The following is a 49,625-nucleotide window of genomic DNA, read 5'->3' on the forward strand; positions in this document are numbered from 1 at the left end:
CATGGCGTTCCCGAAAAGAGAACTTCCTTTCCGTTAAGCAAATCTGTTTTTATTTGCTGAAACAAGTTTCCCGGATGGCTTTGTACGTATTTACTGCCTCTGAATTCATCACGTCCCTTTTTCGTGACAGAACGTTTATGCACTACTTCAAAGCTGTCTGTGTAACCGGCTCCATAAACCACTCCCTTATGTTCGAGTATCCAATTGGATATGGCAATGAAGGCGGCACCACTTTGACTGCTTCTTAATTGATTCATATCCTTATGCCTTACAGCATAAGGATATGGCTGTGGTAAAGAATCATTCAGATTACAGACATGATTAAATGGACAAACAGAATCACATATTCCACACTCTGTACAACGTGCGGAATCTATAACGGGATAAAGAAAACCCAAATTATCCGGTTTCATCTGAATAGCCTGATAGGGACAGATGTTTGCACAAGCCGTACAGCCACTGCATTGTTTTTTATCTCTTGAGTTTATCATGAATAAAATGGTAACAAGCAGCTATAAGTTTCTTTATCGCTAACAACGATGAATGTGATGACAGCCAATGATCAAGATATATTTTTCTATAAATGTTACGTATTTGGCCTATATATACTTTCTTCTTTGCTTCAGGCAAATGGGGTATTTCTTTTAATGTTTGTATCAGCACATATTCAAAGTCTTTGTATTTGTTCAATAATTCATCATGCGTTTTGTATTTCCCCCGTGAATGTGAATCTTCCCGAACAGTCACATTATATAGGTATTCCTTTATGGTCAGACATTTATAACCATATAGTAGGGGAAGAAGTAATTGCCAGTTTTGACCTGCATGTTTTGCGGTGCTTATGTTTCTGTTTCTGACTGTCTTATCCAATATACTGGTTTTTACCATGTACCTCCCGACAAGTACCAAAAACCATTTCTCCCAAAAATGCAATCTTCGAATAAATCTTCTTTATCAAGGTTTGCGATGCGAGATTCTGTATAAGCATTTCCTGATTGGTTAACATAGGTGGGAAGACACCGAATCATACTAACACTTTCATCACTACCTTCCAGCTTGGATACTAGTTTTGAAATAGCATTTGGAGCGGCATAATAATCATCGCTATCTGGCCATAACAGATATTTACCTTTAATCAGTTTCAATCCTTTGTTAATAGCTCCGGACTGACCGGCATGTGCCTGGTATATATAGCCCAAAGAATATCCTTTCTGCTCGAAAAAAGGGATATATGCCTGAATAATTTGCTTGGTATTGTCAGTCGAGCCGTCATTGATGGCATACATCTCAATAGAAGGATAGTCTTGTAACAAAATAGAGTCCAACAATACATGCAAGAAGCTGCCGGAATTGTAACATGGAGTAAGAATACTTACTAAAGGAAATTTTATTGCTGATTTGTTATTGGTTTTTTTCCTTAACAAGACTTTTTTGCTTATTTAATATATTTGACGGTAATTCTTGCACAGCGATTCAACTTGGCCTTTAGTCCACGGGTGCTTTGATCATCTACACATCCGATAGGGTCGGAAAGCACATTGATGGAGAAGTCTCCTTGTTTCAATTCACCAAACTTACCGCTTTCTCTGAGCCATTTGATGGCTGAAAGAGCACGATAATGGGAAAGTGTTCGGTTACGATTCAATCCTACTACCTCTGCGTTTTTACCGATATAGTTGTCCTGACTGGTGGCAAGTCCTTCGGCTTGCACGTGCAGAATCCGGCTGTTCTCAAGAATATCCTTGATGGCATCTACTGACTGCTTGTCACTAAATTGGCTGATGTATCCTTCGTTACCGGTCAATGCGGCATATACGTCAGCAAAGCTATATAGTACGGTGCCTTCTCCCAGCGGCATGTTTTCGCGTACCGTGGTTAGTCCAGCATGAGCATTCAGTGAATAAGAGGCGGTTTCGTTGTAGTTGTCACGGCTTAGCAGTGTTTGGGTACGTGTTTCGTTGTCAATTCGGTAGCCCCAGACTTTATCAGCCTCGTAGATGGGAGCATAATAGTAGTCTGCTACGTCCTCGAAGCGTTGCATATTATCAGCATCCATATTCAATGACAAAGGTTGTCTGGACATTTCGTAGCCACGTGCTACGTTGGTAGGATTTTCTGTAAAGGTAGCCTTTTCGGTAGGAATATCCTCTGTTTTAAGCGAACGCAGAGAAGTCCCGGCCTTCAAACGTGATGCTACAACAGAACTGTTTTTGAATCTTTTCTGTGTGAAAATACCTCCTGCAAGATAGTCCATAGTGTGTACGTCGGCATCGGCTACGACAGGAGCATCATTACGTCCGGAATAATTGTTCGGATAAAAGATATAGAAAGTAAACGTACTGTATTCCGGACAATTTTGTACCACTACCGGGGCAGGCATACTGATGATGTAGTTGATGTTGTCGCCCTGAATGCAGCGTTCCCAACCACGTTTCCTAATATAATAGGTGGCTCCTATGTTCAGACCGAGATGGTAATCCCATCGATGACCGGCTATGGGTGAGAGATCGTAATGGGTTTCGTAGAATCTTCCGCGCAGTTTTACATCAAGTGACCACGCTTTGTTACGATTGAAGAAACGACTGTATTGTAATTCAACGTTGCCGTACCATTCATGCTTAGGACCACCATAAGGTTTACCCCAAGAGAGATTCTTGAGTTCCTTGTCGCAATGCTTTACGGCACCTATACCTAAAGATAGTGAAACTCGCTCACATACGGATGGTTTTGGAGAAAATAATGCAAAGTGTTTGAGACCGAAAGGGATATGTGGTTTTGTACCAGATTCTTCCATTTATGGCTTTTAACCATTTTTTGGGGGAGTTAGGATAACGAATCGCTACCTATCCGTTGCCTTTTTTCAGGATTGAAAAAGAGGTTTGGAAATTGCTCCCGTATCTCGTCCTATATCCTGTTTACCATAGTAAAGAACGCAGTTTTTGCTATGTCTGTTGATGCAAACTTAGTCATATTTTTCCGTATTAGAAAAAAATATAGGCTTTGTTTACAAGCCAAGGAATCTTATTCTTCGTTCCGCTATATTTTTCATGCCGTTCATTTGCTCCGCATATAATAATTTTGCAAACAAAGGAATTAGTTATGAATCAGGCAAATGTAAAGGTATCGTTCTACCTAAAAAAGAGCGAGGCGGATGCTGACGGCAACTGTCCTGTAATGGCAAAGTTGAATGTCGGAAAGTATTCCGAGGCGGCTTTCAGTGTGAAGATGAAAGTGCCACAGTCACGCTGGACCTCCGGACGTGCAACCGGCAAGAGCGTGGCGGCAAAGGAAATCAACAACCGTCTGGATGAGATTCGTGCGATGGCATTGAATATCTACACGGAGCAGTCGGCTGTTCGTGACGGTGTGACAGCCGATGAAGTGAAAGGTGTACTGCTTGGAATGGCCAGCGGGCAAGAAACGCTTTTGGGGTATTTCAAACGATTCATCAGCAATTTTGAAAAGCGTGTGGGAGTAAACCGCACAATAGGAAGCCTGCGGGCCTATCGCAATGCCTACAACCATATCGAAAGATTCTTGCAGGTGCAATACAAACTGTCGGATATTCCGTTTTCCGCGTTGGACCGCTCTTTTATCGACAAGTATGATTTGTATCTTCGGACTGAACGTAATCTCGCTCCCGGAACGATTATCAATCTGACCGTACAGCTGAAAACGATTGTCGGTGAGGCCATCGCTGACGGCATCATTACCGCCAGCCCGTTTTGGGGATATGAGCCGGTGCGTCCCAAAGCCGTACAGAAATATCTCACGGCAGAAGAGTTACACAGGATTATGACCACTCCGCTTCACAGGCAGACTCTCTATCATGTCCGTGATTTGTTTCTGTTTTCCTGCTTCACCGGCATTTCATACGGAGATATGCGCCTGTTGACCAGGGATAACCTGTGCCTTGCGGAGGATGGGACATGGTGGATTAAAAGTGCCAGACAGAAGACCAAGATAGAATTTGAGATTCCGCTGCTGGACTTGCCGTTGCAGATTCTGAAGAAGTATGGCGACACAGCTCCCGGTGACAAGTTACTGCCGGTGTATTGCAATTCCATGCTGAACCTTTACTTGAAAGAGATTGCCCGGATCTGCCATATAGACCGTCCGCGAGTCTTCCATGTGGCCCGGCATACATACGCAACGGAAATCACGCTCTCCCACGGAGTTCCTCTTGAAACGGTCAGCAAGATGCTCGGACATAGCCAGATAGAAACGACACAGATTTACGCGAAAGTGACCGACGACAAGATAGATGCCGATACAAAGGCCTTGAACCGGAAAATTTCGGAGCGTTTCTCCGTCATCATTTAATAACCACTTGAAAACAATTATATGGAAAAGAATATTGAAAAACAGAACACTAAACGGCGCAGCACTTTTGCCGTGTTGTTTTATATCAACCGTACGAAAGTTCGCAAGGACGGGATGTGCCAGCTATTGTGCAAGGTGAGCATTGATGCAGAATGGGCACAGATAGGAACCAAGGTTTCGGTCAATCCTGCCATCTGGAATCCGGAGAAAGGGCGTGCTGACGGAAGAAGCGAGAATGCCGTTACAGTAAACCGCGCCATAAATGACCTGACAAGCGAGATTGCCGGACATTATGAGCGGATAAAAAATAGCCTGGGTTTCATCACGGCGGAACTGGTTAAGAATGCAGTCAAGGGTATCGGACAGAAACCGCTTACCCTGCTGGCTCTCTTCAGGGAGCATAATGAGGAGTTCAAGAAACGTGTCGGGATAGACCGCATACAGGAGACATACGACTCCTATCTGCGTTCCTACAAGCATCTTTCCGCTTTCGTCCGGGAAAAGAGAGGTGTGGAGGATGTAACGTTACGAAGCCTTGACCGGGTGTTTTATGACGATTTCGAGGTATTCCTGCGTACAGTCCGCAACCTGAAGCCCAAAAGCGTGCATGAGCACCTGTACCGCTTGAAGAAACTCACGATGCGTGCGGTCAGCCAAGGAACATTGCGCCGCGATCCATATTGCCGCCTGCATCCCGAACTGCCCAAAAGGAAGAGCCGCCACATGAAACTGGAGGATCTCAAGACATTGATGACTACACCGGTGAAGAAGCCGCAACTGCAATTCGTACGGGATATGTTCATCTTTTCGACGTTCACCGGACTGGCATATGCGGATTTGAAGAAGCTGTCAGTAAATGATATTACGCAGGCGAAGGATGGCATATGGTGGATTCATATCCACCGGCAAAAGACCGACACGCTTTCCTCTGTCCGCCTGTTGGATATTCCACTCCAAATCATAGAGAAATACCGCAACCTAAGAACCGGGGACAGAGTTTTCAATATTTATACCCGCAGATATTTTATCCAGCTGACGAGAGAATTAGGCCGGGTATATGGATTTGATTTGACCTTCCACCAGGCCCGGCATAATTACGGAACCCACATCACTCTTTCGCTCGGTGTTCCGATAGAGACGGTAAGCCGCATGATGGGACATACCTCCATTTCCACCACGCAGATTTACGCGCAGGTTACGGATACGAAAGTGGATGAGGACATGAAACGGCTGAGAGCCACTGGTTTCGAAAACAGGATTGATTTGTGTGAAGAGGATTTCCCTACAAAGAAAAAACGAAACAAGAAAGCGCAAACCGTATGAAACAAGAAAGCGGAGAAACGACCTGCCCGAGCCACAGGCTGTTTCTCCGCACTTGATTAATGAGGAAGGGCTATACCCAGCGTTGTTCCTCCCGGCATCTCTTGTAGGCATCGTCCAGAATCTTCATGATATCGGACTCTTTGTAAAGAGCCTTCCCCTGAACCATGTAGTAAGGGATCACACCGAATGCACGGTATTCCTGCAATGTGCGCCTGCTTACCCGCAGGACTTTGGAAAGTTCCTCGTCCGTAAGGAAACGTTCACCGTTGAAAAGGGATCTCGGCATATCCTCCATCGCTGAGAGCATCTTCTCCATTTTCTCCAACCCCTGGAACATAACGTCTATGCGCGGGTCTTTCTTGTCTATAAAATGATAGCTCATAATTTGCTCTTTATTAAAGGGTGATAACTCAATTCCAACAATCTCTGTATATCTTCTGGCTTGTAGAAGAGTTTGTTCTTGATACGGCTGAAAGGCAGTAAGCCTTTGGCCCGGTACGCCTGAAGGGTCTTTTTGTTGATGCGAAGCACATCGCACACCTCCTGGTTGTCCAGCCAGTTTTTTAGGCCGAGGTCTTTAACCGGACGGCATATCCATGTCACCCGTTCCTCGAACTCGCAAAAGCGGACACGCAGTTCTTCAAAAGTCTGTTTATCAATACATATAAGTTCCATAATTCTTGTTCCGTTTAATTTAAACATTTGTCTGGTGTCTGAATCTCGTCGGCAATGACTTGCCCTTCTGATTGAGGAAAGCCTCCACTTCGGATGCCTTGTAGTAGGTTCTCCCGTCAATCATGTAATAGGTCACGAGTTTCTTTTGCCGGTAACGCGCCAGCGTGCGCTTGGTGATGCCGAGCAGCTGGCACAGGTCATAGTTGTCCAAGAGCGTGTCGCCGTCCAAACAATCCTTCAGCTTGTTCATACGCTCCAATGTCCGCTCTATCTTGTCGAACCGTTCCATGATTTGGGTGAACATCCCATGGGCGGTCTCACTGTTTATCTGTAACATGACTAATCTGCTTTAGTGTAAATAATCGTTTGCTTACACCTTGTTGCGCAACAGGTTATATCATATTATAAGACCAACGGCGTGCCAATGGCACCGATAGACACCAAAAAACACCGATATAGCATTGTATATCAGTGGGATAAAATTTCAATGATGTAAAAATGTCGATTCCAAGAATCTTGCAAAATGCGAGATTCCTTTGCAGGATGCAATGGACTATCGCGAGGATTTGCGGTAAATGATACGGGTAATCCCGTTTTTAAAAGTTTTAGACCGATGGAGTTCCCAGCGGTTGGCAGGGAGCTGTTGCAGGCAGGCGATGCCTTTCCCATATGTCAAGGGAAGGATATAAATCACAATTTCGTCGATAAGGTGGTAGATGGTCAGCCCATGCAGCAAACCGAGGCTTTCCTTGCCGTATATCTCTGCCGTGTAGATGAACGAGGCATCTTTTTCGTCCTTCTCACAAATCAAATCCAGCATGGGATAGCCAGGGAATAGCGTGAAGGTGCTCCTCTCGTGCCAGAATGGGAAACCTTGTCGTTCCGTCCTGATCCATTGCAACAGTTCCTCATCCTTGTCAGGAAGATAACCGTCCAATGTCACCGCGGTTATGATTTGTATTGTTGCCATACCTCTATCTGTATACCAAAATTAAAAGCGTGAAACTCACGCACTATCAGGTAGAGGCTCTGGTAAGCCCATTGTAGAATCATGCATGAGCTCACGCTATAAGGCATAGCACAAGCTACACGCAATAATCTCTACAATTTGAAATTTACCAGATTTCTACCTGAGATGTCTTGCGACTTATGTATATAATCAGCGGAAGTTTTACGCCCCCGCCGTTATCTTCTATGTTTAAACCGGACACGGTTCTATGAACCCTCCAATCTTTTGCAAATGTACGAATTATCGTTCATATTGAAAATTATTTTATTCCGTATTTATTCATCTTGCGGTACAAGGTCGCCGGATTTATTCCCAGTAGCCGTGCCGACTGTTCACGGTGTCCGTTACACGCTTGTAGGGCGTTAATGATGGATTCTTTCTCTGCGTTCTCATCTTTCAATGGTAATACAACAGGAGCAATTCCCTCATTCGTATGCTCTGTCTGACCGCCTATATTCAAATCCGATAATTCCAGTAACGGGATTTCTGCAAGCAGCACGGCTCTCTTTACCATGTTCTGCAACTCCCTGACATTGCCCGGCCAGGAATAGGAGCGCAGGCGGTATATGGCATCGTCGGAAAAACCACATGTGTCCCGTTTGAGTTCTTTCGAGAAGCGTTTACGGAAAAATTCAGCTAAAGGCAGGATGTCGCCCGGACATTCTGCCAGAGAGGGTTGCCGTATCTCGAACTCGCAAAGGCGGTGGTAGAGGTCTTCCCGAAATCTCCCTTCATTAATCGCCCGTTCCATGTTTTCATTCGTGGCGGCTACTATTCTTACGTCCGCAATCTTTTCTTTTTGACCGCCTATAGGCATATAGATGTTCTCCTGCAATACCCGTAGCAGCATGGACTGTATCTCGAACGACATCGTTCCGATTTCGTCCAGAAACAACGTACCGCCTTTTGCCATGTCGAAGAAACCGGGCTTGGCCGTGTCCGCACCCGTGAAAGCCCCTTTCTCGTGCCCGAACAGCATGGAGGGGGCAAGATCACGTGGCAGGATGCTACAGTTGACCGCCACGAACGGCATTCCCACACGCCCGCTGTTCTCGTGGATGCTTTGGGCCACGGACTCCTTGCCTGTCCCGTTGGCACCGAGTATAAGCACAGACATGTCCGAGGGGGCGACCAGCCTCGCGTACCTTTCCACTTCAAGTATTTTGGGGCAGGTACGCTTGAACAGGTCTTTCGGTTTTGTGCGGACAGTCGCGAGCGGACGGAACATCTCTTCTGCCAGTTCAAGCAGGTGTTCCCGGTGTACCGGCTTGGGCAGGTAGTCCTTCGCTCCCAATTTGATGGTGCGTACCACGTCCGGTACCGACACGTATTCCGTAGTTATGATGAAAGGTATGTCCCTTTTCTCCTTTTTAAGCCATTCCAGCAGGGAGATGCCGTTGCCTTCCGGCAGCCGGACATCAGACAGGATCAGATCGAATTGGTGCTTGCGTATCAACGCACGGGCTGCCGGTTCGTTCATGGCCGTCATCGCATCGTACCCGGCCTGCTCGAACCAGTCCTTCTGTCGCTGCGAAAGACTTACATTGTCTTCAACTATCAGTATTTTCCGTTTCATGGGCTATTTTGTTTATGGTGTTCTCCGCTTCCGTTACCAGCATGGAGATATGTTTTATAATCCGTCTCGTGTATTCTTCAATGACATCCTTACCGGCTGTCTCGTCTTTCAGCACTTCCCGGAAATCGTAAAACGGACCGTAGGACTGCAACAGTTCCAATGAGGGCTGTATTTTGTGGGCGATTTCCCGTAATCCGGCTCTGTCTCCGGCTCCCATGGCAGACCGGAGATCCTTTATATCCCGGTTGGATTGAGAAATGAACGTCCGGAGCAGTTTCCGCTTGTCCCGGACATCCGCCGTGAATGTGTCGAAATCGGGAACGCAGGGTTCTTCCGGTTCTGTATGGGATATAACAGCGGATATGGTATTCAGCAGTTCGTTCATCGAAAAAGGCTTGTAAACGCAGTCGGCAAAGCCGCTGCCAGTGAATGCCTCCTTTTCCCGGTCGCCTCTTGCCGTCATGGCTATGACAGGAATCGTGCGTGAATTGCCGATATTGGAATTACGCAGCAAAGCCAATATCTCGAAGCCGTTGGTTCCCGGCATCTGTATGTCTGACAGTAGCAGGTCGTAATCCTGCTTGCGCATCTCCTTCACGAGTTCCTTGGCGTTGGAACAGGCGGTACAGGACACACCGTTACGCTCCAGCATCTCCTTGACGATTTCCAGTTGCAGACGGTCGTTGTCGATGACAAGGACGCTTTGGGGCAACGGGAATGTCGTCCGCAATGCCGATGCCTCGTGTTCTATCCTTTCATCGGAAACCGGCAATGGCAACAATACCCGGAAAGTGCTTCCATGCCCGGGTTCGCTTTCGACATCTATTTTTCCACCTAAAAGATTGACCAACCTTGCGTGATAGGGAGTCCAAGCCCGAAGCCGTCGGCGTTCATTTCCGAGACCAGACGTTCGAACGGGCGGAATATGCGTGAAAGGGTATCTTCGTCCATACCTATGCCTGTGTCCTTTATCTCCAAAGAGAGATTTCCGTCTTTGTAGGCGGCATTGAAACGTATCGTTCCGCTATCCGTGAACTTGACTGCATTCGCCAGCAGGTTGTCTATGATTTGTGCGATACGGTCTATGTCACCGTGAAGCACGACATCCGTATCCTTGAAATCGCAAAGAAAAAGGATGCCTTTATTGTTCACCACATTGGAAAAGCCGGTGGCTATACGCTCCAACCAATCGTTCAGGCTGAATGGTACGTTGTTGCATGTCTCCTTGGACTCGTTAAGACGGTACACGTCCAGCAGATTGTTCAAAAGGTGCAGGATATGCCTGCACACGATTCCGATATTGGTCAGGTGATGGTTTCGCCTTTTCCTATCACGGATATCCGCCGCCAGTTCCGCGCTGCCGTTGATGATATTCAGCGGGGCGCGTATATCGTGCGAGATGGTAAGGATGATATTCTTGCGTGTTTCCAGCAGTTCATTGTTCTTGTCTATGATACCTTTCATCTTGTCCCTGAGCCTTACATCCCATTTCAGATGCTTGTGGATAATCAGGTACGAGAATACCAGCAGGACGATTGCCGCAACTATCAGCCCCGTGATGATGGAGGTGGAGTAATTGTGCGCTTGCGCAATATATCGTTCTCTGTCTTGGAAGGCGGCTTGTGCGTGATTGTTGATGCTTCCGAGTAAGGCGAAGAGTTTCCGGTTCAAATCCTTGTTACGGACACGCAGGCTGTCGGTGTAGCCCTCCATATTGCGTATTCTCTCCGTTTGCAAGGCGATAAGCTGTTCGTTCAGAGAGCGGAGCCTGTTGGGAGACGCGGGCACTTGCACCGTTTCCTTGCCGCCGAACAGTCCTGCGATGCCTTTCTTCTTTCGCACGACGGTACGTGGTTGTATCGCTTGCCGGGCAGCTTCAGACAGATGATTGACAAGCAAGCTGTCGGCTTTGTCTTGCCGATGGAACACCTGCATGATTTGGTACAGGTGCCCCTCCTTGCTTGACAGCAATCCCCGAAGCGTGTCTATCTGATTGGTATCTACCATGTTGTCGCTGCCTATTTTCAAGACTTGCAGCAGGGAATCCACTCTCAACCGCCTCGTTTGGTAGGCACGGTAGTCCTCCTCCTCCCAAGCGATAACACTCTCGCCTAATGAGGCCAAAACTGTTATATTGCGGTGTATCTCGGATAGCTCACCCCGCACCTGGCGGATTTCTACGATGTCGGCCTCCAGTTCCCGGAGCCTCGCACGTTCATGGAAAAGAATGGCGGCCATGCTGATGATAACAGCCATTAAAACCAGATATCCGAAAAGGATTTTCGCTTGTAGGGACACACTTTTTATCATCAATATCAGCTATTTATCATATTCAGTATTTCTGGAACAGTGTTTCGGTTGTTCTCGTCCGGCAAGAGCAGATCGGTGAAAAGATGACCGTCGAGATGGTCGGTTTCATGCTGGAGGATAATCACCGTAAATCTGTCGATGACCTGGTCACCTTCCGCTATGTCCAACACGTGTTCCGGTGCCAGACGGCGTTCGCGCATCAGATCGATAATCCGTGCGGCCTTTGCCGTATCGGAGAAGGTGTATTCATAGATATGCTCCCTGGTCAGCAGGCTATCAGGCAGGGGTGTACCTGATGCTGTGATGGGACATACCATTAAAAACAGTAAAATCTTGTAAAAGTGTAAAGTGTAGGTTTTCATATTCGGGAAATAAAATTGTCATGTAAAAAATAAAACTACTCGTAAAAGTGAATCTTTTGGTTCACTTTTACGAGTAACGGTTAAGAGACATCCTCTGTCAATTGGCGTCCTGGCATCTGTTGTAAACGATCCTGCATATCCTTTCTTTCTTCCGTTTTCGGTGGCTTGTTCACTCTTCTTTTTATTTGAACTTACTTTTGTGATTTCAATGACTTTATCATTATAAGAACAAGCGCCGTCCCATATATAATCTGTTTGATATTCGCAGATATGGAGTTAGGTAGCCCCGCAAAACTTAGTAATTCAGGTAAAAGGATTAAGAAGCAGGAGGCAAGAAAAGAGCCCTTCAAGTTCCTGAAGCCTCCAATAATGGCAATGGATAGGATAAAGATAGACTCGTTTATGGTAAAACTGCTGGGATCAATATATGAAATATAATAGGCATACAAGACACCCGGGATTGCTGCAATCATTCCACTTAATGTAAATACGGTCAATTTGGATAAATAGATGTTTTTCCCGATTGAGGCTGTATAAAGCTCATCTTCACTCAAACTGCGCAATGTATATCCGAACGATGTATTGACGATATAGGAAATAAGGATATGTATAATGAAGGTAAAGGATAGTGTCAACAGCAGAAACGGGAACTTGTCTTCAAAAATATATCCTCCGATATTCAGCATGGGGATATTTGCAATTCCCAAAGGTCCGTTAGTTACTTCCATCCAGTTATTCATCAGTGAGAATGCAATTACTTGTATGCCCAATGTGCAGATGATGAAATAGTCATCTATGGTCCGTAATGATATTGACGCAACGATTATGGATAATAATCCGTTTATCAGTATGGCTATGGGCAATATGAATAGAAAAGGTAGTTGAAACTGTGTAGTCAGGATAGCTGTTGTATAGGCTCCGACACCATAGAAACCTGCGTGAGCCAATGACATCAGTCCTCCATATCCGGCAGCCAGATTGAGGCTTTGTGATAGCATTGTATAGATACATATCAATATCGAAAGATGCAAAATATATTCCATTTTACAGTTCAGTCTTTTTTTGTCGTATTCCACTGAAGCCTAACGGGCGATATAGTAGAAACAGGATTAAAAATATATATGCGATAGCATTTATCCATTCGCTGCCTATAAAATAGGCAGCCAAGTGCTGGGCAGAGGATAGCAACAAGGAGCCGCCGACAAGCCCCCGTGAATTTCCGGTTCCTCCGATAATCATCGCAACAACGCCATATAGCAACAGGTTGAATCCCATTACGGGGGCCATGTCTGTATCAAGTGCATATAGGATTCCGACAATTGCAGCCAGGAAGGAACTGATTCCGCATACCCATAATGTAGTCTTTTCGGAATTTATTCCTATTATATTGCTAAGTTCCGGATTGTCTGAAACGGCTCTGATGTTTCTACCGGTTTTACAATGGTAGATAATTACGTTGGTCACAAGAAACATTCCAAGCAAGATGGATATGGATATAATCTGGATGAGAGTAATATGCCCGCCGAAAATATTATATCCCGCTTGGATGGACGAGAAGCGGATACTTAATGACAAGTCGCCCCAAATGAGGGAAATGCAGTTTTGCAGGGCGATATATGTACCCAATGAAATAATCATGAGGGACATTGGAGCTGCGTTTTTTCTCTTGATGGGGCCGAACAGGTACTGTTCCAGCAAGATCCCGATTCCAATCGTTATGCCTATTGCCAATAGCATAGCCATCAATATATGTAATCTAGTCTGATTGACAAGTGAATAAGTCAGATATGCACTTATGGTTATATATGCAGCATGGGTCAGATTAAAGAACTTGACTACAGAATATATCAACCAAAAGGAATACCCAATCAGAAGATAAAAGGTAAATGTGATGATGATATTTATAATAATTTGCATATCTGCTTTAATATGGGAATAAGAAAAAAATACAATAATGTCCATATTGTTGATAAATAAAACCAGAAAGCTATTTTTTTTATTTTACCTAATACATTAGAATGATATATACTTTCTATTGACATTGTCGCTCTCACTTTTTTAGAAGCATTATAAAAATCTTTTTCAGCACCAGAATAATAAAAGTCAAGAAGGAAATAAAATTTCTGAAAACTTATAACTGCGAACAATAACATCAATTGTTTAATGATATATAACCAATCCACACATTGTTCGAAATCAATATATAATTGAGACATGCTATTTGCAAAAACAGCTAAAAGAACAACTGATATTGTGTTATAATGTTTGATATAACTACTTCTTGTTAATTGCTCTACTAAGCTTTTCATAAAGACTTTCAATAACATCTTTAGTGTATTTATTGTTTATAGCATCACGGTAATAATCTATATCAGAACTTGAAAGATTAAATATGTTATTTTCTATAAAATCAACTTTCTGAGATAGATCTTTATCTACGGTATTACCATTAACATAAGATTTAATTTCATCTATTATATCTTCTCGCTTTTTATCATATATATAATTTTCATTGCTTGTTCGTCTTATAGGCACAGATTTTGATCTTATTTCTTGAATCTTATGATATAAAACTCTATTTTTATTATCATCGGCATCAAGTATTTCTAATTTAACAAAACCCCGTTTTATATCCATGTAGGTATCCAAAATAAATGATAATGGAGCATCATCTTCATTATCAAATTTTATTTCAATATAAGACAGATTAGGAGAAAGCGATGGAATATCACGCATCTTATAGCAACCTTTGTCTAAAGGGTCAGAATCCGTATCGTTTGTTATCACTATATGCTTTGCATTTTCATTGGGATTAGTATGAAGCTGTTCTATGTAATAATCTCCAACAGAAAAAAAATCTCCTTTATTTGTTATTTTGGATAATTTATACAATTCATCATTTTCCATTCCTGATTTAAGAATTTTAGATATTAAATCGTCATCTATTTTTAATCCTGTCAGATAATATTTTTTCTTAACAAGCAAATCCCCATCAGGATTTTTTAAATTTAGTAAATCTTTCCACCGGACTTTCTTTGCGTAATCTCCAATCTTATTATTTCTCTTTATTGCACAATAGTAATTGAAATCATTTTCTAATTCAGATTTTGTGTACAATTCTGTATCTTCAAAAGATTTAATGGAAGTATCTTTAGCGACAAAAAGAACTCGTTCGATATTTAGCTTAACATTACTAAGTCCTCTCTGATATATATTTTTCTTGAGTCCTTCTCTATACTTTTCCAAAAATTCAATTGATCTTACATAAGAAACAAGAGTTCCATTGTAATTGAATTGCATCGGAAAATTCCAATAATGCCTTGGTAGTAATGTAGAAAAAAACAAGATATTTACCGTCACTTTAGTATTTGCTTTGTTAAGAGTTGACAATAATACTTCTATTAATCGTGGATAGAAAGATATTTGAGTTATAAATATTTGCTGTTCTTCTAATTTGACATCTTGTTCAATATAGCTCAATGCTATAGCTTTCCAAAAACGGCTTTCTGTTAGTTTATCTTCCCAAAAAGTATTATATCTGGCAATTTTTCTTTTTATATCTTTCATATAATAGATTTTATATACTTGGATTTATCCATATTAGGTAATTTATATATTCTCAAACCATCCGCTGGCTTATAGATTTCAGTATAGAATGAAGTGGCTAAAGACGTAAGCATCGGTCGCTCTTCTTTAATAAAAATCTCTGTCTTTTCAATGTCAGAAGATGTTTCTCCATTATATCCATACATGAAATAGCCATGCACATTAATCCCTGCCATATGCAGGGCACGCAGTACGTTCTTGTTACTCTCTACATACATTCCCTTATTCATGGCATCCAGCATCTTTTGTGAACCGGATTCAAATCCTATTTTTGCCAAACGCATTCCACCATCGTATAGTCTCTGCGCAAACATCTCGTCAATATACGCTTCCGGGCGAATCATTGTCGACCATGTTATCTTTAATCCGGCTTCTTTGATTTTGGTGGCTATGGCATATAATAGCTTAGGGGATGGAGAAGCACTGACAAATGGAAAATGGCTGACATTATAACGGTTATGTAAGTAGGCAACCTCCGAGAATATCCGTTCTGCCGTCTTTGCAGTATACACTTCGTTGTTCAGTTCGCAAAATTTGCATTTTCCCCAATAGCACCCTTTTGAAAGTTCAACCGGCAGTTTTCTGTAAGGAGAGAAGTAGAGGTCGAATGGTAGGTTGTCAAAATTAGGGAAAGGTACATCCTTTATGAATTTGTACGAGGGAAGAGGAGCGTTGATAATATTTTCGCCTTTTCTATAAAGGATGCCGGCGATGTGGTCAAGCTCTCTACCATGTTGATATGCCTGCATAAGCTCTCCGATAGTATCTTCCGAATATCCTCTGAGAACACTGTTCACCAATTCGTTGAATCGATTGTCCGTTATAAGATTCTGTGCCACTCTGGAGATATATGAGCCGCCCAAGAATATTCTGATGTCAGATTTATATTCCCGTAGTATTTGGGCAAATGTCAATGCCGGAATCAATTGTTCGGCAGTAGTAATGCTGAATCCGGCTACATCGGGTTGTTCTTTTTGGATTTCCTGTAAATGGTATTTTGTGAAATAATACCTGAAAAAATTTCCATCGTCATAAATATACTTGAATACCTCATCTATGTCATAATGGTCGAAAAGGTATTTGACTTCACCTAAAGCCAGTTCGATTTCGGGAAAATTTAGAGAAAAAGTTTTCAAGGTAAGATCCAGCATCTCAAAGGAGTTCTGAAGCAGTTTCTCGTCATTGTACGATTCCTCTTGCTTTACTGAAGATTTGAACATATCAATCTGCCCAGTCAGATACTCACTGATTTCCACCAATCCTTGTTTCTTAGGATCAGGATTGGTTGCTCCTTGTTTGGCAAATAGCTTGAATTGCGCATTTATCTCGTCTGAAGATAGAATGTTATTATAGAATTCTACATTATAATCTTTTTGTATAACGGAAAATCCGTTCTCTTTTAAGATACCTGTTAGCAAAGGAACACTCAAATAGGAATGGTACGGAAGCCATGGCGGGACGGTAGCTAACAATATTTTCATTCGTGTTTATGAAGAGTTGTAAGTTTGGCATCCAGCAGACTCTCCGGGCTATTTATAAAATAAGCACCGCGTTTGGCTATTTCATCTATATTCCATGCGTTTTTTAGCTTTTTCAGCAACTTGGCAACTTTCTTGTTTCCCATCTCTATGTTTGATGATTCCAACTTTTTCATACAGCTAATTATTTATTGTTATTAATTCTATTTCGGGAATAATATCTCCATTCTTATCAAAAATGATTCGCCCCGATGCTCCGTTGTATTCCATTTTGTATAATTGGTCCTTTGCTAACGAAGGAATAAAATCGGTTTTCATCAACGTATTGTAATATAGTGCATAAGTGTCAAAACCTAATGCGGTGAGAAGAGCAGGTTCTCCATCACGCAGTTTTCGGTATCGCCGTTTTAGTTCTGTGCTTTGTTCATTGGTTGTTTCAACATATTTTGGTCTGGAATACACAATACCATTGGCCGCACTTCCTAACCGTTCAACCAGAACCGGGTTGTCAAATGTCACGGGGGCTAATATTTGAGATTTTATGTTGAGTTCCCGTATTTGCTTCACGATATTCAGATATTGCATGTCGATGGCAATGACTAAAAGCCCGTCAGGAGCGGAGGCTTTTATTTTTGTCAGCTGTGTTCTGAAATCCGTATCGTCAGGAAGGAACGCCTCTATGTTTGAAATGTCTCCTCCTGTTTTCTTGTAATTTTCTATAAACGTATTTTTCAGACCGACACCAAAATCATTGTTAAGATACAGTATTGATATTTTTTTTATCTCTTTTGCATAGTCAGCCAATACTTTGCTGTCATACACATCCGAAGGGTATATTCTGAAAATATAATCTCCTGCGTCTGAAAGCAAAGGTGTGGAAGCCGTGGAGGAAATCATGACAACCTTGTTTTTCTCGCAGATTGGGGCAACAGCCAGCGCTTCTGTGGAAGATGCCAAGCCAATGATGGCATCAACCTTGTCTATCGTCACCAATTTGTTGGCAGAAGATATGGCTTGTTTGGCATCCAGTTTGCTGTCCTCTACGATTAGCTTTATTTTCTTTGACGAGGTACTGTCATAGTACTCTGAAGCGATTGTTATCCCGTCCAATATATTATTTCCGATTTCGGATGCCGGTCCTGTCAATGGTAGTATGACACCGATTTTTATTGTGTCATCTTCCTGACAGGAAAAGAATCCCAGAGAACATAGTGACACGACGAGTAGAATTAATAATTTTTTCATCTGATTATTTTTTTTATTGTTCCTAATTCCAGTGTTATTTCGCGAAAGAGAGTTCCGGAAAACAAAAACTTCTTGTGTTCCACTATCAGAAATGATACACCCGCCTGTTGTTGGGCATGAATCTCTTGCAGTAAGATTTCCGAATTAGCTGTATCCACTCCTGCAAAAGGTTCGTCCAATAGCATTAAGGAAGGGGAGTGGAGCATTGCACATCCGAAAGCAAGAATTTGCTTTTCACCTCCGCTCATAGAGAATGGAGTGCGTTTCTTGAATTTCTTTAACAGAGGGAAGGTGCCATACACCAATTCTATCCTTTGTTTGCTCTCTTGTTTGTTGTAGATGTTGGACGCTATGGACAAATTTTCATCTATGGTGAAATTCTCGAATACATTTTTTCTTTGTGGCATATATACGATGCCTGTCTTGAGCATAGATGAAGTATTCAGCCCTGTAATATTTTGTTCATTGAATGTTACAGAGCCTTGTTCCCTCGTCTCATTTTTCCATAAGGGCAGCAATCCATAGACCGCTTTGAGTATTGTACTTTTCCCGGAACCATTTCCTCCGGACAATAATACAATCTCTTGTTTCTCGACCGTAAAAGACACATCCTTTACGACGGGTTTCTTTCCGTAGCCTGTAATGATATGATTTACTGTCAGCATATGATTTTCCCGTTCTCCATCTTTATAAGGACATCATTCGTGGCAACAATGTAGTAGGATGATGCTCTATTTGAATGATTGTTTTTCCTTCTGCTTTTAATTCACTGACTAAATCGACAATTTTCATAAGATTTGATTTGTCTATTCCTGCTACCGGTTCGTCGATGAGCAGAAGTTCAGCATTATTGGCCAGCAGACAGGCCAGTGTCAACAATTTCTGTTGGCCATAGGATATTTCGCCTGCACACGCATTAGCCTTGTCTTCCAAAGAAACTCTATTTAATATATGATGAGCCTTCTCCAGATGTTCTTCGGTATAGTGCTCAAACATTTTATGACTGCTGGCCAGTAAAACATTTTCTATAGCAGTGAGGTGCATGGCCAACCGAAGGTCTTGGAATGTACGGCCTATCCCTATTCTGTTTATTCGATAAGGTGGAAGTTTTGTGATATTTCTATTTTGGAATAAAATATCTCCTGAATTTGGCTTTAGAAAGCCTGATATGACGTTGAACAATGTCGTTTTTCCGGCTCCATTGCCTCCAGAAAGAGTATAAACTTGATTCTTGTGAAAGCAGTAACAGACATTATCTAATACCGGTAAAGAGCCGAACTGCAATTTTACATTTTGAATAGACAGCATGTTTTTTTCATTTTTACTCTTCTCTGAAATCATATTTTCATTATACGGCAAGTGTTCCGGTGAATTGATGCTATGAAAGCTTTCGGGCCTATTATCTGACATAATATTCCCAGTGAAATAATTGTTATTTATTAGTAAGTGTTTTTGGTAGTGATTCTCTGTCAAAGATACCTCTTTTACTGATTATAGGACTGTTATCAATAACTATCTGTGCAGGCAGAATTCTGTATTATTCAAATTCACCAGTTGGTTTTGGAATATTGAAAAGTCCCCAATCTACTATTATGGCAAGAGGCAATAGATATGGTATTATATAATTGAAGATACATGTAATAAAGCATAACATGGGGTAACAGCATATTACCAACATGGTATTCAGCAAATCTATTGTCATGAATCTAAAACGAGAAAATACCATCATTACACCGGAATTTAATTCAAATATCTTAGCATTTATAGTCTAACATTTCAATATCCTCTTCGGAAAGTAGCTCACCAGACTGTACTTCGATAAAAGTCAAATCGGAGATTGCTCGGATCGCATGTTTAACACCTTTCTTAATCGTAACAGTATCTCCCCTGCCGATAACCGAACGGATGCCATCAAGCACTAATTCGCCTTCGCCATTGATAATGGTCCATACCTCGTCGCGATGGTGGTGTACCTGACAGCTAATTCCCTTATCTGCTTTGATTTTCAGTTGCATGGTAAGCGATTTGTACCCATTGGAAAATTTAGTAGTGTCAATTATCTTATATTCTCCCCAGTGGCATTCCTCAAACATCGGCCGGCATTGCAAACGGTCGGCGTAGGTTTTGATGTTCTCACTCTTGCTTTTGTCCGAAATCAAGATTCCATCATTCGACGCTGCAATGACTAAATTCCGTGCGCCGATACACATGATTGGCAGTTCGAGTTCGTTGATGACGTGTGTGTTCTCAGATTCTTTATCTATGACGACATTGCCGATGGCATGTTCCCGAAGTTCATCAGTCAGTGTATTCCACGTACCGAGGTCTTTCCACCCTCCGGAGAATGGCACTACTGCCACAGACTGGGCTTTCTCGGCAACCTCATAGTCGAAACTGATTTTCGGAAACTCTCCGTAACGGGAACGGATTGCCACAAAAGTATTTGCCTGGATATATTGACGGACGATTTCCATTATATATCCCAAACGGAAAGCAAATACACCACCATTCCAAAATGCATGCTCAGCAATCAACTTTTCGGCAGTGGTTACGTCAGGCTTCTCAGTAAAATTCAATACGCTATACAGCCCGCTATCCAAGCTGTCCATCTTAGGCACTACATAGCCGTATTTCGTCGAGGGATACGTGGGCGTAATGCCCATGAGCACGAGTTCGACAGCATCAGCCTCCACGACCTTAACCATGCTGCTTATTGTATGGAAGTATTCAAGCTCGGTGTAAGGGTCACAGGGCATCACTACCACAATCTCGTCATCACCGCACCGCTTTTCGTATTTCAGATAGGAGCTTGCAAGGCTATGGCCGGGAAAGTGTCGCGGCGTTCGGGTTCGGTGACCACGTCAACGTTTTCGCCGAGATGATTGATGATGGCGTCACGCTGCGCTACGCTCGTAGCTATCGTAACAGAATCTGCGATGCCTGACTCTTTGAGCTGGCGTACCACACGCTGAACCATCGACTCTTTTGAGCCGTCGGGCGCTTCGAGCAACTTGATAAATTGCTTCGATCGTGTATTATTTGACAGCGGCCACAAACGTTTGCCTGAACCGCCGGATAAAAGGATGATTTGCATATTATCAATTATCGATTTTTTGTATTTTGCGTATGGGCTTTAATTTGGCATTCGCCATGGCGAAACCTATCGGATCATTGTATATGGTAAGCTCGGATATATTAAAATATCGTTCCAGGGCATCCCTGATTTTTCTTTTTGCATTCTTATGTATCGGAATAACCTTGATTGCATGGTCATCTGCTACCATCGTTTGCAATCCAAATATGAAAACGCTGTCTTGACGTACAATGCGATTGTTAATTGCTTTCGGATACCAAAGGTAGAAACGAGACATCTTTTCATTTGAGTCTTTGTTTCCCAATTCACTGAGCAACACGTCTATCGGTCTTGCATCGTCATGCTTTATTTCGATCAACGTGCCTTTTTTAAATTCTTCTTGGACATCCAAAATATAAAGAAAACCGGTCTTGTCAAAGTCATCTTGGCAAGCAAACCATAAAGAAGTAAGAATGTTCTTACTGAAATCAATAAGACACGTTGCTCCTCCATTATGCTGAATATCAGAAAGCACCTCAAGGTCACTCCCCACATACAGAGATGGGAATTGTCTCCTCGCTTCCATCAATAAAGACTTTATATATGATATAGCTATTTCATCCTTAAGGTTATTCTCTTTTACTAAACGAATTAAATATCCAGAAGAAATCGTATGTGTATAAGACGTAATGTCCGACCCATATCGTTCTCTCGTATCCTTGCATCCATGTAAAGCCGTTACGCCTCTGAATAAATACTCTCTTTCGTTGTTTATTTGGGAAAGTTATTTGATGCGTAAGATTACTTTACCAATTACATCTATGCCTTCATCTTCTTCACTAAGTATGACCGAGTTATCTGAAAATAAAAAATCATGAGCCGCATCAAGTACCTCTTCAAGGTACTTTGTGCTACCATCCAATGGATTGGTTATTACCAAATCAAATTGTCGGGCATATTTCATGTCCGATTTGATTTTTTTTATCCTCGACTCTATTTCATCGTAAGCAGAAGTACCACGTACAGTCCAACTCTCCCGAAGTTTCTCAAAATTGTCCGTTCCAACAAAAATAGTGAGGACTGAAAGCCTTAACTGTTGCTTTATATGGCCTATATTTTCTGGAGAGATTTCAAGAAGGTAGTTTTTATCAGATGATTCAAGCTCGCGGATATCTGTCCCATAAAGTATATCCGGACAGGCTTCTTCATATTCCACGAATTTTCCTTCTTGAATTCTTTTTTTGAATTCTTCTGCCGTTATAAAGTGATAGTTTAAACCATCACGCTCTCCAATACGGGGTTTTCTTGAAGTGGTCGTAATAGTGCTTTTTAGATTTAGTGATTCTTCCTCAAAAAGCCGTTGTAGAAGTTTACTTCTCTCAGTCCCTGGTACACAATAAATTGCAATAACTTTGCCGCCCATATCGTAAGTTTTTAAATTACATTATTATTGGGAGTTGTTGCACAAAAATATCATAGCCTTATTTAGCTTTTATTCTTGTGCTACAAGAAACAAGGGAACTCAGTTGTTACATTTGAACCTTGCAATCCCATAGTAAAACTATAACATTATAATCATTGACATTTATTTTTAATTGCAAAATACGATTTTTAACGTAAACATGAAGCAATAAGAGTAAACATATATTTATTTCTATTTATCGTTCCGCACGCATGGGGGTGTTCAAGAAGTCCTCGTATGCGAAACGTATTCCGTCCTCTAATTCTGTCTTGTAAGTCCAGCCCAGTGCGGTAGCCTTAGACACATCAAGTAGTTTACGCGGCGTACCGTTGGGACGGGTGGTATCCCATAGGATTTCGCCCTCATAGCCCACGACCTTGGCAACAAGCTCTGTCAATGCCTTGATGGTAAGCTCCTTACCGGTGCCTGCGTTAACGGTTTCATTGCCTGAATAGTTGTTCATTAGGAACACACAAAGGTTGGCAAGATCGTCTACATAGAGGAATTCGCGGAGCGGACTTCCATCACCCCAGCAGGTCACTTCTTTCAAGCCCGCTTCCTTCGCCTCATGAAAGCGGCGGATAAGCGCCGGTAACACGTGGCTGTGCTCGGGTGGTAGTTGTCATTCGGCCCATAGAGATTGGTGGGCATCACGCTGATATAGTCCGTGCCGTACTGGCGGTTGAGAAACTCGCAGTATTTCAATCCGGAGATTTTCGCCAATGCATATGCCTCGTTGGTCTTTTCCAGTTCGGAGGTAAGCAGGCAGCTTTCAGGCATTGGCTGGGGCGCCATACGCGGGTATATGCACGATGAACCGAGAAACTCCAGCTTCCTGCAGCCATTGCACCATGCCGAGTGGATGACATTCATCTCCAGTATCATGTTCTCGTACATGAAGTCCGCCAATGCCGATTGGTTGGCGATGATACCGCCCACCTTTGCTGCGGCGAGGAATACATATTCGGGCTTTTCTTCGGCAAAGAAGCGTTCCACGGCTTCCTGACGAGTCAAGTCCAACTCTTTGTGCGTACGTGTGATGATATTCGTATATCCCTGGCGTTGCAGTTCCCGTACAATGGCAGAACCTACCATTCCACGGTGTCCTGCCACATAGATTTTTGCGCTCTTCTCCATCATTTCACAATCCCTTTTTCCAGATATTCCGCCAGGTTGAGTTTCACTTTCTCTCCGGCACGTTCCACGGCTACCTTTGCCATATCCGTTTCCACCATGATGCGGACCAACTCTTCAAACGAAGTCTTGGCAGGGTTCCAGCCCAACTGTTGTTTTGCCTTTGTGGGGTCGCCCCAAAGGTTCACCACATCAGTAGGACGGTAGAAGTCGGGAGATACCTCGACAAGGACACGGCCGGTGGCAACATCAATGCCTTTTTCATTCTCCTCTTCACCTTCCCAGCGTAGTTCGATACCTGCATAGTGGAATGCCAGAGTGGCAAACTCACGTACAGAGTGCTGCACGCCGGTGGCTATGACGAAATCTTCCGGTTTGTCGTTTTGGAGAATCAGCCACATACATTCCACGTAGTCCTTGGCATATCCCCAGTCGCGGAGTGAGGAGAGGTTTCCCAGTAACAGCTTGTCCTGCTTGCCTTGTGCGATGCGTGCCGCCGCAAGGGTAATCTTACGCGTAACAAATGTTTCGCCGCGCCGTTCCGATTCATGGTTGAACAGGATACCCGAACAGCAGAACATGTTGTAGGCTTCACGGTATTCTTTGGTAATCCAAAATCCGTACTGCTTTGCTACTGCGTATGGCGAATAGGGGTGGAATGGAGTTTTCTCATTCTGCGGCACTTCCTCCACTTTCCCATACAGTTCGGAGGTGGAAGCCTGATAGATACGGCAGGTTTCAGTCAGGTCGCACTGGCGCACAGCCTCAAGGATTCGGAGTACTCCGGTAGCATCCACATCAGCCGTAAACTCCGGCGAATCGAATGATACTTGCACATGGCTTTGGGCGGCGAGGTTGTATATCTCGTCGGGCTTCACCTTCTTGACCACTTGCAGGATGCTCATGGAGTCGCCGAGGTCGGCATAATGGAGGTGGAAGTTATGATGTCCTTCCAAGTGGGCGATACGTTCGCGGTAATCTACTGACGAACGGCGAATCGTGCCGTGCACGTCATAGCCCTTTTCCAAGAGGAACTCGGCGAGGTAGGAACCATCCTGTCCGGTAACGCCGGTTATCAATGCTGTTTTCATTTTATTGAGTTATTGATTTATGTTTCCGTTTCATTTCAGCCGTCAGCAGCATGGGCAGTGTAAGCACAATCATGCTGCACCGCCTGATCTGTTTCTTCGGCTCACTGAATATCCGATAGACGAACTCCAGATGATGCCTTACCATCCATGCAGGTGCCCGCCTGGCATCCACACCACTGTAGAATTTGAAGGCAGCCCCTACGGCAATCATCACCCCTCTTTTCAGGTGGGGTTTCAGCCGGCTCATAAAGTATTCCTGCTTCGGGGCACCCAAGGCAATCCAGATAATGTCCGCACCGTCCGCTTCTATCTCCCGGGCAATACCCTCATAGTCGAAATCTTCCACCGCCCGGAAAGGCAATTCCACGAACTGCATCTCCGCCACATCGGGATTAACAGATACAAGGTTCTTTTTAAGTGCATCCAGGACAGCTTGCCGGGTCCCCATGAATATCATGCGGTATTTCCGGCTCTTCACGATATCCATGAATATCTGGCTGCCACAATACTGCTCATACCGCTTTCCGTAAATCCACCGAATATAAAGCGGCACATAACTGCTGTCGCAGATGGAGAACATTCCTTCATTCACCACTTGTCGGTAAACCGTATTGCGATTGACTGTATCAAGTATAACCCCGTCGGCCACACAGATATAACCGCTCCCATTGCCATCCAGTTTATCGGCAATACGTTTGTGTACGGATTCCTTGTCGAATTCGTAACGGATATTGAAATAAGTATGCATGATTTATGCTTTAATCCTTTTGTTTATTAGATTTTCTTGTATTCAAGTCCCAATGAAGATGTAACGATTAATATAATCAAATCCATGACTATACATTAATGAACCACGGTTTTATTCCAGGCAACATTTCACGAATTAATGAACCGGGTTTTTCAACCAAGGAGTTGCCAAATAACACATTGCAAAAATCAATATATTTTTTACATTCTATATAGTCCTTGGATTTAAGGAGGTAATTGACTTCCGAATTAGCATGTTGTCTCAAACCGTCTTTGTAAATCATACCATTATCAAATATTATATCAGGATTAGGCATGACTTCTGTTTGAGAAATGGTAATTCCATTACTAAATTGAAATCTGAATGGTACGTTTACAAATTGATTAAAGCTTTTAACATACATCTCCGGATAAAGGTATGATGACGCTGAACTAAGCATCATGTCAGCCATATATGCCATAGACCCTACAATTCCGTTTATATAGTTTGAGAGGGAATGATAGCCTATTAATTTTAACTGTAAAGATAGTTCCTTGCCTTTTTGAACGACACATGAATAGTAATTCCTAAAATCTATTCCCTCTGATATGATTGACAAGGGAAAGAATTGTCCATTTTGTATAATCATTACTGGGGTTAGATGCTGCAAGTAGGCCTTCCTGACTATCGTATCCCAAGAATTGAATGAATCTAGGGGTCTTCTAAAAAGAGTATAAAGAGTTTCGTCCTTGCTCAACTCCATATCATATCCCAATTCATCAAGATGAAAAAAACTTTCAAGCCTATTCCTTGGAGAAAGGGCATGGGACGCATTGGCTTTCGGGTCTCCACACAATCCCCAAAATAACATATATGCGATAAATGGATAAAGGGAATTCTGATTTACATTGTTCCTGTAACAAAATCTATATACATACGTAAACATGGAAGTATAGTTTGTATATCCAAGGTAGTCAGACCTTTCAATCTTCTTGCCTCCGTTTCTTTTCTTGTCACCTAAAGACATGAAATTTTCAAATGATTTATCACGGACTACAAAATCAACAATCTCCACACCTTTCTTACCATACCTCAAAACCATTTCCGTTGCCTGAATTGCAAAAGCTAATGATTCAAGAAAAGAACGAGTTGAATAGTCTGTATTATAGGAATCCAATATGGGATTACCTTCATCCAATTTTATTTGTGACAATGCAGCAGTTATTAGATTTTTGTCAAAGAGAGAGAGTTTATTAAGTTCATTAGAAGCCGCTTCTCTGAATGCCGATATATCATAGAAAGGGACATCATTTTTAGATATACCCTTTTGTTGTAATAGTTCTGACTTTCTTTCTTGAGCTAGCCCCAACCATTGGTTAAATGGCAAAGGCAGATACTTGTAATGAATGGACGAATGCTTGAATGACTCAAGTGCATTAACAGACAATGACAAGGAGAGGAGTTTTTGAAACCAATGCTCCATTAATAAAGGTGCAGTCAGGTAGTCGTGAAGATGCCGGCCTTCATGGAGATAGGTAGTGTTAAAAATAACCCGCTCCAATGTCTGTTGCATACTATCTGTGGATAAATCCAAATCGAAGTTTGGACTCTTGCTATTCAAATAATCAAGAATAGCGCGCTTCTTTTCTAACGTATCACAAATAATAGTTGCTCCAGGAAAGTTTAAATCAAATTCCCCCGTCTTTGACATCTTGTTCTTCGTTTAATTCGGTTTCCATATTTTCCTTCAAACTTGGAATTATCGCATAAAGATTTTCTGTATTTATCGCATATCGCTCACTCTCAGTAGTTACAACAATCTCTGTTTTGCAATCATTGATAAAATCCTTGATTGCATCAGTTACAAAGGGAGAGAAAACACTGATAGCAATAGAAACCAACCAGTGGTTTACTTCCGATAATTTGGCATCATACGAGGCTGAGTCAACTGCCACTTCGCTGATTATTTCATACTTTTCCTCCGCAGGGCATCTGTCTGCGATAAATTGTTTCAATCTTTCAAGATTGGAATTGTCTAACTCGATACTGATTCGCATATTGAAATTGACTGTTTTTTGATTGTTTATATATAGGGAATGCTTACAATCAAGCATTTTCCAAAATTTTATGATATAAATCTACGGTTCTACGAGCCTTAGAATCCCAAGATAGTTCTTTTCTATTCATCAAGATACTTTCTCTCATCTTATTCAGCACGTCTCGATTCCCGTACAAATAGGTTATCTTTTCGGCAAACTCAGTTACAGACTTATTTGGATTTGAAAGTTCAATTGTCTCTCCTGCAAACCCCTTCACTAACGGTCCAAATCCACAAGTATTAAAGCTCAAAACTGGAAGTCCTGCCGAAATGGCTTCTAAGACAACCGTAGAGGTTGCTTCCATGATACTGGTGAAAAAGAATAAATCTGCGTTTTTCATCATTGCCGTCACATCTCTATTCGGAATCTTTCCATGAAAAATCACTCTATCTGCGATTCCTTCATTTGCTGCCAATGCGGTAAAAAATGCCATCTCCTGTTCGCTGCCTGTGCCACACACATGCAATTGAATATATTGATTACCGGTTGCCGCCACAGCACGAATCGCTAATCCCAACTGCTTCCTGAAATCAAACTTACCCACCCATAACAGTTTGAAAATCCTTTCATTATTATTGATATTTATGGGGGGGTAATTGGATAAGCCTGTATCATTTTCAAAGCTTTGCTATCCCATGACAGTTCTATTTGCTTATCGTTACATGCTTTCGACATCTTCTGTAACCTTTCACGATGACGGTACAGCATCCGTATTTGAGAGGCAAAGTCTGATACACTTTCTTGTGGATTTGTTAACGGGATGGTACAACCGATGGAGGAATCTACCACTTCTCCCTGCCCACAAGTCTTTATACATAATATAGGAAGATTGTTTTTGACGGCCTCCAATACCACGTGAGGTGTCCCCTCCATGATACTGGTGAAAAGCAGCAAATCACTCCTCTTCATCATTTTCTGAACCTCCTGATTGGGCAACAAGCCATGCCAGACTATTTGAGAGTCCACACCTGATTGTGATGCCATATTCCGGTAATGTTCGGATTCCGCCTCTGTTCCATCTCCTACAATGTGCAGTTTTACGGAAATATCTTTGAGCTGTTCCATCGTTGCGATGGCCAGTCCCAACTGCTTCCGGGAGTCAAACTTACCCACCCATATCAATTCCAGTCCGGGTTTATGAAAATCATGGGCTTTTTCCAAGGCATCATTCTGCCCGCAACCCGTTTCATTAATTAAGACCACATCCCGATGATGGTATTCCCGGATTACGTCCGCACATCCTTTCGTGGCGGCAATCAGCGCGGAAGCCTATGGATTGCCTGCAACACCCGGGGATGGTGCTTACGCTGCCAATCATTGATCACGTTTTTCACCCAAGCCTTTGTATATTGCGACATGGAAGTGCCCTTCAAAAAAGACAAGGGCATCAATTCCATTCCTCCAATCGGCCCCCACACGAAAGGAATGCCCTCAATCTTCCACAGGTAGCCAGGCTCACGAAAACCAATCATGTTCAACTGATGTACCACATCTATCCGGTTGTCGGCAATGATTCCCTTCGCTATCTGCAAAGTCTTCTGTTGCCACTTCCTGTAATACCAGTAAAACCTCCAGTCCCCTTGATTCCAACACATTTGTCTAACCTTGTCAGGAAGTGGATTGTAATAAAAATGAAGATTATCTTTTTGGGGAAGCAGCATTACAGCCTCTTCAATATTATCTTTAAATTCGCCCTCAGTTATCACATATACATTGCAGTACCTAGCAATGTTTATCACCCAATTCCAACCCATGCCTTGTTCACTGCCCCAGTAAGGATTGACGGCGTAAGCATTTATTAATATATTAAGCATGTTAAATATTGATTATGTTGTTTTTAAACGTATATTCCCTATTCTATTCAAACACCCTCCAAAAACTATTGAGTCGTCCCTTAAAGAACAAATCAAACCCAATACAGAAGAACTGAAAGCATGAGCATTATAAATACGACATCCATTGTCATTTCAACGAACCATAAATTTGTCCTAATTCAGTAGTTATCTGAAAGACATTAAATTTGTGTTCAGCAAACCAGATGGATGCATTGCTGATTTTTTTATATAATAATCTATCCGACATCAACATATTTAGCTTCTCAGATAGTTCTTTAATATCTCCGGGAGAAAAAAGCATTGTATTTTCTCCGTCAATAGCAACATCAGGCAAACCACCAACAGGAGTCGTTACAACCGGAAGATGATAAGCCCAAGCATCAAGGACACCCATCGGAAATCCTTCGGAATAACTTGGTAAACAATAGATCGAGGCATGTCGAAAAGCACATTCTTTGGCTTCGCCATTAATCCATCCAAGGAAGTCTACTCTATCACTCATGCCCAACTCTCTGACCAAATGTTTCCCTTCTTCAATTTCTCCATTTCCGGCAAGTTTCAGCCGCCATAACGGGAACCTATCAGCGATTAGTGCAAATGCTTTTATAAGATCATCATATCCCTTACGGTGGGTCAGTGTTCCTGCAAAAAGTATATATGACTCCCTTTCTTCTGCCTCTGATGGTTTCACTATTGGGCACGGATTGTAAAGCACTTTCATTTTATCTTCCGGCAAGTGGAATACCCTCGTCACTTCTTCCCGCCATGTATTGGAAAGAAGAATCACTTTATCGGCATGAGTGAAAGAATATCTATATAAGTCTCGGTATTGCCCTCCTATAGAGAATTCCGGACCTGATGAATGAAGGTGGACTATCAGTTTTTTTCTAAACAGTTTCGACAACCATGCAAAAATGCGTTTCCGTTTTTCTGTACCATAATCAGCAGTGTGGATATGCACGATGTCACAAAATGGCAATCGAATTAAATAATCAATCATCCCTAATAAAAAATACATAATTTTTCGCCAAGAGGGACCATCACGGTGCGTTTGTACCCAATGACAATGAAATTGCTTCCACTGCCTGCCCGTTTCATGGGCTTTTATTACAGATGTAATCCCGCCACGGGTTTTGTGAGATGTGGCAACAACCAATACTTTAGGCATCGAAATAAAGTTTGCTATTTTAATGTGTCATTAATACATAAACGGATAAACACTTCTGCCAAATATCGTGTAACCGGATGAAGCGTTTATAAGTTGTATCTCAATATTTTGGCAGGTACACCACCAACAACAGCTTTGTCTGGTATATCCCTTGTTACAACAGCATTTGCACCAATAGTAACATTGTTGCCGATTTTCACTGAACCGAATATTTTGGCATCTAGTCCGATATAACAATTATCTCCAACGGTAGTAAGTCCTTCGGTTTCATCTTCATGCTTATTTCCAAACACTACTCCAGGAAGTAATGTACAATTTTTGCCTATCCTGCAATTCGCTGACACATGCAAAAAACCACCAGTATGATAAATGCGAAGTCCACCAGATATAGTCCCAGGATATAGAGTAATATGCAGTTTCAGGCTAAGCCGCTTGTATAAATACCAATGGTAAAAGTAAGCCAATTTATGCCATCCAGGCTTATTCATATGATACTCTTGGTAACGGATATGCCTTACAATATTATACAAAAACCAACTTTCGTTATTAACCAAACGATCCTTCATCCCCGGACGCTTATTCCCATATCGAGCCAAATCCTCCTTCAATATGGTTTTAAACTCCTCTTTAGTCATAATACTATTCATGGCAGCCATGTATAAAACTGGCTTGATCTATATTTTTAAACATTTGACGCTATTACTGTAGTAATCCCCGCAAAAGCTCACATACAAACTTATTTGATTCGGGAATATAATGAATAAAATCGGTATGCCAGAATTTTGAATTCATAAGTTGTTTATCTATATCATAAAAACAGACACCTTTTTCACTAGCAATCTCCCTCATTATGAAATTTTTGCCTTCAACAATCCTGTTCTCTATATCAATTAGGATTTCTTTGGGCTTTATACATAATTTACGTCTGACACGCTCAATATATGGATTGTACTTTCTTGTTTTATACATATGAAGAGTTGACAAGACAAACACCTTACTCGAACGTAACATACATTGACATAACAGAAAGGTAAAGTCTTTACGGAAACGGGAGTAATCGTAGTCGGTGAAAAACGATTGACCGTCTTCTGATATGCGTGAATGGTTCCCAATCCATACAAATATTACGTCATACTTATACAACCCGTTTTTAAAGAAACATTCCCATTGATCCCAATACATTGCATCTCTTAAAGCAGCAGATGAGGCAAAAAGATCACAAGGCCTCTCCAATGTTTCTGACAATGAGCGTCTTATTTGACGAGCGATACTATCGTCAACCAATAATATACGTTCGTTAACTTTCTCATTTGCATGGTCATACCAAAAGTTACTCCACTCTGTCACCTCCTTACCTTTTAATTGATTTAACCAGCAAGTATTGTTAGATGTATTTTGGTAAATCTCATTTTGCATAATTGTTTTTCTGAATTTAATGATATTACTTTAATTTATCTACTAAGCGCATTAGCACGTTAGCTACGGCGTATGCTCTAATGGAAAATAAAAACCTTATAATCTTTTGAACTAATAACGATGGGCGAGCTTTGTGTATGATTGTATCATACGGTTCATTATTGATATAATCATAGGCGATATAGGCATTAGCACACCTATAAATAAAGGCGTATAAATACCAAAAAACCCATGTATGAAGTAATGTCTCATAGCTTGTATGGAGATTCCATGCCTTTAATTGCTCCGACAACTCCATATATATTTTTACTATAATTTCATTATAACCTTCAAAAATTCTTCCCCTACCAGATTCAAGCGGATATTCATACCGTATGTTATATGTATGCACTGGGATTGTACTAATCGAGTTTATGTAATTGTAATACCTAAAGTTAAAAACCATATCTTGAGACCTGCGATATGACGGGAACATAATGCCGTTATTCCGTATCAATGAAGTTCTGAACAGCTTGCAAATAGGGCCATCTAAATAATGATACTCAAACATTATGGCAGAAAAGTTTTCCCGACACTTATCTTGAGTTGTATATGATATAATTGGTCTGCACTTTTTTGAAGTAGATATAATTTTATTTTGCTGGGTTACTTTCCTATCAATGCTTTGTGATATTACCAAGTCAAAATCACCTTTCATTTGCTCGATAATGAGCGTTTCGACATAATTAACCTCTACCCAATCGTCAGGTCGATAAAGCAAATAAATTCTCCTGATGAATAATTGATACCGACATTTCGTGCTGGTCCTGATCCAGCATTTTCTTGATAATAGACCTTACAACGAGTGTGACACTTACAATAGTCTTTGACGATAGCATAAGAACCATCAGTTGCGCCATCAACTACTATAATGCATTCAATGTTCTTGTATGTCTGCTTTTCAATACTATCCAAGCATTGCACAAGGTATGCTTCTACATTATACACAGGGATAATAATGCTAACAAGAGGCAAGTCCATAATTCTATAATTTATCAATGTTTGCTAAGTGTTTCTTTAATATTAGCTGCAAAACGTAATAATACATTCTCATACAAAAAATCATTTTGATATTGTATTATTCCCGAGGAAAACGAGGATGGACTTAAAGCTTTTGCCCGTTTTATAACCTCAATAAATGATTCTTTATCATGCAGGTCATATAAAAGGCCTACGCTATACTTTTCAACTATAAATTTATATGGATTATAATTGGGAGCAATAATAGGCTTTCCCGCAAGCAGGGCTTCAGCCATAGTTCCATTGGTCACACAGCTTGGCTGCATCTCATCACAGAGTACAAGGTAATCGCAACTATCAATCAATTGGTTATACTTTGCATCACTTAATCTCGAAGAAATACGTGTCACAAATGGGCTTCTTGACCTATTTTCGAGCATTACGTCATACCCATGTGTTTTATAGGCTTTCCCTGCTATCGTAAAATGAATACCGTGGTCAGCAATCTCTTCGAGTGCATCAATGCATAAATCCACACGTTTTTCTTCACGCAAAGTACCAATAGAAAGCAAGGATAATGGATTGTTGTGGTATGTCTTGGGTTCACACAGTTGTGATGCTGTACGCTCTTCTCTAATTACTATGCGCCAATAGTCATATCCAAGATTGACAAATTCATCACGTATAATCGTATTTGATACAAAAAATCGAATATTTTTCTGCCTCTTAGTAATATATGTATTATATAGCGACCTTACGAAATCTACTGGATAATATCTTGACAGATAAAATCTTTTATGTGAAGTAAAGAAAAAACTCCTTAAAGCCCAAAGAAAAACTTTTTGCGTTTTAGGAACATACTTCAACCATTTTAATGAAGTTGTGGAAAGTATAGAACCGGCATACATATTTTGGGTCATTGGGGAAAACTCATTGATAATCGCTTTCATATAAGCGGTTTTATTCCTAAATGACTCTCTCTTAGCCTTCGGGTATAAAACAGGAAGATTTACACTTTTACACTCCTCACTTTCATTTGTTACATTGACAATGGCTACTTTGTACCCACAATCTCTTAACAAACGGCCTATTGTACAAAGATCCGCAAAATGATTTCTAATTCCGGAATGTTCAAATATGATGAAATCAAACATAATATTGTGGTTGTTGATACCTATGTGTACAAGCAATAACAGCACTGAACAAACCTATACTGGTCATCAAGTCGTCGCTGACCATCACACGGATACCTAATGCTGCAACAATTAAGAATATAAACGAATTATTAGAAGCAAGGTGGAGAAGAGTTATTTTATTATACCGTGAATGAAAAATTAGTACCGATAACAAAATAATAAATCCCACTATGCCACATTCACACAAAATCTCTACTATGATGTTATGAGGGTATAGCATACCTGGATATGTATGGTTAAATCCACCTATCCCTGTTCCAAATATCGGATACTCCCCAAACAAATCCATGCCCATTGCAAGTAATATTTCTCTTCCCCTATCGCCTGCCGATAATGTATCCGTTAGATAATTAATCCCCAATAATGGCAAGATTTGAAGTAATAAGAACACTGCAACACACACGATGATTAAATATTTGGTCTTCTGAATAAGGTTTTGGATTTTAAGATTTTGGTTATTCAAAACAAAGCATCTTAAAATTACAATAATTAAATATCCAAAAATAGCTTGGCGTGCACCACTAGTCAAAACTAATTGCAATGCAACGATTGAGTATAGTATAACCTTTTTCCTATCAAGACAAACTTTTGATAAATAAAAACAAATTCCATACAACGCATTCATGCCAATAACTTGATAATTAATAAATTTTATAAATAAATCCTTGTTTGTAGAAATACGAAAGATTGCAGTTCCATCTCTTAGCCATTCATAATCAAAAAGGTTTGAAGGTCTAATACCTAATAGATTCATGTTATGCACAAGGAACAACATCGTTATAAGGAACAGACTTTGTGAAAGGAACTCATTGTTAATCTTAGGAGAATGGGCAATCGTATAATAAGCCAAGTACATAAACAGTCCATTTTGCATAATGCCAATTATTTTGCTTGTCGCTCTGAAATCATTAATATTCGGGCTAAGAAGATATGACAGCAGGAAATAAATCAATACAAATGCCATCATTTGAACTGATTCTGATTCAAATTTTATATATTTAAATTGGTCGGCAACTAACACGATGCCTAGGAAATTTAATAACAAGCCATATATGGGAAGAAAAGGGAATTCAAATCTTATGGTACTACCAAGTATTCCACCAAATAGCAACAGAATTATCCCAATGTGTGCTTGTCGGTATAAACAAACCGAATGACAAGAATCAACAACAGCACCGCAAAAGGAATTACGTTGAAGCCTATACCAATGGTTAATATTGGTATCAGAGCAAGAAAAATATTGTCAATTGCCTTTCTCATTTAGATAAGGGGCTAGTTCATAATGTAACTCCAAAACCTTGTCATACGAATTGTTATTCTCTATCTGCCTTCGTGCTGATAACGATAGCAACCTATACCGTTCATTGTCTGCAAACACCCAATCCAACCCCTCCTTTAATTCAGCAGGGGCATAGTTTTGGGTGATATATCCGTTTACCTTGTGTTCTATCAAGTCTAGTACTCCTCCGGTAGGAAAACTCACACAAGGCTTTCCACATGCCATTGCTTCGGCTACAACCTGACCGAAACTTTCAGCAATAGATGTCATCAAGAATGTATCACAAGCATTGTATGCCATGGCAATAGTGTGGTCATCTGAAAGAAATCCAGTTTGTACCACCCGTATTGGTAAGTCAGATATGAAATTGGTATCTGCTCGTCCTATTACCAAACCTTCGTATAAATTTGGATCAAGCAATTTTAAGCAATCGTGTGCATACTTGGCTCCCTTATATGGGCTTTGTATGCGAGTAGCTCCAAATAGTATGGTTCTTTTCCCTAGCGTTAACCCGAATTCTTTCTTTGCATCAATGTCTAATGGACAATACAGACTGGTATCCAATACATTAGGTACTGTATAAACTTCATGTCCTTGACAAAGGGTGGCCATCTTTGCACATTTTGCTTCCCATGAACTTGGTGCTATAAAATTTAAATTAGGATAATGCGCCCAATGCTTTATTTTTTTAGCAAGTTGCTTTTCTGCCACGCCTTTGAGGATATCATTCCCCACTTGCTGGCAGCAATTGCAACGTAATGTGTAACCATTGCAAGAGAGTGCATAGTGGCACCCCCCTGTAAACGGAAACATATCATGCATAAACCAAAAAGTAGGCTTGCCCATTTTCAATATTTTTTCCACGCCTTTTATGCTTAGACTATTCGCACAAATCCAATGTAGGAATATGAGATCAGCATCTCGCACTATTGGATTGTGATAAATAGGCATTCCAAAATCCATTAATGAAAAATTTGCCATAGGCTGTAATCTTGATTCTCTGCGACTGTTCAGCCTGTAATATATGGATTTCAGTATATGATTTATTCCATTGACATTGCTGGCAACCACAATTTTTGACTGAAGCCTGACCAACTTCATCGCTTCATTAAGCCTAGTGCAGGCTATTGCCGCTCCACCACGAGCATCTGTAGCATTTATATGGACAATCTTCATTGCTCAATATTTCCATTTGTGTAGTACATAACCTGGTTGCCGTATTATATCCATAAAATTCAATACATTTGCAATAACATGACGCAGTTTTTGCCAATGCGATTTAGGCATATTCTTATATGGCAGATGTAGATTTACGGAGATTCCTATCTTTTCAGCATATATCTTAAGAAACTTGATGTACAATTTGCGAAATGGATGTGGGCTATCAGCATACCACGGTGGAATAAGTGTACAAAAATGGTGGATTGCAGGGTGCCTCCGTGCATTTGTCAATTCCTCATAATATTTGGGAAACACATTCTTTTTACGAAGATAATTGCAGCCTACCATGTTCCAGCGAATCGGAATAAGTTGAATTCTCCCCTTCATATACGCAGCTATTACATCCTGTTCATTTATCACCCTATCAGACCATTTATAGACGAAATCAAATATCGGACGTCTTTTTTCTTCTTTGCGCCATTGTTCAATGTCACATACCATTACTCCCGAATTTATATATAAATCAGACATAGCTAGCCCCAAAGCCTTCTTTCTCGGGATGCAACTTAATAGATCCTCGACAGCTGCAATTATATTATAATCAACCATCTTGATGTTATACAGAGGAGCCAAATCATCCACAATCACCATGTCAACATCAAGAAAAAGACAACGTTCGACACTTTTGGGAAGTATTAGGGGCATAAATAGCTTATGGTATATCATTTTGCTCCATCCTCCTGAGTTTAACCGCATTATATCTATATTGCTGTTATGCAACAATTCCTTTTCGGGATAATGAACTGAAATAGAATTACCATAAGCAGCACAAAGACGCTCCAACCGAGAATAGTTCTCACCCGAGATGTCATTGGTGAACACAAATATGTGAAACCGATTACTACTGTTCGACTCAAAAAGGGAAGTGAGCATCACGGCTGCGTGCTGCACGTAACCATCGTCTGTAACGATTACTATATTCATAACCTTATAATCGCCCGTCTATTATATTGCGAGGAAGTACCCCCTTTACATCATATACAACTCCACCTTCCTTTACCAACTCTTTCACATCTAGTTCAAGAAACTGCTTGTGTGCTACCCCTAAAATTACTACATCATATTTTTCATTTGGAAGCTGATTGGTTATGGCTATGTTGTATTCTTTCATGACTGCATTTACATCTGCATATGGGTCATAGACTGAAATATCCTTGGTGTACTCTTCCAAAGTTGTATAGATATCCACAATCTTTGAATTGCGGAGATCAGGACAATTTTCCTTGAATGTTATACCAAGTATAAGAATTTTCGCATCCTTTACCACCACCCCTTTTTTATTCATACATTTAATGATTTGATTAGCAACGTATGCTCCCATTCCATCATTCAGTCTTCTTGCAGAAAACATGATACGTGGTAATACACCATACACCTGAGCCTTTTGTATGAGGTAGTATGGATCAACACTTATGCAATGCCCCCCAACTAATCCTGGGTTAAGCTTGATAAAGTTCCATTTCGTAGCGGCGGCTTCTATTACATCATGCGTGTCAATACCCATGGCATTGAATATTTTAGCCAACTCATTCATGAATGCGATATTCACATCTCTTTGTGAGTTTTCGATTATTTTAGAGGCTTCAGCTACTTTTATAGAAGGAGCTTTATGAGTGCCGTTAATTAACACTGAATTGTAAACTCCATCAACAATATTTGCAATCTCTGGGGTCGAACCTGAAGTGACTTTTTTTATCTTCTCAACAGTATGTTCCTTGTCTCCTGGATTAATCCTTTCAGGCGAATACCCCGCAAAAAAATCTTTGTTGTATTTTAAGCCTGAAACTTTTTCTATCACAGGCAGGCACTCTTCTTCAGTGACACCTGGATAAACCGTTGACTCATAAACGACAATATCACCTTTGGAAATAACCTTCCCCACTGTTTCGCTGGCCCCCCAAAGCGGTCTTAAGTCCGGTCTGTTATTTTCATCGATAGGGGTAGGTACCGCAACTACATAAAAATTGTAATCTTTGATTTCATTGATATTTGTAGTACATTTAAATCCTTTAGAAATAGCATCTTGAAGCATTTGGTCTTCTACTTCAAGAGTTGCATCGTGACCAGACATCAAGGTATTTACACGAGATTGGTTCATATCGAATCCAATTGTTTTGTACCTTGTTGAAAACAAGCGGGCAAGAGGAAGTCCCACATATCCCAAGCCAATTACAGCTATTTTAACTTCTTCCATTTTAGTTTTTTATTTAATTATATTTTTTACCAGTCTGCGAATACAAGGAGATATTTTTATGTATAGTATATTTAAAATCAATGGCTTAAAATCAAAATACAGATATTTGCACGAGATAGCCAAGGCTTCTTTATAGCGATTACCTATGATGGCATAGCGGAGTGCAAGGCGAACTTTGTAATTAAACTCTGAGTCAATCAATTCATTCTCTTTCGACAAAGGTGTTGAAAGATATGCAGTCTTAATTCTTCTTTCCTCCAAGGCCTCAGCTATAACCATTTTAGGGTCTATATATCGAGATGACAAGTTGCCCCCCATAGAAATCGCATTTGTATCAGGTGCATAATAGCGATATACAAGTTCTGAAATAAAAGCTACCTTCCTAGCCTTACTCATTACCGAAAAAGTAAATAGATGATCCTCACACCATGAGATGCTTTCATCGAAACGAATATTACCTATAAGTTCTTTTCTGAAAAAACTGTTCCAGACATAAGCCTCATAACGAGTTTCCGCGCAAGTATGTAATATCTTCTCTTTATCTGATGTTACAAAGGATGCTGTCGATATTATAGTGGTATTTTCTATTTTAACACGTTCAAATCCTCCTCTAACCACATCTACACCAACTCCAACAGCCTTAGTGTAATATTCCAAAGCGCATGGCAATATTTCGTCATCGCTGTCACTAAATGTTACAAAATCTCCCAATGCATTTTCAAGTCCGATATTTCTAGACCGACTTACTCCACCATTTTCGGTGTGGATAACCTTTATTCTCCTATCTATTTGGGTATACTCATCACAAATTTTACTAGATTCATCTTCACTACCATCATCAATAAGTATCAATTCCCAGTTGGGATATGTTTGGGTAATTACACTGTTGATACATCTGTGCAAGAACTTTGCAGAGTTATGAACAGGTATAATTATGGTTATTAGCATATCATCTAATATTCAACTTCAAATATTCCAAAGACGATTCTCGCAAATGCAATAAGACTGTATGCACTTTATCATAATCTATTTTCACTGGAGACTCGTGAATGAAATCTAAATCAACCAATGCATTTGCCATATTTAATGAATTGAGCAGGCTAACATACCGTCCATCATTCCCATCATGCAATTGTACAGCAAATAGCGGCCTTGAAAAAATCACTGAAAAAACCGTAGCATGGAAAGAACTTGTAATTACGCATTGGGCGTATTTAATGACTGACACAAAATCAGATACGGAATATTCGCCAGTTGACAAATCTATTATTTCCCATCTATTTTTCTTAGCTATCCGGCACGCTTGTTTATAAAGCATATCATGAACTGCTGGTGAAAATCTAAACATTACGTGATATAGCGCAATATACTTTCTATTGTTCCAACCATGATTGATCACATTACTCCATAATTCAGCATCGGTACACAATGTTGGGTCTAATGTCATTAGCATCTTTTTTGAAACAATTTCTGATATTGTATCCGCAACTGTTTGTTCCCGAAATGATATTGCATCAAAATTGTCAATATACTGGTTTATTCTTTCGTTTAGGATTCCAATAGAATGTATATTCGAACTAATGGAAAAGCCTATGAGTCTTGAATTTTTGGAACGATCAAACATTCCAAAATAGATAGGGTCTATTTTACCACCCACGCAATCAAGTGACCACATTTGGTCGCTTCCAACGATGTAGACCTCATACTCAGGTATTGCATTTTGCGCGCATTTATCCGAAAGTTGAAGGAAATCATTACTGAAATTCTCGAAAAATGATTTTATTGCTTTTTGTTTTGCGTATCTTGCCATCAAAGCTCTTGGATGAAATTTATACCTAAAAAACAGTTCTTTTTTCGATAAGTTATACAGTTTTTCTATAAACGGCTGCCTATAATCTATAATTTGAGTATCATGCCCCATTCTTTTTAGAACTTCTTGCAGCGCATAACATTGCAAGACAGCACCATAATTGTGAGCCCGATGGTATGTGATAATGCCTACTTTCATTTTACCATTCTTTTTTTTATTATCAAAAATTTTCTACGCACCCGCTCCATTATCGTTGCGTGATCATAATCATGAAAAAATACATACTCAAAGCCTTTCGATGTGTAATCTTGTTCCAGCATGTCACGAAATGGGTGCATGGCTGTAGGATGGCACAAATTGGGCTGCAAATAAGTATTGCCATGTGCCAGAAAAACAATCAGATTTGCCTTTGCTTGTTCAAATAGCCAACCTCCTCGTGAAGTATTTATTAAGACAAGGTTCAGTCCCTTGTCATCGTTATTGATCTCAACATCTTGTTTTTCCCACCCCCAGAAGTCGCCCAACGTAATGTCAGATGGTCTTCTTAGATTGCAGAAATGACACACGTTACACGATTTTCTGAAAAATATACTCCTATAAAAATTGGTCTCAGCCACAACACTTTCTGAACAATTATCATACATGTATGTTTCGTGATGAGCTACCCATCCAAATTTCATTTTATCCCTGAAGTTGACTTTGACAATTTTGTTCCCCGATTTGTTTTCAAGATAATCAATATAATCTCGCCACAAATACGGGCTTGGAGTTCCATGACACACAATATCTATTAACAAAAGATTATTCCTTAACCTTGTTCCTATGTAACTATTTAGTCCTGACGTTTGGCAAGGTGTTCCCACAAACATCACTAACCTCCCATCAATCAAATCTTTCTTTACTAATGGAAAAGTATTTCTCATGTCACTTTGCACATATTTACTACCACGAAATTCATCACGTTCAATTTTGTTTGTTGCAAGTTTATGTACCACGTGGAAATGACCTTCAAAACCAACACCATATACCACTCCACCTTGGTCTAATACAAAATCAGACAGTGCGATAAACACCGCTCCCGAACGCGACAACATAACCGATTGTATATCTTTGTGTCTCGCACCATAGACGATAGGTTCGGGTAGGTTCTGTGATGTATCATAGTACTGATTAAAGGCACAAACCTTTTCACACAATCCACAATTGATACATTTATCCATATCTACCTTAGGATACAAAAAACCTAGGGCATCGGGTTGCATGCTTATTGCATCATGGTTGCAAATGCTTGCACATGCACTGCAACCACAACATTCCATGGGAGTTTTAATATCAATCATATTATTTTATGAAACACACGATGTATAAATGATTTTACTATCAATCGATCATGTCGGGTACAACCAATAAAATATATAGCCAATACCGAACTAAGCACAGAACACGCACAAAGCATAGCAAACGAAAGTAGATTATCACATAAAATTATTCGATACATGACGAACGGTAGTATCGATGCCAATAGAGTTACTATCAGAACATTTAAATACACATCTTTCAAAAAGGAACGGATGGACAATCCAACTATATTTTTTAGCATTATCAACCGAGCAAATTCACACAAAATAGAAACACAAAAAGCCACAACAAATACAAATTCAGGAGGAAACCCAAATTTCAATCCAACGTAACTTAAAGGTAAATTTAATAGTTGCAAGCCCCCAACTACTAATTGGTATTTCTTTATTTTTCCAGTGGCGAGCATCACTGTAATAAGCGGAGACGCCAATGACTCATTCATCGTGAATATCAAAACCAATCTGGAAAAATTAGATGCATGTTCAGGAACAATCCCTAACCATAAATGTAACAAATATGGCGTAGTAAAAATCACAGGCAACGCAAGCACCAATAAAATATAATATGACAATCTCGTGCCTTGAAAAACTAATCTGAACATATAATCAAAGTTTCCTGATGCATAATTCTTGGTTATTTGCGGGTTTAATGCCGTCATAAAATTTAATACAAAACCATTAACAGCAGAATTAACTGACATTGCTATACCTCTTGCCGCATTTACGGCCGGACCAAAAAACATATTTATTAAAATGTTACCACCCTGATCCCTTAATACAACTGAAGAAACTCCAATAAAATTCCATCCTGCAAACCTAAACATTTCTATTATAGTTTTTCTATCAAAATGCATTTGATATTTGCATTCTACAAAATGTTTCACGCAATATAAAGTGTATAGAAATCTTTGGATTAATCCGACTAATAACACAAGTGCCCCGTAATATATAAGCCTATCTCCTAGATTTATTTGTATTACAAATGCTATTGCTAATTTTGCCACTGCATCAAATATGCTAATGTACGCAAATGCTGACATGCGTTCGTGTGCTACAATAGTGGCATTATATGGAACACTCCACAAATTGACTGCAAATGTTATTATCGAGAACTGGAACACCCAATTTGCGGCTGATAAACGTTCTTGTGGAATAATCATTTTATAATTTAAAAACCAAAACCCGACTGTCTCAAGTAGAATTGTAATAATAATTATAAGTATCAACTGTACATTTACTGCCGTAGAAAAAATCTGTTTCAATCTATTAGTATCTCCGTTGCCCAATTCGAATGTTATATATCGGCTAATTGCAGAAGACAATGACCCAGAAAGCAATGAAAACATGGCAACTACCCCACCCACCACATTATAAATGCCATAATTTTCTACCCCTAAAGCATTCAATACTATGCGTGATGTGTATAAGCTTATTAGCATCAGCAATAACATCCTAATATATAATAGGAATGTGTTTTTTGCTATTCGCTTATTATTTTCTGAATATGTAGGATTATGATTTTGCATGTCAATGGTTTAACTGATATCACAGGAAATCATCATTTTTTTATATACTGCCAACACTTGTATGTCGGAGCAGAAAGTGCAATAAGTAGATCTGGTGTGGAAACTCCAACAATTTTTCCAGCCTTACTGGTGACATAATATTGCTATTACCCGAAAGTAAATAGAACTTGTCTATATTTTTTGTATAGCAGATATCATCTCATCCATTGGTATCAGGTTGAAAGCACTTTGGTCAACTTACTTATATAAAATGGGATGCCAGAAGACTTTGTAGCATCTGCAACTTACTTTCAGAAATTTGTATTTTATTGATAGTCCTTTTAAGATTGGAAAAACTATGTATATCACTGCCCGCCCAATCGTAAAAACCATTCTTCAGCATCCATACTGCTCTCTTACTAGCTTCTGGACCATAGGTACCTGCAAACGAGAACAAGTTGAATTGGAACTTTACACTCATATCTTTTAGTTGTTGATAATCCGACTCACCCATATAAACATACCGTTCCGGATGGGCAAGAACCGGATAGTAACCTTTTGCCTTGATACGGAGCAGGATATTGTTCAACCCCATCGGAGGACTGAAATAAGAGGTTTCCACTAACAGATGATCGCCGTTCTCGCCCAAGGGCAGCAGGTCGTTCTTTCCCAACCGTTCCTCGAAGAGATTATCCAGCATGTTCTCGGCCGCGAGATGTAGCGTTATCGGGCCGCTATAGGCGGCTTGCAGTTCGGCGAACCGTTCCCGGAGGTGTGCCGTGGTATTGGGGGTGTCCTCCATGACGTGCGGTGTCAACCACACGGATTTCACGCCCAACTCCTCATACAGACGCAGTATCTCCAACGCCTCCTCTATAGTCTGCACCCCGTCATCCACACCCGGCAGGATGTGCGAGTGCCAGTCGGTAAACCCCTCGAATATGCCGCTATCTTTCAGCGGAATGCGTTTTCTGAAAGGCCACACAATGATATGAAGATTTTATTTGAAACACTATTTTTTAATTATTTGATAACCAGTCATTTACCCCCCCCGTTTTTCATCGGAGCCATAGTGGTATCCCGAGCCGTAACCGTAGTGATAACCATACCGATAGCCGTAACGGTATCCGTAGTGGCCACCGCTTCCCTCGGTTCCATTCAGGATCAGGGACATGTTCTTGTATTTTTTCTCCTCGTAAATTTTCTCCAGTTCAGCAAGCATACTCCGTTCAAGCAATCCTGCACGAACTACGAAGATAGTCCGGTCTACTAATTTCTCGATAATCTGCGTATCGGCCACTAATTCGATGGGAGGACAGTCGATCAGCACATAGTCGTATCGCTCCCTTACGGCATCAATTGCCTGCTTCAACCGTTCGTCGAATAATAGTTCCGTTGGATTGGGAGGAATCGTTCCCACGGGTAGTATATCCATAGATTTATGTCTCGGATCGGGTACGATAATCTCATCCAAATTATCGATACGACCTCCCAGATAGTCGCTCAATCCCTTCTCAGGAGAGTCGATATAGGATGACGCAGATCCGTGGCGCAGGTCACCGTCGATTACCAACACTTTCTTCCCTTTGATGGCAAAGCTCACGGCGATGTTCATGGTCAGGAACGATTTGCCACTGCCCGGATTGAATGAGGTCACGATGATGACATTCGATGTCTTGTCCTTGCCGGTCATAAACTCCAGATTGGTACGCAATACACGGAACGCCTCGTTGATGATGTCACGGCTGCCCTCCTTGACGACAACGGCCTTGACTTCCTGCGGCTTTTTCCCGAATATTCTTTTCTTCTTTCTTGTAAACAGCGGAATCTCGCCGATGAACGGCACGGTCACACTCTCCAGATCTTTCCTTCCCCGTACACGGTATTCATATTCTCGCGCATGAAGATAATGACTGTCGGAATGAGCAGCCCCAGAGCAAACGCGACCATAAAGATGTTTTTGCGTACAGGAGATGTCGGCAACATGCTACCGTGCGGCGGGGTGACAATGCGGGTATTGTAAGCCGTGAATGCCTGCGAGAGTTCATTTTCTTCACGTTTTTGCAGTAAGAACAAATAAAGAGCCTCCTTTACCTTCTGCTGGCGTTCCACCGAAAGCAGGTATTTGGCCTGTGTAGGGTTGGCTGCTATACGTGATGTTGTCTGTTGCTCCGTCTGCCGTAAACTTTTTATCTGCGAATTCAAGGTTACTATCTGATTGTCGATAGACCTGATTATCGCCCCACGCATGGATGCCAGAGCCTGATCCATATCCATGACCAGCGGATTTTCTGCGCTGCTGTTCGCAACCAGGCTGTTACGCTGCAACAGTTGTTTGTTGTATTCGGCAATCTGCGATTCGATGTTGGCACTCTCTATACCGGAATTGGCCGGAAGCAGTTGGGTACGGTTGGCATCGTTGGTTAAATAGTTCCGGATGTAACGGGTCATGTAAAGCTGGTTGTTCAAGCCAGGATCTGTGCGTTGGTCGCACTGCTTTGGGCCATGTACATGCTCGATGCCGCCTGCACGTCGGGTAACAGGTGCTCTGACTTGTAGGAGGAAATATCCTCGTCCACGTTCCCTAGTTCCTGTTCGATTACTCCCAGACGCTCATTGATGAACATTGAGGTACTGACAGCGATCTGGTTCTTGTCCTTCACCCAGTTCTCGTTATAAACGGAAATCAACATGCTCAATACATCTTCCGCCCGCTGTGTGGAGTTATCCTTGAATGACAAGTCTATAACCGACGCTTTCTCGTTATTCAATGAAACGGACAGATTGGATGAGCAGGAGTTTACAGCGTTATACAAATTGGATTTGCCTACATACAATGTATATGCCTTGCCTTTCACGTAATTGGGTGTTGTATGGATAATGATTTTTCCCAATGGTGTAGGAATGGAGTCGAGCAAGTTTCCCTTTATATCCTTTCCGTCAAGATCCGTCCCGTTACGTATAAAGTCGGATAGGAATAACGTGCCGTCCGGCTGCACTTCCAGCGTGAAACCGGCTGATTCATTTTCAGGCAAGTCATTTATCGTTACATCCACAGGTAATGTCAGTCCATAGGCCACCTGACGGTGGAATTTCCCCGGAACGAAGTAATTCATATCCAAACGCAACCTTTTAACCACCTCGGTCATTAAAGACGGTGACTGAAAGGTGATAAGTTCGTTATTCACATTTGTACCGGATTGGAACAACCCGAACTCCGAGAAGGATTTCAGATCCGAGGAGACCGACTTGCCTTTGGAATCTTCTTTGACCAATACCGAAGCAGTACGTGTATAAACGGCAGGGGTACGTAACAGATGAACGGTAGCGGCACCGACCGTTACTACTAAAGACAAGACGAACCACTGCCACCTCGCGAGGCACAGGTACAACAGATCCTGTATCCGCAGGAAATCATCCGGCTGTCCCGGTTTTGTATTCTTTTGATTTATGGACATATCTGATTTTATATTTATTTTACAATTAATACGGTAATGGTAGTCAGCAACGAGGCCAATGACATCCAGAAAGAGGCAGAACGGACGTTATTGCCGTTGACAGTCGCCTGCCGTGCTTTCATTGAGTTAGGCTCCACATAAACTACATCGTTCTGCTGTAAATAATACACGGGAGAGGCATAAAGGTCGTATCCCGAATTCAGGTTGACCTGATACAAGGTCTTTTTACCGTTTTCCTCCCGTTGTACCAAGACATTCTCCCGTTTCCCGTAGACGGTAAGGTCTCCGGCCATGCTTAAAGCGTCCAAAAGCGTCAGCTTGTCCTTGTCGATATTGAAGCGTCCGGGGGTGGCAACCTCACCCAACACGGAAACGGTCAGGTTCATGAACTCAACTGTAACAACGGGGTCTTTCACGAGATTCTTCGAAACCAGTTCCTCTTTTATATACGAGGCTATTTCCTCGCGTGTCATTCCCGCCACATGGATATACCCCAACACTGGAAAATCGATATCTCCATCCTTGTTGATCGTATATCCTGATATCCCCTGGCTATTGGATGTTCCCGATGCCGTACCGATCTGTCTGGATATGACCGGAAGGTTAAAAAGGTTCATCAACAAGGGGTCCTTGCTGTTGACCAGTATTGAGATCTTGTCTTCGGGATGCACCCGGATTTCCAGCGGGTTCAAGACTTGCTCTGCGGTACCCGGTTTCAGGTCCGTGAAATAAGCGACTTTCGGCGTGGCACATGATCCCAATAGAAGGGTCACGGTCAATAAGAATAAAATGTATCTGATTTTCATATTTCATTGATTTTTATTTGTTGTTTTTCTGTTCCGATTGAAGTTGTCCGATAGATTTCGTCAGCCTGATGTTGGTAAGAGTCCATATCAGGATATCGCTCAGCACGATCCAGTTCACATTGAGATAAAGGGACAGAAGAATATTGAGCAGTATGAATATTGTTGATACGGAAACAATGATAATCATGGCATTGCGCTGCTTTATTCCGAGAGCAAGCAGCTTATGATGGATATGGTTCTTGTCCGGCAGGAACGGGTTCTTTCCGTTACGTACCCGATGCAGGTAGACCCGGACCACGTCGCAGCATGGAACCAGTAGCGGCGAGAAAGCCAGCACCATCGGGTTTATATGTCCCGTATTATCGTCCGTTTCACACATAATCAGTTTGAGACTGAAGAAGCAAAGCATCATGCCAACGGTCAGGCTACCCGTGTCACCCATGAAGATCTTCCGGCCATGTTCGGGATTTCCGAAAACATTGTAATAGAAGAACGGTATCAACACTCCCAATGTGGCGAACGCCAGTATGGCATAGACATGCAGGTGGAGCATGAAAAAAGTCAGACCGTAAAACAGGCAGGCGACACTGCATAGCCCGGAAGCCAACCCGTCAATGCCGTCGATCAGGTTGATGGCATTGATGATGAAGACCACGATTAAAATGGTCAAGGGATACCCTAACCATAACGGTACCGCATGGATGCCCAGGATACCGTATAGGTTGTTGATATATACCCCACCGGCGATAAGCATCACGCCGCACAGAATCTGGATGACAAACTTGGCTCGATAACGGATGCCGATCAGGTCATCGGCCATGCCAACCAGATATAGTACCATGATGGAGCAGAAAGCAAAGGCCAAAGGCCGTACATCGTTTCCGATTTCAGACAACATTTCCGAATGCCCCAGTGCCATATTGATTCCCAGTAACAAAGCTATGGTGAAAAACACGACCGGTTTGAACGCGATACCACCCAATCGGGGCACCGCACAATGATGTATCTTCCGTTCATCGGGAAGGTCAAACAGCTGTTTGCGAAAAGCGATCAGCAGAATCTGGGGAATGACGATTCCTGCAAAAAAGATGCAGAGCAGGAAAACCATACAACAATTAACTATCCAGAAAATCATATGTTGGATTATTATATGAAGATGATAAATTCAGGATTCACCTCCACGGCGGCAGTCAGCAGGTTCGGGATTTCTACCATAAGGCGCTTGAACTTCGACCCACGCGCTGAAAGCAGCTTGCCGGAATAGCCATCCATGGCTCCACCCACAATACGGACGGAGCGGCCGTACATATCCGGTGTCAATTCACCAGGCTGATAGTATTTTGGATTCTCGGCGGCATTGACCGCATGGATAAACCGTTCCATGTCTCCATCCGCAACCGTCATCGGTTCACGCCAAGTCCTGCACAACCAGCGGTACTGGAGGGTACGTATCTTTTCTACGATCGGGTCAAGGGTTATCCGTCTTTCATGTACGAAAAGCAAATCCGGCATAAACGGAACTTCCTCGCGGATACGCACTCCACCGTGTGTCACCAAGCGCCACTTCATCGGAACGAAGACTTCCATCTTCATTCCTTCGAGCAGCTTATAGGCAGGTTCTTTTGCGTTCGCCCTTTTCAGGTCGCGCATCACGTACCACCGTATGTTTTCCTCGTTCCCCAAAAGTGCCGTCATTTCGTTTTAGGGCAATTTTATCAATCCTGCAAGATTGTATATCAGTTTATTAATCAAGCAGTTATCAATGTTTAATATAAAAGTTCGGGGAACTCCCCCTGTTTCAATACATCTTGTTATCTTCATAAAATACAGATGTTTTTTCATTGGCAAAGCACCCCGGAGAGGTATATCGGCTCTTTGCCTCCGATA

46 protein-coding genes and 4 pseudogenes (1 of these 50 only partly in view) are annotated in these 49,625 nt (G+C 41.4%); 2 read left to right on the forward strand and 48 right to left on the reverse strand.

Annotation, left to right across the window (positions count from 1 at the left end; all coding sequences use genetic code 11):
• The 3 genes from JCM17102_RS09300 to JCM17102_RS09310 form a co-directional block, all read right to left on the reverse strand.
• On the reverse strand, positions 1–491 hold the 5' end (the start) of the coding sequence (locus JCM17102_RS09300) for a Coenzyme F420 hydrogenase/dehydrogenase, beta subunit C-terminal domain (protein ID WP_017141482.1). 634 nt of this gene lie to the left of the window's left edge; the window shows 491 of its 1,125 coding nt (coding positions 1–491); it begins with the start codon at positions 489–491; the stop codon falls past the left edge of the window.
• A gap of 390 nt (positions 492–881) precedes the next feature.
• On the reverse strand, positions 882–1,424 hold the full coding sequence (locus JCM17102_RS31485; protein WP_275564357.1) for a glycosyltransferase family 2 protein: 543 nt from the start codon (positions 1,422–1,424) through the stop codon (positions 882–884).
• Between the two features lie 11 nt (positions 1,425–1,435).
• A complete protein-coding gene (locus JCM17102_RS09310; RefSeq protein WP_025074906.1) occupies positions 1,436–2,794 on the reverse strand; it encodes a hypothetical protein in 1,359 nt (452 codons plus the stop codon).
• 305 nt (positions 2,795–3,099) lie between these two features.
• On the opposite strand from JCM17102_RS09310, the gene JCM17102_RS09315 reads away from it, so the two are divergent.
• Together JCM17102_RS09315 and JCM17102_RS09320 are read left to right on the forward strand one after the other, a co-directional pair.
• Positions 3,100–4,323, forward strand: coding sequence for a site-specific integrase (locus JCM17102_RS09315; RefSeq protein WP_025074907.1), 1,224 nt, complete (start codon positions 3,100–3,102; stop codon positions 4,321–4,323).
• Between the two features lie 21 nt (positions 4,324–4,344).
• Positions 4,345–5,646, forward strand: a complete 1,302-nt coding sequence (locus JCM17102_RS09320; protein ID WP_025074908.1) for a site-specific integrase — start codon at positions 4,345–4,347, stop codon at positions 5,644–5,646.
• A gap of 70 nt (positions 5,647–5,716) precedes the next feature.
• Here the strand turns inward: JCM17102_RS09320 and JCM17102_RS09325 are convergent, their stop codons facing one another.
• From JCM17102_RS09325 to JCM17102_RS31025, 45 genes and pseudogenes are all read right to left on the reverse strand, one after another.
• Positions 5,717–6,028 (reverse strand): helix-turn-helix domain-containing protein, encoded by a 312-nt coding sequence (locus tag JCM17102_RS09325; protein WP_025074909.1) that lies wholly within the window; start codon positions 6,026–6,028, stop codon positions 5,717–5,719.
• Positions 6,025–6,321: a helix-turn-helix domain-containing protein gene (locus JCM17102_RS09330; protein WP_025074910.1), complete on the reverse strand. Its 297-nt coding sequence runs from the start codon at positions 6,319–6,321 to the stop codon at positions 6,025–6,027. The genes JCM17102_RS09325 and JCM17102_RS09330 overlap by 4 nt, the downstream gene beginning before the upstream one ends.
• A 19-nt stretch (positions 6,322–6,340) precedes the next feature.
• Positions 6,341–6,658: a helix-turn-helix domain-containing protein gene (locus JCM17102_RS09335; RefSeq protein WP_025074911.1), complete on the reverse strand. Its 318-nt coding sequence runs from the start codon at positions 6,656–6,658 to the stop codon at positions 6,341–6,343.
• Positions 6,659–6,874: 216 nt separating this feature from the next.
• Positions 6,875–7,291 carry a dihydrofolate reductase family protein gene (locus JCM17102_RS29600; RefSeq protein ID WP_073349578.1) on the reverse strand — a complete coding sequence of 139 codons (417 nt, stop codon included), beginning with the start codon at positions 7,289–7,291 and terminating at the stop codon, positions 6,875–6,877.
• A gap of 298 nt (positions 7,292–7,589) precedes the next feature.
• A complete protein-coding gene (locus tag JCM17102_RS09345; protein ID WP_025074913.1) occupies positions 7,590–8,906 on the reverse strand; it encodes a sigma-54-dependent transcriptional regulator in 1,317 nt (438 codons plus the stop codon).
• Positions 8,881–11,216, reverse strand: a pseudogene (locus tag JCM17102_RS32425) (ATP-binding response regulator). Before JCM17102_RS32425 ends, JCM17102_RS09345 begins: the two are co-directional and overlap by 26 nt.
• A 5-nt stretch (positions 11,217–11,221) precedes the next feature.
• Positions 11,222–11,578: a hypothetical protein gene (locus JCM17102_RS09355; RefSeq protein WP_033886665.1), complete on the reverse strand. Its 357-nt coding sequence runs from the start codon at positions 11,576–11,578 to the stop codon at positions 11,222–11,224.
• Positions 11,579–11,769: 191 nt separating this feature from the next.
• The gene (locus tag JCM17102_RS22980) at positions 11,770–12,621 is read right to left on the reverse strand and encodes a branched-chain amino acid ABC transporter permease (RefSeq protein WP_033886666.1); all 852 of its coding nucleotides are present in this window, start codon (positions 12,619–12,621) and stop codon (positions 11,770–11,772) included.
• A gap of 1 nt (position 12,622) precedes the next feature.
• Positions 12,623–13,495, reverse strand: a complete 873-nt coding sequence (locus JCM17102_RS09365; RefSeq protein ID WP_025074915.1) for a branched-chain amino acid ABC transporter permease — start codon at positions 13,493–13,495, stop codon at positions 12,623–12,625.
• 357 nt (positions 13,496–13,852) lie between these two features.
• Positions 13,853–15,145 carry a hypothetical protein gene (locus tag JCM17102_RS09375; protein WP_025074917.1) on the reverse strand — a complete coding sequence of 431 codons (1,293 nt, stop codon included), beginning with the start codon at positions 15,143–15,145 and terminating at the stop codon, positions 13,853–13,855.
• Positions 15,142–16,665, reverse strand: coding sequence for a B12-binding domain-containing radical SAM protein (locus JCM17102_RS09380; RefSeq protein WP_025074918.1), 1,524 nt, complete (start codon positions 16,663–16,665; stop codon positions 15,142–15,144). The genes JCM17102_RS09375 and JCM17102_RS09380 overlap by 4 nt, the downstream gene beginning before the upstream one ends.
• A complete protein-coding gene (locus tag JCM17102_RS30640; RefSeq protein ID WP_159106314.1) occupies positions 16,662–16,838 on the reverse strand; it encodes a hypothetical protein in 177 nt (58 codons plus the stop codon). Before JCM17102_RS30640 ends, JCM17102_RS09380 begins: the two co-directional genes overlap by 4 nt.
• A gap of 4 nt (positions 16,839–16,842) precedes the next feature.
• A complete protein-coding gene (locus JCM17102_RS09390) occupies positions 16,843–17,907 on the reverse strand; it encodes an ABC transporter substrate-binding protein (protein WP_033886669.1) in 1,065 nt (354 codons plus the stop codon).
• Positions 17,904–18,572: an ATP-binding cassette domain-containing protein gene (locus JCM17102_RS09395; RefSeq protein ID WP_025074920.1), complete on the reverse strand. Its 669-nt coding sequence runs from the start codon at positions 18,570–18,572 to the stop codon at positions 17,904–17,906. The genes JCM17102_RS09390 and JCM17102_RS09395 overlap by 4 nt, the downstream gene beginning before the upstream one ends.
• Before the next feature lie 22 nt (positions 18,573–18,594).
• The gene (locus tag JCM17102_RS22990) at positions 18,595–19,248 is read right to left on the reverse strand and encodes an ATP-binding cassette domain-containing protein (protein WP_159106315.1); all 654 of its coding nucleotides are present in this window, start codon (positions 19,246–19,248) and stop codon (positions 18,595–18,597) included.
• Between the two features lie 413 nt (positions 19,249–19,661).
• Positions 19,662–21,001: pseudogene (locus JCM17102_RS26975) on the reverse strand (sugar phosphate nucleotidyltransferase).
• Positions 21,002–21,005: 4 nt separating this feature from the next.
• Entirely contained in the window at positions 21,006–21,755 is a 750-nt protein-coding gene (locus JCM17102_RS09410) for an FRG domain-containing protein (protein WP_081800205.1), read from the reverse strand.
• 9 nt (positions 21,756–21,764) lie between these two features.
• Positions 21,765–22,403: a nucleoside/nucleotide kinase family protein gene (locus JCM17102_RS09415; RefSeq protein ID WP_025074923.1), complete on the reverse strand. Its 639-nt coding sequence runs from the start codon at positions 22,401–22,403 to the stop codon at positions 21,765–21,767.
• A gap of 235 nt (positions 22,404–22,638) precedes the next feature.
• Positions 22,639–23,504 (reverse strand): annotated as a pseudogene (locus JCM17102_RS26980) (GDP-L-fucose synthase family protein); the annotation flags it as partial.
• 74 nt (positions 23,505–23,578) lie between these two features.
• A complete protein-coding gene (gmd, locus tag JCM17102_RS09425; RefSeq protein ID WP_025074924.1) occupies positions 23,579–24,667 on the reverse strand; it encodes a GDP-mannose 4,6-dehydratase in 1,089 nt (362 codons plus the stop codon).
• Position 24,668: 1 nt separating this feature from the next.
• Positions 24,669–25,415: a WecB/TagA/CpsF family glycosyltransferase gene (locus JCM17102_RS09430; RefSeq protein ID WP_025074925.1), complete on the reverse strand. Its 747-nt coding sequence runs from the start codon at positions 25,413–25,415 to the stop codon at positions 24,669–24,671.
• Positions 25,416–25,503: 88 nt separating this feature from the next.
• A complete protein-coding gene (locus tag JCM17102_RS09435; RefSeq protein ID WP_025074926.1) occupies positions 25,504–27,105 on the reverse strand; it encodes a hypothetical protein in 1,602 nt (533 codons plus the stop codon).
• On the reverse strand, positions 27,083–27,451 hold the full coding sequence (locus tag JCM17102_RS09440) for a hypothetical protein (RefSeq protein WP_033886671.1): 369 nt from the start codon (positions 27,449–27,451) through the stop codon (positions 27,083–27,085). Before JCM17102_RS09440 ends, JCM17102_RS09435 begins: the two co-directional genes overlap by 23 nt.
• Positions 27,452–27,500: 49 nt before the next feature.
• Positions 27,501–28,079 carry a glycosyltransferase family 4 protein gene (locus tag JCM17102_RS09445; protein WP_081800206.1) on the reverse strand — a complete coding sequence of 193 codons (579 nt, stop codon included), beginning with the start codon at positions 28,077–28,079 and terminating at the stop codon, positions 27,501–27,503.
• Positions 28,076–28,696, reverse strand: coding sequence for a glycosyltransferase family 4 protein (locus JCM17102_RS31495; protein WP_275564359.1), 621 nt, complete (start codon positions 28,694–28,696; stop codon positions 28,076–28,078). The genes JCM17102_RS09445 and JCM17102_RS31495 overlap by 4 nt, the downstream gene beginning before the upstream one ends.
• A 53-nt stretch (positions 28,697–28,749) precedes the next feature.
• Complete coding sequence (locus tag JCM17102_RS31500) at positions 28,750–29,247, reverse strand: hypothetical protein (RefSeq protein WP_275564360.1); 498 nt, start codon at positions 29,245–29,247, stop codon at positions 28,750–28,752.
• Between the two features lie 208 nt (positions 29,248–29,455).
• Positions 29,456–30,496, reverse strand: coding sequence for a glycosyltransferase family 4 protein (locus JCM17102_RS09460; RefSeq protein ID WP_025074929.1), 1,041 nt, complete (start codon positions 30,494–30,496; stop codon positions 29,456–29,458).
• Between the two features lie 86 nt (positions 30,497–30,582).
• Positions 30,583–31,152, reverse strand: coding sequence for a serine acetyltransferase (locus JCM17102_RS09465; protein WP_275564361.1), 570 nt, complete (start codon positions 31,150–31,152; stop codon positions 30,583–30,585).
• 43 nt (positions 31,153–31,195) lie between these two features.
• On the reverse strand, positions 31,196–31,912 hold the full coding sequence (locus JCM17102_RS09470; protein WP_025074931.1) for a hypothetical protein: 717 nt from the start codon (positions 31,910–31,912) through the stop codon (positions 31,196–31,198).
• A 732-nt stretch (positions 31,913–32,644) separates the two neighbouring features.
• Entirely contained in the window at positions 32,645–32,932 is a 288-nt protein-coding gene (locus JCM17102_RS09480; RefSeq protein ID WP_033886674.1) for a glycosyltransferase family 2 protein, read from the reverse strand.
• A 14-nt stretch (positions 32,933–32,946) separates the two neighbouring features.
• Complete coding sequence (locus JCM17102_RS09485) at positions 32,947–34,065, reverse strand: glycosyltransferase (RefSeq protein ID WP_025074934.1); 1,119 nt, start codon at positions 34,063–34,065, stop codon at positions 32,947–32,949.
• Positions 34,058–35,074: an O-antigen ligase family protein gene (locus JCM17102_RS09490; protein WP_159106316.1), complete on the reverse strand. Its 1,017-nt coding sequence runs from the start codon at positions 35,072–35,074 to the stop codon at positions 34,058–34,060. The genes JCM17102_RS09485 and JCM17102_RS09490 overlap by 8 nt, the downstream gene beginning before the upstream one ends.
• A gap of 276 nt (positions 35,075–35,350) precedes the next feature.
• Entirely contained in the window at positions 35,351–36,562 is a 1,212-nt protein-coding gene (locus JCM17102_RS09495; RefSeq protein WP_025074936.1) for a glycosyltransferase, read from the reverse strand.
• Positions 36,563–36,565: 3 nt separating this feature from the next.
• Positions 36,566–37,531 (reverse strand): glycosyltransferase family 8 protein, encoded by a 966-nt coding sequence (locus JCM17102_RS09500; protein ID WP_025074937.1) that lies wholly within the window; start codon positions 37,529–37,531, stop codon positions 36,566–36,568.
• Between the two features lie 4 nt (positions 37,532–37,535).
• Complete coding sequence (locus tag JCM17102_RS09505) at positions 37,536–38,801, reverse strand: nucleotide sugar dehydrogenase (protein ID WP_025074938.1); 1,266 nt, start codon at positions 38,799–38,801, stop codon at positions 37,536–37,538.
• Positions 38,802–38,810: 9 nt separating this feature from the next.
• Complete coding sequence (locus JCM17102_RS28945; RefSeq protein WP_025074939.1) at positions 38,811–39,749, reverse strand: glycosyltransferase family 2 protein; 939 nt, start codon at positions 39,747–39,749, stop codon at positions 38,811–38,813.
• Position 39,750: 1 nt separating this feature from the next.
• Positions 39,751–40,809, reverse strand: coding sequence for a polysaccharide pyruvyl transferase family protein (locus JCM17102_RS09515; RefSeq protein WP_025074940.1), 1,059 nt, complete (start codon positions 40,807–40,809; stop codon positions 39,751–39,753).
• The gene (locus JCM17102_RS09520) at positions 40,806–41,951 is read right to left on the reverse strand and encodes a Coenzyme F420 hydrogenase/dehydrogenase, beta subunit C-terminal domain (RefSeq protein WP_025074941.1); all 1,146 of its coding nucleotides are present in this window, start codon (positions 41,949–41,951) and stop codon (positions 40,806–40,808) included. The genes JCM17102_RS09515 and JCM17102_RS09520 overlap by 4 nt, the downstream gene beginning before the upstream one ends.
• On the reverse strand, positions 41,948–43,495 hold the full coding sequence (locus JCM17102_RS09525; RefSeq protein ID WP_025074942.1) for an MATE family efflux transporter: 1,548 nt from the start codon (positions 43,493–43,495) through the stop codon (positions 41,948–41,950). The genes JCM17102_RS09520 and JCM17102_RS09525 overlap by 4 nt, the downstream gene beginning before the upstream one ends.
• 241 nt (positions 43,496–43,736) lie before the next feature.
• The gene (locus JCM17102_RS09535) at positions 43,737–44,459 is read right to left on the reverse strand and encodes a tyrosine-protein phosphatase (RefSeq protein ID WP_025074943.1); all 723 of its coding nucleotides are present in this window, start codon (positions 44,457–44,459) and stop codon (positions 43,737–43,739) included.
• A gap of 57 nt (positions 44,460–44,516) precedes the next feature.
• Positions 44,517–46,932: pseudogene (locus JCM17102_RS26990) on the reverse strand (GumC family protein).
• A 14-nt stretch (positions 46,933–46,946) separates the two neighbouring features.
• Positions 46,947–47,738 carry a polysaccharide biosynthesis/export family protein gene (locus JCM17102_RS09545; protein ID WP_025074944.1) on the reverse strand — a complete coding sequence of 264 codons (792 nt, stop codon included), beginning with the start codon at positions 47,736–47,738 and terminating at the stop codon, positions 46,947–46,949.
• A gap of 13 nt (positions 47,739–47,751) precedes the next feature.
• On the reverse strand, positions 47,752–48,873 hold the full coding sequence (locus JCM17102_RS09550) for an MraY family glycosyltransferase (RefSeq protein ID WP_025074945.1): 1,122 nt from the start codon (positions 48,871–48,873) through the stop codon (positions 47,752–47,754).
• 11 nt (positions 48,874–48,884) lie between these two features.
• Positions 48,885–49,433: a UpxY family transcription antiterminator gene (locus tag JCM17102_RS09555; RefSeq protein WP_033886676.1), complete on the reverse strand. Its 549-nt coding sequence runs from the start codon at positions 49,431–49,433 to the stop codon at positions 48,885–48,887.
• A 6-nt stretch (positions 49,434–49,439) separates the two neighbouring features.
• Positions 49,440–49,625, reverse strand: a 186-nt coding sequence (locus JCM17102_RS31025; protein WP_206778285.1) for a hypothetical protein, incomplete at its 5' end; no start/stop codon positions are given.

It is taken from the genome of Bacteroides faecichinchillae JCM 17102 (genome assembly GCF_000614145.1).
Classification (GTDB): Bacteria; Bacteroidota; Bacteroidia; order Bacteroidales; family Bacteroidaceae; genus Bacteroides; species Bacteroides faecichinchillae.

Bases quoted from the DNA above. Each gene is read 5' to 3' on its own strand.
- JCM17102_RS09310 (WP_025074906.1), bottom strand. From the start codon at position 2,794: ATGGAAGAATCTGGTACAAAACCACATATCCCTTTCGGTCTCAAACAC.
- JCM17102_RS09315 (WP_025074907.1), top strand. From the start codon at position 3,100: ATGAATCAGGCAAATGTAAAGGTATCGTTCTACCTAAAAAAGAGCGAG.
- JCM17102_RS09320 (WP_025074908.1), top strand. From the start codon at position 4,345: ATGGAAAAGAATATTGAAAAACAGAACACTAAACGGCGCAGCACTTTT.
- JCM17102_RS09325 (WP_025074909.1), bottom strand. From the start codon at position 6,028: ATGAGCTATCATTTTATAGACAAGAAAGACCCGCGCATAGACGTTATG.
- JCM17102_RS09330 (WP_025074910.1), bottom strand. From the start codon at position 6,321: ATGGAACTTATATGTATTGATAAACAGACTTTTGAAGAACTGCGTGTC.
- JCM17102_RS09335 (WP_025074911.1), bottom strand. From the start codon at position 6,658: ATGTTACAGATAAACAGTGAGACCGCCCATGGGATGTTCACCCAAATC.
- JCM17102_RS29600 (WP_073349578.1), bottom strand. From the start codon at position 7,291: ATGGCAACAATACAAATCATAACCGCGGTGACATTGGACGGTTATCTT.
- JCM17102_RS09345 (WP_025074913.1), bottom strand. From the start codon at position 8,906: ATGAAACGGAAAATACTGATAGTTGAAGACAATGTAAGTCTTTCGCAG.
- JCM17102_RS09355 (WP_033886665.1), bottom strand. From the start codon at position 11,578: ATGAAAACCTACACTTTACACTTTTACAAGATTTTACTGTTTTTAATG.
- JCM17102_RS22980 (WP_033886666.1), bottom strand. From the start codon at position 12,621: ATGGAATATATTTTGCATCTTTCGATATTGATATGTATCTATACAATG.
- JCM17102_RS09365 (WP_025074915.1), bottom strand. From the start codon at position 13,495: ATGCAAATTATTATAAATATCATCATCACATTTACCTTTTATCTTCTG.
- JCM17102_RS09375 (WP_025074917.1), bottom strand. From the start codon at position 15,145: ATGAAAGATATAAAAAGAAAAATTGCCAGATATAATACTTTTTGGGAA.
- JCM17102_RS09380 (WP_025074918.1), bottom strand. From the start codon at position 16,665: ATGAAAATATTGTTAGCTACCGTCCCGCCATGGCTTCCGTACCATTCC.
- JCM17102_RS30640 (WP_159106314.1), bottom strand. From the start codon at position 16,838: ATGAAAAAGTTGGAATCATCAAACATAGAGATGGGAAACAAGAAAGTT.
- JCM17102_RS09390 (WP_033886669.1), bottom strand. From the start codon at position 17,907: ATGAAAAAATTATTAATTCTACTCGTCGTGTCACTATGTTCTCTGGGA.
- JCM17102_RS09395 (WP_025074920.1), bottom strand. From the start codon at position 18,572: ATGCTGACAGTAAATCATATCATTACAGGCTACGGAAAGAAACCCGTC.
- JCM17102_RS22990 (WP_159106315.1), bottom strand. From the start codon at position 19,248: ATGATTTCAGAGAAGAGTAAAAATGAAAAAAACATGCTGTCTATTCAA.
- JCM17102_RS09415 (WP_025074923.1), bottom strand. From the start codon at position 22,403: ATGGGCGGCAAAGTTATTGCAATTTATTGTGTACCAGGGACTGAGAGA.
- gmd (WP_025074924.1), bottom strand. From the start codon at position 24,667: ATGAAAACAGCATTGATAACCGGCGTTACCGGACAGGATGGTTCCTAC.
- JCM17102_RS09430 (WP_025074925.1), bottom strand. From the start codon at position 25,415: ATGCATACTTATTTCAATATCCGTTACGAATTCGACAAGGAATCCGTA.
- JCM17102_RS09435 (WP_025074926.1), bottom strand. From the start codon at position 27,105: ATGTCAAAGACGGGGGAATTTGATTTAAACTTTCCTGGAGCAACTATT.
- JCM17102_RS09440 (WP_033886671.1), bottom strand. From the start codon at position 27,451: ATGCGAATCAGTATCGAGTTAGACAATTCCAATCTTGAAAGATTGAAA.
- JCM17102_RS31500 (WP_275564360.1), bottom strand. From the start codon at position 29,247: ATGGGTTGGAATTGGGTGATAAACATTGCTAGGTACTGCAATGTATAT.
- JCM17102_RS09460 (WP_025074929.1), bottom strand. From the start codon at position 30,496: ATGCCTAAAGTATTGGTTGTTGCCACATCTCACAAAACCCGTGGCGGG.
- JCM17102_RS09465 (WP_275564361.1), bottom strand. From the start codon at position 31,152: ATGGCTGCCATGAATAGTATTATGACTAAAGAGGAGTTTAAAACCATA.
- JCM17102_RS09470 (WP_025074931.1), bottom strand. From the start codon at position 31,912: ATGCAAAATGAGATTTACCAAAATACATCTAACAATACTTGCTGGTTA.
- JCM17102_RS09480 (WP_033886674.1), bottom strand. From the start codon at position 32,932: ATGGACTTGCCTCTTGTTAGCATTATTATCCCTGTGTATAATGTAGAA.
- JCM17102_RS09485 (WP_025074934.1), bottom strand. From the start codon at position 34,065: ATGTTTGATTTCATCATATTTGAACATTCCGGAATTAGAAATCATTTT.
- JCM17102_RS09490 (WP_159106316.1), bottom strand. From the start codon at position 35,074: ATGATGGCATTTGTATTGATTTATTTCCTGCTGTCATATCTTCTTAGC.
- JCM17102_RS09495 (WP_025074936.1), bottom strand. From the start codon at position 36,562: ATGAAGATTGTCCATATAAATGCTACAGATGCTCGTGGTGGAGCGGCA.
- JCM17102_RS09500 (WP_025074937.1), bottom strand. From the start codon at position 37,531: ATGAATATAGTAATCGTTACAGACGATGGTTACGTGCAGCACGCAGCC.
- JCM17102_RS09505 (WP_025074938.1), bottom strand. From the start codon at position 38,801: ATGGAAGAAGTTAAAATAGCTGTAATTGGCTTGGGATATGTGGGACTT.
- JCM17102_RS28945 (WP_025074939.1), bottom strand. From the start codon at position 39,749: ATGCTAATAACCATAATTATACCTGTTCATAACTCTGCAAAGTTCTTG.
- JCM17102_RS09515 (WP_025074940.1), bottom strand. From the start codon at position 40,809: ATGAAAGTAGGCATTATCACATACCATCGGGCTCACAATTATGGTGCT.
- JCM17102_RS09520 (WP_025074941.1), bottom strand. From the start codon at position 41,951: ATGATTGATATTAAAACTCCCATGGAATGTTGTGGTTGCAGTGCATGT.
- JCM17102_RS09525 (WP_025074942.1), bottom strand. From the start codon at position 43,495: ATGCAAAATCATAATCCTACATATTCAGAAAATAATAAGCGAATAGCA.
- JCM17102_RS09545 (WP_025074944.1), bottom strand. From the start codon at position 47,738: ATGAAAATCAGATACATTTTATTCTTATTGACCGTGACCCTTCTATTG.
- JCM17102_RS09550 (WP_025074945.1), bottom strand. From the start codon at position 48,873: ATGATTTTCTGGATAGTTAATTGTTGTATGGTTTTCCTGCTCTGCATC.
- JCM17102_RS09555 (WP_033886676.1), bottom strand. From the start codon at position 49,433: ATGACGGCACTTTTGGGGAACGAGGAAAACATACGGTGGTACGTGATG.